Here is a 57,671-nt window from a genome sequence, read left to right as displayed (position 1 = left end):
CTATATCAGACTTTGATGGATATTATATACTTGACCCTGAAAAAGGAGATACATTAATTTTTCAATTTATAGGATACATCAAAAAAGAGATCAAATACAAAGGTGAAAAAATCTTAAATATTCAGTTGGAAGAAAATGGTGATTCTTTAGATGAAGTTGTTGTCATGGGTTATAGTAACAATGCAAGGCAAATGTCAAGTGTTTCTTCCTCTGCAATTAGCGATGATTCTGAGTCACGGAGTCCTAATGATAGCATCGGCGGGATTCTTCAAGGTTTTGTTTCTGGATTAGAAGTTTCTTATGCAGATGGACAGCCTGGAGCAAGTGCCGAGGTGGTGATCAGAGGCTCTAGTTCTTTAAATGGAAATCCCCAACCATTGTATATTATTGACGGCGTTCCAATGGATGAAGCAACGTTCAAAGCAATAAATTCTAGTGATATTAAAGAAATAGCAACACTTAAAGGAGCAAACGCCACAGCCATCTACGGCAGTCGCGCTGCAAACGGAGTGATCATTATCTCCACAAAAGAAGGGGTCAGCGCCAACGACTTGGTTCTTCAAGAAATGGCATTGAACAACGTTCAAATCAGAAAAGACTTAAAAGAAATGGCTTTTTTCTTACCAGAATTAAAAACCGATACAGATGGGAATTTGAAATTCTCGTTCACCTCGCCAGAGATGTTGACCCAATGGAAATTAAGGCTCTTTGCTCATAACAAACAAGCTGAGACGGCTTATCTAGAAAAACAGGTTGTGACTCAAAAAGAATTGAGTCTGGTTCCTAACGCACCGCGATTTCTCAGAGAAACAGATACGATACGATTCTCTACTAAAATCGCAAATCTAAGCGATACAAAAATGGAAGGAATTGCAACCTTGAAATTATTTGATGCACTTACCATGCAACCTATTGATCAAGAATTGAAAAATACCAATGCACTTCAAAATTTCACTGCAGAGAAAGGTGGCAACACCTCTGTGAATTGGACTTTTGTAATTCCAGTTGGTACCAAAGCAGTTACCTATCGGGTCATTGCAAAAGCAGGTCAATATTCTGACGGAGAAGAAAACACCTTGCCTGTGCTTACTAATAGAATGCTGGTCACAGAATCCAGATCGCTTTGGGTACGTGCCGGCGAGACCGAAACTGTGGTGATGGACAAGCTAGAGAACAACAGGTCTACAACGCTAGAAAACCATCAATTGACTTTTGAATATACCTCTAATCCGAGTTGGTATGCGATCAAATCCTTGCCTTATTTAATGGAATACGAGCACAATTGTGCCGAGCAGGTTTTTTCTAGATACTATGCCAACTCTATGGCAGCACATATCTTAAACAGCAGTCCAGAGGTAAAAGAAGTTTTTGAGAGTTGGGCAGCAAATGGAACTAATAAAAGCAAGCTGGAACAAAACGAAGAGTTGAAATCGGTTATCCTGGCTCATACACCATGGTTGCGAGATGCACAAACAGAAGCCCAAAAACAACAACGTCTCGCCACGCTTTTTGATTTAGAAAAGACGGCTCTTGAGAAAAAGAAAACACTGGCAAAATTAGAAGAGAAGCAATTGTCTTCTGGAGGTTTTCCATGGTTTAGTGGGGGGAATATGAATGAATATATCACTCGACATATCGCAGCAGGAATCGGTCATTTGAATAAATTAGAAGTGAACGATGAAGATAGACCACAAACCGATCGCATGTATAAAAACGCTATTGCAGCAGTAGATCGCGCATGGGTAAAACGTTTTAACGACTACCTCAATAATCAAAAGAGTTTGAAGAAATTTGATTTTGGTGCGAGTTACTGGCATTATCAGTATGCACGCAGCTTTGAGAAGTCGGTACTCGATCAGAAGATGGATAAGGTGTTGGAAAATGGTAGAAAGTTAGCTTTCGCGAAAGCGGGAAAAGAATTTGCTTCAAAACCTTTATACACACAATTGCTCATGGCTATAGTTTTGCATAGAAACGGGGAATCAAATACGGCAGCCAAAATTTTAGAAGGCTTGCGACAAACCGCAGTGATGAACAAAGAAAACGGCATGTACTGGAAAGAAAATACGAACTCCTGGTACTGGTACAGCAGCGATATAGAAACGCAAGCACTGGCAATCGAGGCATTTTATGAAATTGAGAAAGACGCCAAAACCGTGGAGGAATTGCAAGTATGGTTGCTTAAAAAGAAAAGAACCACCCAATGGAAATCCACAAAAGCTACCGCCGATGCTACTTATGCGTTATTACTACAAAACGGCACTTGGACAAGTGTTGCCCTAAACAATAGAATCACTTGGGCAGGAAAATCCTTGCCGCAAGAAAAACTAGATGCTGTTAAAAAAGAAGCTGGAACTGGTTATTTTAAAATCTCTTTAGATAAAAATGAGATGACAAAACAGCATGCTAGAGTAGAAGTAAAGAACAAAGGTGAAGTGACTGGTTATGGCGGGTTGTACTGGCAGTATTTTGAAGATCTCGATAAGATTACTGTAGACGATAATGGACCCTTATCGGTAAAGAAGAAATTATTCAAAAAAATAAGCAACAACTCTGGAGAAGAATTAAAAGAAATCACTTCCCAAGATCCACTAGAAATAGGAGACCTGATCACCATAAGAATAGAAATAAGAACCACTGCCGATATGGATTTTGTCCACCTAAAAGATATGCGTGCCAGCGGTTTTGAACCGGGGAATGTACTATCAGAATACAAATGGCAAGATGGATTGGGGTATTATCAGAGCACCAAAGACATCGCAACTCACTTCTTTTTTGATAATGTCCCAAAAGGAACCTATGTTTTTGAATACGAAGTAAGAGCCAACAACGCAGGACATTTCTCCAATGGGATCACCATCCTAGAAAGCATGTACGCACCAGAATTTTCTAGCCATAGTGCTGGGGAACGAGTTCGAATTGAAGAGTAGGATTTATAAAAAGCTCCTCGCCTAGTTGGGCGTCTGGAATGAAAATGCTAGAGTAAATACACAAGAGTAAAAGTCAGATCGTGAACTGGTTGGGCATCTGGAATGAAAACGCTAGAGTAAATACACAAGAGTAAAAGCTCCTCGACTGATTGGGCGAGGAGCCAGATTGTGAACTGGCTGGATGTCTGGAATGAAAACACTAGAGTAAATACACAAGAGTAAAAGCTCCTCGCCTAGAACTTGCATCCGACAAGCTTTTGCGAGAGGAATGCACAGGACAGAATTTCTTGTAGCGATAGCTGGGATAAAATCAGGAGTGGTGGATAACGGTGTTTGTTGAAGCCGCAATTCTTTTAGTTAGGAATGAGCTGTTTAAAAATCAATTTCAGGATTGGTGGACACAGAGTTTGTTGAAATCTCACTTTCTTTTAAAAGAGATACGTTTTAAAAAGCAGATTCTCAGGAATGGAAGACGACAGGCTACTTGAATGGAAGACGACAGGCTACTTGCTTGTATTCTAGCGGCTTTATTCATCTGGAATACCTTTAAACTCCAAGATTAGAACACAAGCATTTCTTAATATTTCAGGTTTGTAAGATTCATGTCTTAAATTAGCTACGTGAAAGTAGAGCAATCATATCCACTGAATAAGCGAGTAGGTTTAAAGACACTTTTGATAAAGTCTTTAAGTCTCTTTTCAAGCGTCCGTTTATACAACGTTATTGTTGTTGCTATTGCTCAATTTCTGGCAGCGATTTTTATCATGGCACCAGGGCTTTCTATAAGGTCCATCTTAGCAGACTATAAACTATGGTTGATCATCCTCGCAAGTAGTGCCGCAATTGCAGGTGGCTATATCATCAATAATTTTTACGATAGAGAAAAGGACCTGATCAACAGGCCTCAAAAAACGCTGTTGGAGAACCAGGTACGTCGCTCTACCTTATGGTCGGTGTATTTTGTAGTTAACGGCATCGCTTTTATTCTAGGAAGTATTGTTTCCTGGCGTGCAGGACTATTTTTTGCGGCCTATATTTTTGCGATGTGGTTCTATTCTCATAAATTAAAGCGAGTACTATTTTTAGGTAATTTGATGGCAGCACTGCTCGCTGTACTTCCGTTTTTTGTACTTTTTATGTATTATAAAAACTTCTACCCCGTGATATTTGTCCATGGCGGATTCCTATTTTTGATTTTAGGGATGCGAGAGTTGGTCAAAGATTTAGAAAACTTAAGGGGTGATCTGACCCACAATTATAGAACGATTCCGGTGGTATTAGGAGAAAGGCTAAGCAAGCAGTTTTACACTTTGCTTACCTTCCTAACAATTGTTCCTATTGCTGCTTTAATTACTTATTTTGAAATAGGTTATATGCAGTATTACTTTACTTTAATTTTAGGAGCATTGCTAGTGTGTTTACCATTGATCTGGTCTTCTAGACGTAAGCGGGAGTATTTATTGATACATTTTATTCTTAAAATCATTATAGGCGCTGGAGTATTTTCTATTTTATTAATCGATTTACCTGATATCTTATCAAGATTACAAACCATTTTTAACTAATGAATTCAATTATTAAAGTAGCCTTGGCTCAGATTTCTCCTGTATGGCTGGATAAAAAAGCTACGCTAGAAAAGATATTATCTACGCTGGAAGAGGCTGTAAAAGAAAAAGCCGAGTTGGTTGTCTTCGGGGAAGGATTGTTGCCGGGGTATCCGTTTTGGCTCGCTCTTATGGATGGAGCTTCTTGGAATAAAAAGGAAGTAAAAGAATTGCACAGGCATTATGCGCTGAATGCCGTTTGTATAGAAAAAGGAGATTTGGACGCTGTTTGCGCTTTCGCGAAAGCGAAACATATATCCATCTATCTAGGAATTATAGAAAGACCTGAGGACCGCGGCGGTCACAGCCTTTATGCGAGTATGGTTTATATAGACCAAAATGGAATCATCCAAAGTGTGCATAGAAAACTACAACCTACTTATGATGAGCGATTGACTTGGTCGCCTGGGGATGGGAATGGACTGGTCACTCATAAATTAAAGGATTTTACTGTTAGTGGTCTCAATTGCTGGGAGAACTGGATGCCTTTAGCTCGTGCAGCCATGTACGCGCAAGGGACTAATTTACATGTAGCTTGCTGGCCTGGTAGTGATCACAACACTAAAGATAGTACTAGATTTATCGCTCGAGAAGGTCGTTGTTACGTGCTTTCAGTTTCTAGCACTATGTTTAAGGAGGATTTTCCAGTAGGAACTCCTTATCTAGAAGAGTTATTAAAAAATACTCCAGCGGTGCTTGCTAATGGTGGCAGTGCTATTGCTGGACCTGACGGTGAATGGATCGTAGCGCCTCAAGTAGGAAAAGAAGAAATTATTTACGCCACCTTGGACTTTAATAAAGTGCTGGAAGAGCGCCAAAACTTTGATCCTGTAGGCCACTATTCGCGTCCAGATGTGACACAGCTGCAGGTGAACAGAGAACGACAGAGTACCGTTAAGTTTATAAATGATTAAGGAGTTAAAGCAAGTCATCTTGATAGAGAATAAGAAATTTAAAGCGCACGGTAAATTTTTAATAACAGGTGAATACGCCGTGTTGAACAATGTTCCTGCGCTCGCTATGCCTTTAAAACTAAATCAGTATTTAGAAATTTCTTATAGAAATGATCAAGAGATCACTTGGAAAAGTCATAATAGTGATGGTGATTTATGGTATCAACTAGCTACAAATGTAAAGGACTTGTATTCAGATACAATCCATTGTTCTCATCCTATTACATCTAAATTAAGGGAGGTTTTAAATACTGCTTTGGAGCTTACTTCTAACAATTCTTTGCGAGGTTTTGACGCGGTGATGACACTGGATTTTGATCGTCATTCGGGAATGGGAACTAGTTCTACTTTGATTTCCTTGATATCTCAGTGGTTGGGATGTGATCCTTACCAATTGCAGTTCAAGTGTTTTGGAGGCAGTGGTTACGATGTGGCATGCGCGACAGCAGACCGAGCATTGATTTATAATTACAACGATTCAAAACCGCTTGTGGAAGAAGTCAACTTTGATCCAGCTATTAAAGATCAAATTTTCTTTGTGTACCTCAATCGCAAGCAAGACAGTAGAGATTCGATTGCTATGTTCCAACAAGAATTATTAACGGATGACTTGCGAGAAGAATTAAGCAACATACCAGAAGGGTTTATCAGCGCTTCTAAAAATCTTTCTAAATTTAATAACATCATAGAAAGACACGAAGAGATCATCTCTAGCTTAATAGGCTTAGCGCCTATAAAGAACCAGCTTTTTACAGATTATAAAGGTGCTATTAAGTCTTTAGGTGGTTGGGGCGGCGATTTTATCATGGCAACAGGGGGTCTTGCTGCTCGTGATTATTTTAAGAATAAAGGTTACGGCGAGATTCTAGAATGGGATGAGGTAGCTTTGTGAGTTTAAGAAAATTGACTATACCAAAAACGCCACTCTTAGAGTGGCGTTTTTTAATAGGATGGTTTTTTCTAGTAGAATACAGTTCTATTATCTTCAATTTCTACGGACTTTTTCAAAGCTTCTACAAGTTGAGAAGTAGATTGATTTGCAGATTGTATTGCAATAGTATTTGCATTTGCTGCATAGCTCTGCAAATCTGGAGCATTTTCAATAGCGATTACTTTGATGACAAAAACACCATCTACTCCAGCGATAGGCTTAGAGGTAGCGCCCTGTGCAAGACCAAATGCTGTACCTACCACTAGTGGCTCTTCACCTACTCCAGGAATAGTTGGGTTCTTGCGGTTTACGGTAGAAGCTGTTTTAGTAGTTTGTCCTTGGTTGGTTGCAATCTCGGCAATGTCTTTGGAATTGATTTTATCCATAATCAGTTGCGCTTTCTTCTTTTTCCTTAAGATAGGTGCCACTTTGGAACTAGCTTCTTCACTAGACATGTTTCCTGCTTCACTCTTTTTGGTAATCTTTACGATGACATATCCTTTTGAAGTTTCAAAACGGTCTACATCGCCTAAAGAACGCTCTTCATTAAATGCCCATTTAACGATACTTCTGTTTTTACCTATTGTAGGTAAGGTTTCATCAAGTGTCTTTAGATTTTTAACTGGCGTCGGAGTAACTCCGTTTTCTTTTGCAAGAGCAATAAAGTCTCCTGATTTTGCTGCTTGCTGAAACTTTACTGTTTTCGTATACAAGTCTTTTCCAGTTTGTTTAGAAGCGAGTATTTTTTTAGAAACAGTGGCTAGTTTAATAGCGTCTTTTGCTGCTGCAACATCATCTATTCTTATAATTTGATAACCGAATATGGTTTCTACTACACCTATTGTTTCTTTATCATTTTCATATAGGAACTCGGTAAATTTAGGCGAATAATTTCTTGCATTTCCAGAATAGATGACCCAACCGATGTCTTGACTGTTTGCTACTTCTTTATTTTCTTTAAAGTAGTCAAATTTAGAATCAAAGCTTGCTTTGTTTTGTCCTATGATGTTAAATATACTATCGGCTATTTTCTTAGCAGCTTCTTTATTTCTAGTAACTGAAGAAGCAGTTCTTTGAGCACCTGCATAATCAATGACGATACGTCTGTTTTGTACACTATCATTAATCACCTTTTTGTTTTCAATAAGTGATAACTTCATATATTCTCCATCTTCATACGGTCCAAATGTTTGTCCTTTCTCTAGTGAGGTTACAGCCATTGCTGCCGCAGGTAAGTTAGAAACCATGGTATAGCGATTGTTGTAAGGCAAGTCACTGTTTTGAGATACATAAGCTTCAAGATTTGTCGCGTCGGTAATTGCAGGAATGGTATAGTCTTTATTCGTGCTTAGATTGCGTTGTGTTTGTGTAGTAAGCAATTTATTCAAGTCGGTTTTAAGAGCCTCTTTGTCAGCTGGAGATGCGTTGTCTTCAAAAAGAACAAATTCTATATCTCGTTGTGCTTCTACTTTAAACTGGTCTTTGTGCTGGTCTACATAGGCATCAATTTCTGACTTAGTAACTTCTACTAGGCCGTCTGCAATGGTGTTGTATGGAATATTAACAAATGTAAAAGAGCGCATGTCGTTCTCCATTCTGTATTCCATCTCGCCATCTACATTTGTAGCGATAAGACCTGATTTTAATAAATTGAAAAATTGTTCTTGTCTAGCATTTGCTGCGATATCTAAAACATAATCATTCCATACAGATGGATCGATACGATCTACTTCAGCCTTGAAGGCTGCCTCAGAGAAGGAACCGTCTTCGTTTTGAAATTGTGGATTGCTCTTGTAGTTTGCTTTTACTATTTCTGCAACTCTTTCATCTGTTACTTGAATTCCTGCAGCTTTGATTTGTTGATCTAGCACCGCGTTCCTTACTTCTTGTTCCCAAACAGAATTTACTGCCTGCACTTGGGATACATTAGCACCTCCACGTTGAGAAGCATTTTCTACTTTTCTCGCAAAATTCTCTCGATCAATTTCTGTATCACCTACGTAACCTACAGCGTCAGACTGTTTTTGTCCACTTGAGGTGAGGACACCTTGAATAATAAATGCAAATAATGCTAGTGCAATTACTAAAATCAGAATAACTCCTTGATTTCTAATTTTACCTAATATCGCCATGGTCGTTTATTTAATTTTTTTTGATGAGGGCGAAAATAGTGTTTTCCGCCTAATAATTAAAGCATCAGACTGCTTTAAAACTATGTTTTTAAAGATTAAATAGAATAGCGTAGAGGAACTTTGTGGTTTCCGCTTTCGCGAAAGCGAGATACCTATTTCCCTCATAGGAAAGTAGCATGTTAAAGTGGCGTTTAAAATACTAGTGAGATCACTCGATTTCTCCTAAGGTGAGATGGACTAAATCTATCTTATTATCTGATTTCTCTAGTATTTTATAGGTATTTCCATCAATGATAACAATGTCTCCTTCGTCTGGAATTCCTGCAGTTTCATTAACAATAAGACCGCCTAAAGTCTCGTACTGGTCGCTTTTTGGGAGGTCTAGTTTATAGTTTTCGTTAATTTGGTCTACTTCCAGGCGAGCACTCAATTTAAACTCTGTTTCACTGATTTGTTGATCGATTAATAAGTCAGAATCGTGTTCATCTTCAATTTCTCCGAATAGTTCTTCTATAATATCTTCTACGGTGATCAAACCACTTGTGCCTCCATACTCATCTAGTACGATGGCAATACTTTTATGTCGTTTAGTAAGTAGGCTTAAAACATCTTTTGCGAGCATTGTTTCTGGAACATTGATTACGTTACGCTTAACCTTTTGGACACTTTTAGGGGATTTAAATAGGTCAAAACTGTGTACATATCCAGTAATGTCATCTATGGTGTCCTCGTGAATAAGTATTTTTGATAAACCTGTGGCAACAAACTTTTTATTCAGCTCTTTTACTTCGGTATCTTGATGTACTGATATCATTTCTGTTCTGGGGACCATGACCTCACGGGCTTTGAGACCGCCAAAATCTAAGGCGTTCTGAAAAATCTGGATTTCTGTATCGAGATCTTCTTGCAGTTGGACACTTTCCATCTGCTCAGTAATATAATTACCTAGTTCTAGTTTAGAAAAGGTTAATTGCAAGGCATCTCCATCTGATTTAAAAAAAGCTTTGAGTATAAAATCTGATATCTGTATACAAAACCAAGAAACCGGCCAGAAGAATAGGAAAAAGATATAGGCAGGAATGGCAAAAAACTTCAATAATTCATTGGCGTAGATTTGGAAAAACACTTTGGGTAAAAACTCTGCGGTAAGGAGAATTATTAAGGTAGTAAAAACGGTTTGAGTAAGAAGGTTATTTAAAGCATCGGAGTATTGAGGAAATGCCTCTACTAAAAAACCACTCATTAACGTCTCCATAGCAAATCCATAGATCACTAGCGAGATGCTATTACCTATAAGCATGGTGATAATAAACTTAGAAGGCTGTACGGTAAGCTTGCGCAGTACGCGTCCTATGAAGTCATTTTGTCGTTTTTCTAATTCTATATGGATCTTATTAGAAGACACATAAGCGATTTCCATTCCTGAGAAAAAAGCACTCAAGACCAGCATTAAAACGATGATAAGAATCTGTAGGAGCATTGTTATTTATTGCGTTCTTCAAATCTACGACGAAAACGTCGCTTAAAGAAGAACATAAACACAGCTACCGCTGCCATTCCAAAAAGCATATAGGATTGATTGGGGTTCTTACTTAATTCTATAAAGCCAGTAATTATAAAAGCGGTTGCAAAAATTAAATAAGCATACTCGAAATATTTAAAAAATTTACTCATTGTTTTGATTTTGATATAAAGGTATCGTCTGGATTTCTCGCTTGGTAAATCTTAAGGTCTTCACTTGCGTCCAGAACAGTTGCTGTAATACGTCCTACTTCTTCTTTTGTTTTAGGGTCTTTCAAAACAATTTCAAAGGGTGGTTGGTTGGTAAAAATCCATTTTGCGGTCTGGTCCCAGTACAGCTGTTCTCCTGTAAAGGTATTTCCATCACTGGTGATGATTTTTACATTTCCTTTTAAATCGACCAAATTGGTTTTGTCATACAAAGTACCAGCGTTTGCGGTAATGGTAGTTACCTCTGTTTGATTATTTCTGTATTCGTAGACTTCTACTTTTATTCCATCTGGAAATTGCGTGTATGGGAATTCATCATTAGAAAAGTCCAGCATTTTTTTTCCTTGCAGCGTTAATTTTAATTTGCCGCTGTCGGTATGTTTTAATAGCATGTTTTCTCCTTCACTTGCAGGTTCGTTAGAAGCTATTTCCATTTTTTGAATCTCCTTAAGATTATTATCACACGATGCTAAAAAATAGATCACGGCTAGTGCCGTGATCGTGATTTTTAATATGTGAAAATATGACCTCACTAAAAGTTAGGTATTCTTACAGATTCTCCAACCCAGCAATTAAATGTGATGGTGTCACCAGTATTATAGTTACTGTTAGAAAAGACATCTCTTTTACCAGGTGCAGCACCGTTATATGCCGCTGCAGCTCTTGTTGCATTGCTTTTTAATGAAGGATCTACTCTTGCCGCTTTTTCAGCATAACGAGCAGCTACCCAGTTAACAGCTCTTTTCTCAAATGGATTTGATCCACAGCTACCGGTGCTTTTAGCAATCATTTCTGCAATTCTTAAATAAGGTAATCCAAAAGATGGTCTTAAGGCAGTTGCATTAAGGTATTCTCTTCTAGCGCTGCCATACTGACCTTGACCTCTATAGATATTGCCTTTCTTGTAATAGATAGTGGCTTTGGAATCATTATCTATCCCTAATTCAATGGCTTGATCCCAATATTGAAATTTCTCTTGGGTACTATCTGCGATATTACCCAGTCCTAACGCTGTTTTTGCACTTGGATTAATGGCGTGTAATGCTTTTACAGATTTTATGTAAAGGGGTGCGTCTGTACAGTCTTTCTTTTGTAATCTAACCAACACGTTACTCAACCATTCTTTACTATCTTTATTGATGTCAAACTCTGCATCGTACAAAGGAATTAATTTTTCACAGTCTGCTAGTTCTCCTAGTGTTCCATTTACACTACCCATCACTATACTGTAATTTTTAAGGTTAGCTTCTTGGTACCCGATTGTCTTTTCCTCTTTTTCTGTAAGAGCAATAGTTTCTTGTTTTAGCAGTAAATCGGCTACAACTTTAGATCTTTCGTCTTGAAGAGACTCTATATGACTTGTCAATTTATCATAGATATCAAAAAGTAATTGTAGATCTAATTGACCGACTTCGAACTGCTTTTCAGCAAGCGTAAAGTAGGTGATCATTACTTTAGGATCTGTAAAGTTGTCCTTGTCTTTGTCGAAGTCTCTGTTCAGGATATTGAACTGATCTTCTTGAGTCCCAATATTGTATTTATACATTACAGAAACCATTTCTGTTTCTTTCTTAGTAACGTTAACTAAGTCTGGATACTTTGTAACTTCTGTTTTAAGCATCTTAATCAACCCATCTACATTTTCATTAACATCACCTATTTCGTTTTTCAATCTGTATTCATAAATCATTTCTCCGTACTGGTAGATGGCAGCACTTTGATCAGGACATTTTTCAATTAAAGGTCCTAATTGCTTGTATGCCGCTTCATATCTTTTTGCTTTTGCATCTTCTGCAAATAAGCTTAACATGATATTGCAATCTCCTGCTTCTTGCGCTTTCGCGAAAGCGAAACTAAAAACAGTTAAGGCTATAAGTAGGGTATTTTTAAGTTTCATAATAATGATTTGTATTGTTCTTAATTATATTTTCTTTTAATGAACCAAGTGTCGTTTAGAGATAGTCCAAGGGAGAAGTTAAAAAATGTTTCTCTAATCAGTCCAGCATCTTGAGTACCTCTTTGTCCGAGTTCAAACCCGACGTTTGCGTTTGAAAAACCAGTTCTACGTCCGATAGGTAGTCCTAAACCAAAAGATATGCCAAACTCATTTATACTTGAAGAATTTATACCATCCCCACTCACTTCAAGGCCTAGCTCTTCATAACGTATTCCGCCTCTATAAACTACGCGATCCCAATACTTTGTGATACTGTTATAGTTAGGAATATAAAACCCGCCAACCCTATAAGATTGAGCATCGTTAAATGTGGTTCCTGCTGGTGCAAATGATCTGGAGCTAATGGCACTACTACCCTGAATAGAGTACTCTGCACCTAAATTCCATTTAAGAGGTTGACCAATAGTTACTCCAAAAGTTAATTCGGAAGGTAGTTTAAGGTTTTGCTCACCAAATTCGGTATCTCTAGCACTTACAATATTCTCATCAAGGCTTGGGGTAAGTAAGAAAGCAGATAAGGTACGCTCGTTTTTTGCATTTAAATTACTTTCTGGACTGTATACTGCGCTTGCTTGAAGCTCAAGCTCGTCACTGATCATTTTTTGATAATGCAATCCAAAATTAAAGGAGGCACCACTGAAATCTGTTTCATTAACTTCATTAGTACCGAATTGGACGGTGTTAGTTGCAACACTGGAAGAGTTGGTTTCTTCTCCGAAGTTGTATCTGAATTCTCCACCTAAACTTAATTCTGGAGTTAATTTATAACCAAAGCCAAAATAAGCTCTGGTGATACTTCCTTCTCCTGTAAATCGAGAATACAATGCATCTGTTATACTTCCTATTTCATAACCCACAGAATTGAACGGTACAAGACCGAAGCCGAAACCAGCTTTTTTACCTACAGGAATACCTATACTTACGTATTCAATGGTTGTGGCATCGTAGGAATCACTCTCGGTTTCTGTAGAAGCCCACGTTTTAGAATGAACAGCACCTAGTGAATAGGTAGTTACCCTAAGGTTTCCATAGGCTGCTGGGTTTCTTAAATTGATATGGACACTATCTACGTAAGTACGCATGCTCCCCATACTGCGGTTTTCTATCGTGCCTTTAAAGGTTTGTTGTCCTAAACCAAAGAAGGAATAGGGTGATGAAGTGCGCGATTGAGCAAAGCCGTTTAAACTGGTTAAAATCACTACCGCGATTATTAAACTTCTGATCATAGGTTTTTATTAAATAGGTACAAATTATAGATGCCCTGTAGCATCAAAAAAGGCGTGGCAAAGAAACGGTTTTTTAGTTGTTTTATCAAGAGCTCGCTATCACCACCGGTTATAAATACTTCTAAATCTTTATGAGACTTTTTATAGCTCTTAATAACTCCTTTTATTTCTAAACTCAATCCGTTCATAACTCCACTGTGAATCGATGTTTCAGTTGTGTTTCCAACTATTTCTTTTACTTCTTGTGGTTCTAATAACGGTAGGTTTGCCGTAAAATTATGGAGTGATTCATAACGCAATCTTAATCCTGGAGAAATGGCACCACCACGGTAATTTTTGTCTTCGTCTATAAAGTCATAAGTCACGCAGGTACCAGCGTCTATCACAAGTAAAGGCTTATTTTTACCCGATAAAAAAAGTGCTCCAGCGACTAGTGCCATGCGGTCGTTACCCAACGTTAAGCTTTGATAATGATTGTTAAATGGCAATTGTATACTGCTGTTAACTTCAAAAACTCTTTGGAATTTTACTTTGAGGTATTGTAATAATTCTTTTGGGAATTTACCCACATTACATAGTGCCACTTCATTTATATCTGGATAGATGTCTAAGAGGTTTTGTAAGTCGGTAGTGAAACTGCTGAGGTTGGATCGTTTGGCTTTATAAATATTTAAATGATCCATTACAGCAATCTTGATGGAGGTGTTACCTATGTCTATCGCTATAATCATAAGAATATCAAATTACGTAATTAAATAAAACCTTTTTTAAAAACAAAAAGCCCGATCTTCAGATCGGGCTTTTGTGGTACCTCCAGGAATCGAACCAGGGACACAAGGATTTTCAGTCCTTTGCTCTACCAACTGAGCTAAGGTACCTTTTGCTCGTAAGCGGTGGCAAATTTACATAATTATTGATTTGATAAAAGCTTTTTACTACTTTTTTTAAAAAAGATTTTAAGAAAGCCATTCTTGGTCTTTTAATAGCCGCTCTAATCCCATTCCTCGAGATCCTTTTATCAGTATAACTTGCTCTTTGTCAGTATGTATTTTATAAGAACTACAGAAATCATCTAAACCTTTAAATTGTAGTGCATAACTTGTTGTGGGTTTGCTAAAATGCTCTCCTATTAGGAAAATGTCATTTATTTTTAAATCCTCTGCTAGTTTGGTGATGTTTTGATGCTCTTCTAAGGTGTATTCTCCTAGTTCAAACATGTCTCCTAATACAGCTACTTTATGAGGGTATTCTTGTATTGCTAGGTTTTCTATAGCCACCTTCATACTGCTTGGATTTGCATTATAGGCATCGAGAATGATTTTTGTTTTCCCTACTTCAATAATTTGAGATCGATTATTACTGGGTACATAACTTTTTATTCCTTCAACAATGTTTTCTAGCTTCATATCCATTATAAGCCCCATTGTGAATGCAAAGAGCGCGTTGTGATAATTATATACTCCTGTAAGATGTGTTTTAATCAAGTTGCCTTCTGTGATAAATGTAATAAAGGGTGTTTCCTGATATAAACTGGTGTTTTCAGGGGTAAATACTTGTTGAATTCCAACTGATCTTACGATCTGTTCTGGGTCCCATCTTCCAATAATAGCGGTGCCCTTGGATTTTCTTAAAAAATCATAGAGCTCGCTTTTACTGGTTTTAACACCTTCTACACCTCCAAAACCCTCTAAGTGGGCTTTGCCATAATTAGTAATTAGACCAAAATTAGGTTGTGCAATCTCACATAAAGCAGCTATTTCTTTGGGATGGTTGGCTCCCATTTCTACAACACCTATTTGATGACTAGAGTTAAATGACAGTAGGGTAAGAGGCACACCTATATGATTGTTGAGGTTTCCTTCTGTTCCTTTTACGTTGAACTGAGTCGATAAAACCGACAGTATGAGTTCTTTTGTAGTCGTTTTACCATTGCTACCAGTTAATCCTATTATAGGTATATTGATATGGTGTCTGTGAAATGTTGCGAGTTGCTGTAAACATTGTAGCACCTCTTTTACAACGGTAACCCTATCATCTTTATCCCATTTTGAATCGTTACTTACTGCATGAACAGCTCCTTGTTTAAGAGCTTCCTCCATATAAAGATTACCGTCAAAATTTTCCCCAGAAAGGGCAAAGAATACTTGTCCTTTTTCTATAGTTCGGGTGTCTGTATTTACTCCAGTAGAGCTAAGGAATATTTGATGAAGCAGGTCGATCATAAAAGTTCATTTTTTGGGTATTAAAAAAGCCCTTAAAAATAAGGGCTTCTTTATAATTATAAAAGTACTCGTTTTAATTATCGAGGAGTTTTTGTCTTTTTAGCTTTAGAGCCAACTCTTGACATCGCACAACGGAAACCTAAGTCATCCTTTGCCATATCTTGAGGGTAAGACCTTCGTGCTGCTGGATCTAACCAGTAGGCTCTGTCTCTCCAGGAACCACCTTTGATAACTCTTACTTCGTTGTTGATAAGGGAAGTTCTATTGGAGTTTGTGTCATACTGACGATCTAAATTGCCTAATGAGTCGATACTGACCGTGTGATTAGGAGAATTGTACATTCTGTTACTAGGATCGTTTTGTGCTTTTTCATCTGATGCAAAATATTTTGTAGACTGTGCATCACCATCACGGAAATCACGGTTGTCACTTCTATCAAAATTGGTCCTTAAGTAGGTCTCATCAGCATCTACAGCTTCTTGTTGGATCTCTCCTGGGAAAGCGCGAGCAATCAATTTACCGTTGCTTAGTGTGTCATAAGGGATAGAATCTGTACTTACTATAGCGATCATTCCATCTTTACCTATTTTATTTCTCGTATAAACGTTACCGCGGTAGTAGTTAAAGTCATTGAACTCATCATCTATCATAGGGCGATAAACATCAGCAACCCATTCAGATACATTTCCAGCCATTTCATAAACACCAAAATCGTTAGGTTCATAGAATTTTACAGGAGCAGTAATATCTGCACCGTCATCACTCCATCCGGCAATACCACCGTAATCTCCATCACCTTGTTTAAAATTGGCTAAATGATCACCTCTAGTTTTGCGTTTTCCGCTTCTGGTATACTGTCCATCCCAAGGGTATTTCTTTCTACCTCGGTAAGAATTGTATTCACGTATGCTTCCTAAACCTAAAGCCGCATATTCCCACTCTGCTTCAGTAGGTAATCTATAGCCAGGTAAAATAATACCGTCTTTTCTTGTTACGTAAAGGCCTTTCACCTCTGTACTGTCTTTAGCGGCTCTTGCCTCTTTCTTTTTTTGTAATGAAACAGATCTTTTCCCTCCTTTAGTTAGGGTAGAATCTCCTCCGTAAGCTAGGATAGGCGCGTTTAAATAGGTTTCTGTGTTAAAGGTTTTTGATGCGTCTCTTGTAGATAAAACATCTTTACCTGTATAACCTTGTTCGTTGAGGATAAGCTCATTGACACGTTCTGTTCTCCAGTTGGCAAATTCAACAGACTGGATCCATGTAACACCTACAACAGGATAGTTTTGGTAAGCAGGATGACGTAAGTAATTCTTCGTCATCTCTTCGTTATAACCTAAACGGTTCCTCCAAACGAGTGTGTCAGGAACGGCTCCGTTATAAATATTACGGTATTCTTCATCTTCTGGTGGAAAAACCGCTTTGATGTATTCTAACATTTCTAAATACATTCCGTTAGTCACCTCGGTTTCATCTATATAAAATGATTGTACGTGCTGTTGATTAGGAGTATTGTTCCAATCGTGCATAGGGTCATCTTTTACGCGACCCATAGTGAACGTACCACCTTCTATAAATACAAGACCAGGGCCAGTGTCCTGCTCTTTGTAGTTAGTGTTTAATTCAAATCCGTTTTTACCCGTTACGTCCCAACCGGTTCCACGAGATGTATTGGTGTAATCGTTTCCACCACCACAACTCAGCATCGCCGCACTGGCGAAGAGAGCAAAGACTGCTTTTACTGCAAAGTACTTCTTCATTTTAGGAATTTGTTTTGAAAAATGAATCGCAATATAATTATTTCCCTCAAATACGAAAGCATTAATTAACATTATTCGCATTACATTTGTCGTTCAAGCATATTAAACGTCGACGAAAGGGGTTTATTATTCGATTTCATAAAACTTTGTGAATATTATTTACATACTAATTACTCGTAAGGACCGTTAAACTATCGATGAGGCATTTTTTATCTTATATAATCTTCTTTTTAAGCGGTGTGGCTCTTGCCCAGAGTGGTAGCGAGTTAGTTGAATGGCGTGGATTTACATCTTTTGATATAGGCAATCAGCAGTTGGAGGTCCCTTTTTTTAACCAAAATAATATTTTTAACGGTGAAGAGTTACTTTGGTCTAAAAGTTTCCAGGTCAATCAACGAGTGAACGAATTTTCTGTCAATATCACCAATTTAAGAACTCAAAACATCAGCAGTTCAGAATTAGGGCAGCTGGATCGTTCACTAATTCCTAATAGGTTACAATATACTTTGAGAAATGCGCTTTCGCGTAAGCGTAACTATGCTCAACTGAATATCTCTCCCATATATAAAGAAGGAAATCAGTTCAAAAAGGTACTGTCGTTTAATTATACCTATGAATTTTCCCCATTTACTGCTCGGGCCAAGAATGCGAGTTTTGGCAACTCTATATTAGCCTCTGGAGATTGGTACCGATTCAAAGTAGATAAAACAGGAGTGAACCGCATCAACAGCTCTTTTCTTTCTAACTTAGGAATAGATGTGAGTCGGATGGACCCTGCTCGAATTAAAATATATGGTCATGGTGGTAAATCCTTGCCATTGGTCAATAGTGATGAGCAGTTTTACGACCCGCCAGAGATTGCTATAACGGTAACCGGTGCTACTGACGGTCGTTTTGATAGGAATGACCAAATTTTCTTTTACGGTACCGCTACAGATTCTGATTATGTATCAGAAAATGATAGTTTTATCAATCCATATACAGACGATTCTTATTATTACATCACCGCAGATGGTGTGGCAGGGAAACGTATCTTGCCTCTTATTCAACCTACTGGTGTGGCTGCGATTACTTATGACTATTATTACGCAAAACAGCACTACGAGGTAGATGAAAGAAATATTGCCTCCATAGGTCGTATCTGGTATGGAGAGCGTTTTGATTTTGAGCCCGAGCAGTCTTTTGAATTTGAATTTGAAAATGTAATCAGTACGCTACCAGCAAGAATTAGAATCGCTACGGGTGCCGTAGCAGATAATGCTACTTCTATGTCATTTAACGTGAATGGGCAAACCATAGGAAGCTCCAATCTCTCTGGAATAGCCGGCCAAAACATACGTGCTGCAAGTCGTGCTATTTTTTTTAATAACAGTGCTAATATCAATTCAAGTGCTGTAACAGTTAGTCTTTCTTACGAAAATAACGGAAACCCAGGTGCTTCTGGGTATCTTGATTATATAGGTCTTGAAGTGCCGCAAAGTCTCACTGGGGTGGGGAAACAGTTTAGGTTTACTGTTCCTAATGCGACTTCTCAAGCAGGGGTGGTAGCATACCAATTCTCAAATGCTTCAGAGATCAATGAGATTTGGGATATTACAGACCCTTATAACGTACGTAAGGTTTCTAATACGGCTCAAAGTGCTGCTTTTTCTTTTGTGGATACCGCCGGTGAGGCCAAAGAATATCTGGCTGTTGATGCTACTGATTACTACAATGTAGTTTCTATAAGTAACAGCCGTGTCGCAAATCAAAATTTAAAGGGGACTATCTTTGATGATCGTTCTGGAAACTTTAGCGATATCGATTACCTCATTGTAACCCCACAATTTTTGCGATCTGAGGCACAACGACTGGCCAACTATCACATCACTGAAAGCAATCTCAATACTAAAGTGGTAACCTTGCAAGAAATCTATAATGAGTTCTCAGAAGGAAGGCAAGATATCAGTGCGATTAGAAATTTTGTACGCTACATTTATGACAACGCTTCTTCGCCAGCAAATAGGATTCAATTTTTGAATCTCTTCGGTGATGCGAGTTATGATTATAAGGACAGAATTAGAGTGCGTGATAATATTGTGCCGTCCTATTTTTCGGCAGAGAGTACTTCTTTAACCACTTCCTTTTGTACAGATGACTTTTTTGTTTTTATGGATGATGGAGAGGGTAATGTAGTAGCAAATGATTTAATGGATATTGCCGTAGGTCGTATGATCGTGAGTGATCTACAAGAAGCTAGGGAAATGGTAGACAAGGTAATTAGTTATACAGCAGAGCCTGCTTTTAATAAATGGAGGAACAATATCACGCTGATAGGAGACGATGTAGACATCGCTTCTGATGGTATTTTACAAGAAAATGTAAATGCCTTAGGTGATGAGATTTTCTTAAACCGTCCAGATTACAATATCAATAAAATCCTATTGGATAGTTACCAGCAATTCAGTACAGCGGGTGGTCCTAAATATCCTGATGCGGTAAATGATATTAGAGATGCTTTTGAACAAGGTTCTTTGGTGATCAATTATTTTGGTCATGGAAATGAAGATGGATTAGCAAGAGAATTTGTGATAACGCAATCCTTGGTAGAAAATCTGCGGAACCCAAATACACTTCCTTTATTTATAACAGTTACTTGTGAATTTACCCGTTATGATAATCCATTGCGAGTAAGTGGTGGGGAGTTGACATATTTGAATCCGCAAGGTGGTGCAATTGCCTCTGTGGGGACCAACAGATTGATTTTTGTAAATGTAGGTGCGGGATTTAATAATATTATAGATGAATATTTATTCAGTTATAATAATGTAGAGCCTGTCTCTATGGCCGAGGCTTTGAGACTTTCTAAAACAGATCCTCGTTTTCAGTCTAATTCTACTCGTCGGGTTATAGCGTTTGTAGGTGATCCTGCTTTAAAACTAGCTTTCCCTAAACCTCGTGTGGTATTGAACTCCGTAAATGGAAATCCGGTTGCGACCAATACAGACGTGCTTAGAGCTTTGGACCGAGTGACTTTAGGGGGTGAGGTGCAAACTTTATCTGGTACACGTATCAATGATTATGAGGGTACTTTGTTTGTAACCGTATTTGATAAAGACATCAGTCGGGAAACACTGGCAAATGATAATACCAGGGAGCAAACTGGTTCGGGCTCTCCGCCAGGGGCTGTTATCAGGTTGCAATTCAATCAGTTGGGGGAAGCTTTGTTTAGAGGCCAAGCAACGATCACTAATGGCCAATTTGAATTTGATTTTATCATGCCTCGAGATACACAAATCCCGATAGGCGCTGGACGAGTTTCCTTCTACGCCAAAAGAACCAACCTTGCAGAAGATCAAAACGGCTTTTCTCAAGACCTGCAAATAGGAGGTATTAACCGCAATGCTCCTGCAGATGATATAGGTCCAGAAGTAGGTTTGTTTATGAACGATACCAACTTTGTTTCTGGCGGTATCACCGATAGCGATCCTTTTTTATTAGCGTTTTTAAATGATGATAGCGGTATCAATACCTCAAGTGGTATAGGCCATGACATCACGGGGATTTTAGATGGAGATGAAACCAATCCGTTTATATTGAACGATTATTACGAAGCCGATGAGGATGATTTTACTAAAGGAAAAGTATTTTTCCCTTTAAGAGATATAGAGCCAGGATTACACACCTTAAAAGTAACTGCTTGGGACACTTATAACAACAGCGCAATGAATGAGGTTCAATTTGTTGTTTCAGAATCTGATGGAGTGGAGCTGACTAGGGTTTTGAATTATCCCAATCCGTTTACTACCTACACAGAGTTTTGGTTCAATCACAACCGACCTTTTGAGCCGCTTGATGTTCAAGTACAAGTAATGACTATAAGTGGAAAGGTAGTATGGAGTAAGAATCAGAATCTTACGACAACCGGTTTCACCTCTCGAGAAATTACTTGGGATGGTAGAGATGATTTTGGTCAACGATTAGGAAAAGGAGTTTATGTGTATAAGATTACCGTAAAATCTACGTTAACTAACAAGTCAGCGAGCAAGATTGAAAAGCTCGTTATTTTATAATAATATGGATTAACATATATTTGCGATCCCATAAAATTTATTAATGAAGAAGATATTTTTACTTTTTGTAGTAGTAACATTTGTAATTCCTAGCTTGAGCAAGGCTCAGGATAACGATACCAGAGTAATAACCACAGCGCTGCCTTTTTTAAGAATTGCTGGAGATCCTAGAGCTGCCGGAATGGGAGATATGGGGGTTGCTACTAGTCCAGATGCCTGGTCACAACAGTGGAATCCTGCTAAGTATGCCTTTAGCAACAGTCAACACAAATTTGGAATTGCCTACACTCCTTATTTAGGAAACCTTGTGGATGATATCGCCATTGCACAATTAGTTTATTCTAATAGAATCAACGAGCAAAGTGCTTTTGCAGGTAGTTTAAGGTATTTCTCTTTGGGTTCTATCACATTGCGTCAAGACGCAGCAGATCCTGGTAGAGAAGAAAACCCTAACGAATTTATCTTAGACGGTACTTATTCTCTCAAATTAAGTGAACAGTTTGCTATGGCGGTAACGGGTCGTTTTTTAAGATCTGATTTGCGTATACAAGGCGTGGACAGTGATGCCACTGCCGCAAATAGTTTTGGAGTGGATGTTTCAGGTTATTATCAGTCTGAAGAAGAGGCTTACGATAATTTTAATGGTCGCTGGAGAGGTGGTTTTAACATTAGTAATATAGGCCCTAAAGTATCTTACGACGCTGGAGGACAGGAAAACTTTATTCCTACAAACATGGCTTTAGGTGGAGGATTTGATTTTATTCTCAACGACGGTTTTAGTAAAATAGGAGTGACCGCTGAGGTGAATAAATTACTGGTTCCTACACCACCTATTAGAGAATCTAATGATGAAAACATGAATGGTGTTGATAGGGAAATCATTAGTGGTCAAGACGATGATGTTACCTTTATCACTGGAATGTTTCAATCATTTGGTGATGCCCCAGGGGGTTTTAGTGAAGAGCTTAGAGAATTCACTTGGGCATTAGGAGTAGAATACACCTATAATGATGCTTTTGCAATGCGTATGGGGTATTTCAATGAATCAGACGATAAAGGAGCTCGAAAATTCTTAGCATTAGGTACGGGATTTCAATTCTCACAAATCAATATTGATCTTTCTTATTTGTTTTCTACGAGCCGTATCAACAGTCCGCTAGAAGGAACTTTAAGATTTGGTCTCACCTTTAATTTTGGTGATGAATTTACAGAATACTAGATCATTAAAAAGCTAGAATTACATGCGACTTTAGAGGTCTACGACAACAAAGAAGAGCTGGCTGCAAATGACGTCTCTTTAATGGAACTGGCTATAAAAGCCCGACATCGCGCTTATGCGCCTTATTCTAATTTTACTGTAGGTTGTGCTTTGTTATTAGACAATGGCGAGATCGTTACCGGTAACAATCAAGAGAACGCTGCTTATCCTTCGGGACTCTGTGCAGAACGTGTCGCAATCTTTGCAGCTGGAGCACAATACCCAGGTGTTGCTGTTTTAAAGATGGCTATTACTGCAAGTCCTAAAGATGATTCTTTTCACAAACCAGTACCGCCATGTGGTGCTTGTAGGCAATCTATTGCCGAGTATGAGAACAATCAAGATAATGATATCGAGCTCTATTTTATGGGCGCTGCAGGTAAGGTTTTGAAGTCTCATTCCCTACGCGATTTACTGCCACTTGTTTTTGATAAGAAATATCTATAACGTTTGCGTGTTATTTTAACCATAAAATAGGTTTTTCCTTAGTGTTTTTTCGTCTATTTTTGCTCATCGCTTTGTCTAAAGTTGGGATATGATCTTTATATTTGATCTTTACGTTCCGCTTTCGCGAAAGCGGACTACTTAACAAGCAATTACATGAAAAAAGTCACTAAAGACGTCTTACTCAACTGGTACGAGGAAATGCTTTTCTGGAGAAAGTTTGAGGATAAATTAGCCCAAGTCTATATCCAACAAAAAGTACGCGGATTTTTGCACCTGTACAACGGCCAGGAGGCCATACTTGCGGGCTCCTTGCACGCCATGGACCTGACTAAAGACAAAATGATCACTGCTTACCGTAATCACGTACAGCCTATAGGAATGGGCGTGGACCCTAAACGAGTAATGGCAGAGCTTTTTGGAAAAGCAACTGGGACTTCTAAAGGTCTAGGTGGATCCATGCACATTTTCTCTAAAGAACATCGTTTTTACGGCGGTCACGGTATTGTAGGGGGACAGATTCCTCTGGGAGCTGGAATAGCTTTCGGTGATAAATACCATGGAGTAGATGCAGTAACGCTTACGTTTTTTGGAGATGGAGCGGCACGTCAAGGTGCGTTGCATGAAGCTTTTAACCTGGCCATGCTTTGGAACCTTCCAGTAGTGTTTTGTGTGGAGAACAATGGGTATGCCATGGGTACTAGTGTAGCTCGTGCGGCAAACCATACCGATATATGGAAGCTAGGATTAGGTTATGAAATGCCTTGTGGACCAGTAGACGCTATGGATCCAGAAAAAGTAGCTGAAGCGATGCATGAAGCAATTGAAAGAGCTCGTTCAGGTGGAGGACCTACATTTCTTGAATTAAAGACCTATAGATACAGAGGTCATTCTATGAGTGATGCTCAAAAATACAGAACAAAAGACGAAGTAGCCGAATATCAAAAAATAGATCCTATCACTCAGATTAAAGAACGTTTGATGAAGGACCACAATGTGACGGAAGAAGATTTTAAAGTTACAGCTAAGCGCGTTAAAGCACGAGTAGCAGAATGTGAGAAGTTTGCAGAAGATTCTCCATTCCCAGAAAAGAATGTGATGTACGACGCCGTATATGAGCAAGAAGATTATCCATTTTTACCAGCAAAACTATAATTCATGGCAGAGGTAATTAACATGCCACGATTGAGCGACACCATGGAAGAAGGTGTTGTTGCAGCGTGGTTGAAACAAGTAGGAGATACAGTTGAAGAAGGAGATATCCTAGCCGAAATTGAAACCGATAAAGCTACCATGGAATTTGAATCCTTTCAAAATGGTACATTATTACACATAGGTGTTCAAGAAGGAGAAACAGCTCCTGTAGATCAACTATTGTGTATCATAGGAGAAGAAGGAGAAGATATTTCTAGTTTACTAGAAGGCGCTGCATCTTCAGACTCTGAGGAAGATACCAAGTCCGACCAAAAGGCAGAAGCATCTTCTGAAGGTAAAAAAGAAGCAAGTGACGATTCAGAACTTCCAGAAGGTGTGGTTATTATAAATATGCCACGCTTAAGTGATACTATGGAAGAAGGAACCGTGGCTTCCTGGTTGAAGAAAGAAGGGGATCAAGTAGAAGAAGGCGATATCCTTGCAGAAATCGAGACCGATAAAGCTACTATGGAATTTGAATCTTTCAATTCAGGTATCTTGTTAAAGATAGGAATTCAAGAAGGAGAAACTGCTAAGGTGGACTCACTTCTTGCTATCATAGGTCCTAAAGGAACTGATATTTCTGGAATAAGCATGGAAAAATCAGCTGCTCCTAATAAAGAAGCTAAGGCAGAAGATAAAAAAGAAGCTCCCAAAGCAGAGAAGAAAGAAGAAGTTGCTAAAGAGACCCCAATAGCATCATCTCCAACTGTTTCAAATGCGACAGGAGGAAGAATATTTGTATCTCCATTAGCTAAGAAAATGGCAGAAGAAAAGGGAATTGATTTAGGTCAAGTAACTGGATCTGGAGAGAATGGTCGTGTTGTAAAAAGCGATATAGAAAGTTTTACACCTAGCACTGCTAAAGCTGCTGCTCCTGCTGCTGCTGCTGCTGCAAGTTCATTCGTGTCTGTAGGAACAGAAACTTTTGAAGAAGTTCCTAATTCGCAAATGCGTAAGACGATTGCAAAACGCCTTGGAGAATCTAAATTTACGGCACCTCACTATTATTTAGGTCTTGATCTGGATATGGATAATGCGATCGCAAGTAGAAAAGCAATTAATGAATTGCCAGATACTAAGATCAGCTTTAATGATATGGTGATCAAAGCAGCAGCAATGGCTTTGAGAGTGCATCCTAGAGTAAATACACAGTGGACAGAAAAGAACACGATTATTGCAAAGCATATCCATATAGGAGTTGCTGTAGCGGTAGAGGATGGACTTTTAGTACCCGTGTTGCCGTTTGCAGACCAGATGAGTATGCAACAAATAGGCGCTAAAGTAAAAGAACTTGCTGGTAAAGCACGTAACAAGAAATTACAACCTAAAGAAATGGAAGGAAGCACGTTCACCATTTCTAATTTAGGAATGTTCGGTATAACAGAGTTTACTTCTATCATCAATCAGCCTAATAGCGCCATAATGTCTGTAGGGGCGATTGTACAAAAGCCAGTAGTAAAAGAGGGACAGATCGTTGTGGGTAACGTGATGAGAATCACACTTGCTTGTGATCACAGAACCGTAGATGGAGCAACAGGAGCTGCTTTTTTACAAACTTTTAAGTCTTATATTGAAAACCCTATTGTGATGTACGTATAACATTTTAATTTATAGTTTTAAACAAAAGCCAAATCGAGAGATTTGGCTTTTTTTATTTCCATTCTCGAAGTACTTTAGGAAGGCAGTTCCGGCTATAAAGAGTTCAGGAAATTCTTAGCCTATTAAGATTGCTTGCCGAAAAATTTCAACTTTCACGGTGCTAAAGGACTGCTTTTGGCCGTTGGGATAAGTAAAGTAGTTTCATTCAAAACCACATCTAATTACTTCCTTTAAATAAAGTCTATATATTATCTTTACTTCACTTAAACAACCATCATGAAAAAAACACTATTACTTCTATCCATTGCAGCAATTCTAAGTGCTTGTAGTTCTTCCAAGGGAATCGACAAGATGAGTCAGGCCCTTGATAATATGAGCCAACTCACAGAAATTAAGATGCCTAAAGCCAGTGCGGTTCAAATCGCGTTAGATGTAGAATATTTAGCCAGTGATGAATTAAAAGGTCGTGATACAGGATCTGAAGGAATAGAACAAGCAGCTGTTTATCTTTCGGAGCGTTTTTCTCAGATAGGTATTTTACCTTACCGAGGGTCGTATATGGATCATTTTGAAGTTAAAGGACAAGAAGCCTTTAATGTAGTCGCTATGATTCCTGGGACTGATAAGAGTTTAATGGATGAGGTAATAGTTATAGGAGCACATTATGATCATATAGGGATGATACAGGCTGTTGCAGGCGACAGTATTGCAAACGGTGCTAATGATAATGCCACAGGAACAGCAACAGTACTCGCTATTGCAGCAAATTTTAGAAAGTTAGATTTCAATAGAAGAACGGTTGTTTTTGCACTTTTCTCTGCAGAAGAAAAAGGCTTATTAGGTTCCAAACATTTGGCGCAGCGTATGAAAAAAGAAGGAGTGAATGTAGTGGCCATGCTCAATTTTGAAATGACGGGTACGCCTATGGTAAACCGACCGTATATCGCATATCTTACTGGTCATGATACTTCTGATATGGCGGCTGTTTTTAACGAGGCAAATAAAGACCGTGTAGTGACTGGAAAGTTAGATCAGGCAGCACAATTAAACTTGTTTATGAGATCAGATAACTATGCGTTTTTTCAAGAATTTAAGGTACCATCACAAACCTTTAGCACCTTTGACTTTACCAATTTTGATCACTACCATCAAGTAGGAGATGATATTTCTCAAGTAAATACGATTCATATGGCGCAATTAGTTGATGCGGTGATGCCGGGAATCTTTAAAGTTGTGAACGCAGAACAATTGAAATTAACACCTAGTACCAATGAGTAAAAGAATAGTCATTACAGGAACCAGTCGCGGGATCGGATTTGAACTCGCTCAGTTATTAGCAAATGCCGGACATGAGGTGGTAGCGCTTTCGCGAAAGATAGATTCCATCCAAGCCCTAGAAAAGAATTCGATACACGCGATTTCCACCGACTTGAGTGAGCAGTCCAGTATAGATGAAGCCGCTAAGAATATACTAGATAAATGGGATCGCATTGATATTTTGATTCACAACGCAGGAATGTTAGTGAACAAGCCTTTTGAAGAACTCACTCCAGCAGATTTTCAGCAATGTTATGCGGTAAATGTTTTCGGAGTAGCATCTTTGACCCAAGCTTTAATGCCGGCTATGAATAAGCATACTCATGTGGTAGCTATCAGTTCTATGGGAGGTATTCAAGGAAGTGCTAAATTTCCTGGGCTTGCTGCTTATTCCAGTGCCAAAGCAGCTGTCATCACCTTATTTGAACTCCTAGCTGAAGAGTACAAAGAAAACGGGCCATCCTTCAACACGCTTGCTCTAGGAGCGGTACAAACCGAGATGTTAGAAGAAGCATTTCCAGGCTATAAAGCTCCCTTAACGGCAACCGAAATGGCGAGTTACATAATGGATTTTGCACTGACGGGCCATAAATTCTATAACGGGAAAACGCTTCAGGTGAGTGCGAGTACTCCTTAGGGATGAATGATTGTAAATTGGCTATATTTGAATAAATATTGTTGATTCGTTTACTTTGACGGGAGGTCATAGGTCATAGACTTATTAAGGCATCAATAGGTTAAGTAGCTGCTATAAAAGTTCCATTTTAAGCCATTGCTCCTCAGCATGTTTTCCCCACAAGCAAAGAATTTGAATGAAGTGATAAAAAAGGATGGGCAATCTACAAGATTTTAAAACTTAGATCAATGAACAAAAACAAATTGTTGGCCATTATTGGAGTTCCCGTTGTGTTTTTACTCGCTTATCTTGGGGTGAAAAATTTTGGTATGTACTTTGTTTTTGCGATTCCTATACTTTTATTTTTCTTTATAGGGATGAAATACCTGCTGTCTAAAAGTAAATAGAGATCCTACTTTTAGAGGAGCTATTCCTTTAAGAACTACGGAAGAGTAAAACAGGCCAAATAAATGACAGATCTAGAGGCTTGTGTTCTATTAGAAAGTCTTTTTGTAAACTAAACCTGCATAAACTTGGTTTGGAGAGCTCCATAGTTGAATAAAAAATCAGCCCTGTGTTACATTTAAATGTAGTATCTTTTTACACGCTATCTTTTGTAAATGAGGTAGATGTGGTTATTTCACTTTAGGTTCAATTTAAATTACAATCGATGAAAAATTATTTAGCAATCTTACTAATAGCAGCGCTTTTCAGCAGCTGTGAAAAAGATAAGAATACCAATGCAGTTGCAGTAGATCAAACAACGATCAAACAACATATAGAACGGCTCGCATCAGATGAGTTTTCAGGAAGAAAGCCATTTACGGCTGGCGAAGTCAAAACAGTGAATTATTTAAAAGAGGAGTTTGAAAAATTAGGCCTTTTACCAGGAAATGGGGATAGCTATTTTCAAGATGTGCCCTTGGTAGAGATCACAGGAACACCCTCTGAAACCATGACGATTACCGGCCAAAAGGAACGTTTTGATTTATCCTATTTAAAAGATTTTGTTGCTACCACTAATAAAACAGTGCCTGAAGTGAGTCTTAAAAACTCCGAACTTGTGTTTGCCGGTTATGGGATTGTTGCTCCTGAATATGGATGGAACGATTATGAAGGAGTGGACTGGGAAGGAAAAACGGCTGTTGTATTGATCAATGATCCGGGTTTTAAATCAGGAGACTCCACCTTGTTCAAAGGAAACGCAATGACTTATTACGGTCGTTGGACATATAAATATGAAGAAGCAGCACGCCAAGGAGCAGCTGGAGTAATCATCATTCATGATACGGAGCCAGCTTCTTATGGCTGGAACGTGATTGAGTCGAGTTGGAGTGGTGCAAAATTGGTTATCGAAAGTGATTTACCACTTTTAGATGTAGAATCTTGGATAAGTGGAGAGAGTGCCCAAAAAATGTTCGATATATCAGTCATGAAGGGACAGGATTATAAAGCTATGGCGCACAGTAAAAGTTTTTCACCTATTCCGTTAGACTTAAGTGTTTCGGTTGGTATTCAGAATAACATTAAAAAAGATATTTCTAAAAATGTAGTGGCCATGATACCGGGTACGGATCAGAAAGATGAATTCATCATCTACTCGGCACACTGGGATCATTTAGGGATTGGTAAAGCTGTAGATGGTGATTCTATCTATAACGGAGCGGTAGACAACGCTTCTGGAACTGCTGGACTACTAGCCATTGCAGAAGCATTCCAAAAAAGTGACCCTACAAAACGCTCTATCGTATTTATAGCACTTACAGGTGAAGAGCAAGGTCTATTAGGCTCCTCCTATTATGCCTCATACCCTATTTTTGAACCGACAAAAACAGTAGCCAATATTAATATGGACGCTTTTTATAGCCCTGGCAAAATGAAAGATTTAACCATTACCGGTTATGGTCAGTCCGAAATGGATGAATATGCCAAAGCAGCAGCTAAAGATCAAGGCAGGTACATTATTCCTGATCCAGAAGCAGAAAAAGGATATTTCTTCAGGTCAGACCATTTTAATTTTGCTAAAATTGGAATACCTGCTTTGTATGCTAGCGGTACTTATGAAGGCTTTGACAAAAGTATTGAAGAGATAAAAATACTCAATGAGGACTACAACTTAAATAAATACCACCAACCATCAGACGAGTATACTCCCGAAACCACAGACCTAAGTGGTATTCAATTGGACTTGCAATTGTTATATCAAGTTGGATTGAAATTAGGAAATGAAGATTATTTTCCAAAATGGTATGAGGGAAGTGAGTTCAAAGCAGCAAGGAATTAGCTGTGATTTGATAATTCTGATTTTATTTCTCCTCCATTTCCTAGGACTTCTTGAATTCAAAATTGCCTTGGTATTCCAAGGAAGATCACAGAATTTTACATAATTTTAAGATGCTGCAGACTTTGTTGAGATATCGCTTTCGCGAAAGCGAGAACACCACAATCCTTATGTTATGGGGATCGTGACCTGATGTTACTACTAGAAACATTAAAAGTTTCTTTAAACTTATTTCTAAGATTGATCTAGAAAAGAGTCAACTACTTTCATCATTAGCATCCTATAAGAAGCTCCGTACCGATTTTGAAAACAAAATCTATAGACGCACCGACCCTGTACTTATAGAGAGAACTACATATTTAATAGTAAAAGAAAGAGCGGGTTTCCTTGTTATCAAAGTCTAGAATTGGTCTTTTAAAGCAAGCTTGATTTGCGCTATTGTCCTAAGTTTAAATGAAGTCAAACTTAAGATATGTAAAATTAATGGTTATTTTTAGATCATTAAAGTGTCGTTGGTAATCAATTGAGAAAAGCAAAAAAGTCATGAAAAATATTTTGGGATTCTTTTTATCATTAGTTAGTACTTCTGTGCTATGTCAAGATGGGCAATTAGATTATTCTTTCAATCCATACGTCAATCTCAATAATTCTGTCATCTCAATTGCGGAACAGAATGACAATAAAATTCTTATAGGAGGTTCGTTTGGAAGCAATAATAATAATATTAAGAGACTGAATGTAGATGGAACTACCGACACTAGTTTTGGCGCTGTGATAAATTTTCCTATTGTCAATGACATCTTTGTGCAAAATGATAATAAAATTGTGGTGGTAGGCCGTTCTCCGTCCTATATTAAACGGCTCAATGAAAACGGGAGCTTGGATGCCACATTTAATTTCCCAGGAGCTACTATAAATGGTTGGATCAATAAGGTAGTAGTCCTCAACAATGGAAAAATTATTATCGCTGGGATATTCAATCAAATTGGTAACATTCCAAGGGAGGCTGTTGCGCGATTGAATCCTAATGGTAGTTTAGATACTTCCTTTAATTTAAATTTGCCTCCGGTCACTGGGATTCGGGCTATGGATGTGCAGCCCGACGGGAAAATACTTATTGCTGGGCAGAATGATGAAACCAGTAATCAATACCGAATCTTCAGAAGGTACCTTCAAAATGGCACACTCGACACGAGTTTTAACGGAGATGAGGAACATTATATTTACGACATCAAAACGCAACAAGACGGTAAAATAATGATTTCTGGCCCTTTTGATGATTATAGTAATATTATTAGGTATAACGTCGCCCGGTTGAACAATGACGGCACATTAGATCCCACTTTTGATTCGTACAATATACCGCAGAACGGAAGTATTTATACCATTTTTGATATTGCTATACTTGATGACGGCAAATACATTATAAATGGTAGTTTCAGTATCTACGACCAAGTTACCAGTAATTATATTGCCAAAATTAACCACGACGGTACAATAGACACCTCTTTTAATATTGGTTTAGGGCCAAATGATTTTGTACATGAAACATATGTGCAGCAAGACGGAAAAATTCTAATTGGAGGCAATTTCACTACCTACAATGGCAATTCTATCAATCGAATTGCACGTTTAGATAATAGCCTGCTTTCAACCGATCCCTACCTGTTGGGAGATAGCATTACTATTTATCCTAACCCTACTAAAGACAAAGTGGACATTAGATTAGATAACGGGTTGGAAACGGAATCTATCTTGACTATTTATAGCTCAACCGGGCAACTCCTAAAAGTTGAAGAGTTTACCAATCGTAAAACCATAGATTTAAGTTTCCTAACGAGTGGAATGTATGTTTTTTGTATTAAAAATGGAACACAAATAAACACTTATAAAATTTTAAAACAGTAAAACGTTTGCCATCAACATATAAATTGAATGTTAGTTCTAGCTTGTTAATAGATCCTTAGAGTAATAGGTGCGTATTTGTTAAATGTCATTGTTGGTCAATGGCCTGCTAGCTTTTAGGAAAGAGTACTAATCTTATACAATCACTTTATTATTAATTTATACAGATATGACTAAAGCACTAACTTTTCTACTAATTTTTTTCTTCTCATTTTTGTCTTTTGGACAACATCAAAGAGACATGTCTTTTAAGTTTTCCATCACACCAGAAATGCAAGAAGCATTTGGGGGCACGGGAAAATTAATGGTTTATCTCACATTGAAAAATGACATTCAGCCAGTACGTTTATCGGCCAATCAAGATAGCACATGGGTTTTTGGGCTCCAGGTGAAAAATTGGAAAAAAGATGAACTATTAGAAATAGATGCAAATACTAACTGGACCTCCACTGCAAACTGGACATTGAATAACATTCCATATCAGGATTATTACCTTCAAGTGATCTGGGATGAGTCTAAAATAGAGCAGCGTGCAGAAGATCCATACAGTATGGTCACTCAAGTATTAAAACTAACTAACGAAAAACCTCAAGAAGTTTCCGTTGCCTTTTCTGAAGGGGTATCTAAATCTACCCTTGTGGAACATGATCTTATAAAGAAATTTTCGCTTGAAAGCAGTGTGCTTTCTAAATGGTGGGGTAAATCCATTAGTATTCATGCTGCTGTACTTCTTCCATCGGGGTATGCAGATAACCCTACAAAGAAATATCCTGTTTGTTATAGTATTGGAGGTTACGGTAGTAGGTATACCCGAGTAAATCAAATAGTACAAAATTCAACAATGCAAACCTGGTGGACATCAAAGGAGGCACCGCAAATCATTACAGTCTTTCTGGATGGTTACGGTCAGTATGGCGATTCTTACCAGCTGGATTCCGAAAACAATGGACCCTACGGGACCGCGTTGATTGAAGAAATTATTCCTGAAATTGAAAAAAAATTCAGAACAGAAGGTACTCCAGAGTCTCGTTATACTGCTGGTTGTTCGACGGGAGGTTGGGTTTCTTTAGCATTACAGTTGTATTATCCTGACCATTTTGGCGGTTGTTTTTCTTACAGCGCTGATCCGGTATCATTTTATAAAATGCAACTCATCAATATCTATAAAGACAAAAATGCCTTCTATAACGACAATTCAATAGAACGTCCTAGTAAGAGAAATACAATGGGAGAACCTGAGTTTACCATTAAAAAAGAAGTTTGTACGGAGAATGTAGAAGGGTATACCAATTCTTATATCACGTCTCGAAATCAATGGGGAGGATGGAATGCCGTATATAGTCCAAGGGATAAGAAAGGCTTTCCAATGCCAATATTTGATCCTATTACTGGAGCAATAGACCCAGTAGTTGCAGAACATTGGAAGAATTATGATTTGCTAAAATATACAGAAGAAAATTGGTCGGAATTAGGGCCTAAAATTCAAGGTAAAATACACATTTGGATGGGAGACATGGATAATTATTATTTGAATAATGCTATGCGGGATTTTGACAGTTACTTGATGTCCACTACCAATCCTAAATCTGATGCAGAAATTTTATTCTCACCCACCAGCGGACATTGTGATAGCTTTTCCATCAGAACTTATTTAGAAGCAATTCAAAAACAAATGATAACAAAACCCAAACGCTATTAATGCCGCCTTGCCAAGCAGTTGCACTTCCTGTATATCCTATAAATGCTAATACGATTAATGAAGTAATATCAAGGATTTATTAAACGGGTTTACTTGGAAATATACTTTTTAATGCTATAATTCTTTAATTATGAAAACACTAAAAAGCCTACTTGTTTTAGTTCTTGTCTTAAACGTTACATCTATTCAAACTTAAAATCTAAAGCGGCAAAAACAATACCTCACTAAAGTTATAAAGAAGATGAACGTCTATCTAGGTTGCACAGAAGAGCAAATTTTAGATAAATGCTCTAACTGTGAGGATCAAAAAAACCATGAATCTCTTAGGGATATTTACTCATTCAAATTTGAATGATGAGCAGTTTCAATCTGCTGGATTCTATATCGGCACAAGTTAGGCAGAAGTTTATGAAATGATTTTTACAGCAAAAGATAATAACGATATTACAAAGTGGCAAAGCAACTTTTTGAAAGTTCAAACACAAAAAATGGAGCGAAACCTTTTTATACTGAGGATACCAAACAAAGATTTACCATAGCTGTTTGGTTTTATAAATCAAGCTGTTAATTGCAGGAAGTCTTCTAGGTAGTGAATGGGAACTTGATTTGGAATAGGATAGAAGCATACAGCACCAAACAAGGAGTGTGATTCACATAGCTGCACTAGGCATTAGAACCTTACTTAGGTAAGGTCAAATGAACTAAAAAGGCATATACCCTGACCTACAAAACCTATACTTAGCAGAAGGCCTTACGCCTTTTTTGCACCGCTTTTTAGGGGTAAAACTGTCAGTAAACATTATGATTTGACTTGAATAATGGCTAGATAGTTTTTCTTAAGTTTGATTCTTCTTTTGATGAACTGCAAATGCACCAGACCTAAAGTCCATACCATGAAAAAAACCAAGCTTTTTTTACTCGTACTTTTTATTGTTTCAGCATCCTTTGCACAGACTGCAGATTCTATTTTTAAATCGGTAAAATACAGAAATATAGGCCCTTTTAGAGGAGGAAGGTCTGTTGCTGCATCTGGTGTAGTAGGAGATCCTATGACTTACTATATGGGAAATACCGGTGGAGGGCTTTGGAAAACGGAAGATGGTGGTCAACTCTGGCAAAACATTTCGGATGGGTACTTTAAAACCAGTTCTGTTGGAGCAATAGCAGTTTCAGAAAGTGATCCCAACATTGTATATGTAGGAATGGGAGAGCATGCGCCTAGAGCCGTAATGACATCTTATGGAGATGGTGTGTACAAATCTACTGATGCAGGTAAGACATGGAATTATGTAGGGCTAAAAGCGACTCAACACATATCCAGAATAATAATACATCCTAAAAATCCAGATATTCTTTTCGTAGCGGCTCAGGGAGCATTATATGGCCCCAATGAAGACCGAGGTGTTTTTAAGTCGGTAGATGGTGGTACCAGCTGGAAAAAAGTGCTCTATGTAAATGATTTAACCGGAGCGGCTGAGTTGTCCATGGACTATAACAATCCTTTGGTTATGTACGCGGCGATGTGGGAACATCAGCGTAAGCCTTGGAAAGTTATCAGTGGAGGTGCCGGAAGTGGGCTTTACAAAACTACCGATGGAGGAGCATCTTGGAATAAAATTCACAAAGGCTTACCTGAAGAGAAAGGTAAAATGGCGATAGCAGTGAGTCGCTCCAATTCAGACAAAGTCTATGCTTTAGTGGAGAGTGATTCTGATAAAGAGTTGGGTGGATTATTCGTTTCTAATACGGCAGGAGCAAATTGGTCTAAAGTATCTTCTGACCACAGTCTTATTCAAAGAGCTTGGTATTATATCGAATTGTTTATCGATCCTAATGATGAAGAAAAAATATATGTGCTCAATGCCAGCGCACAACACTCCATCGATGGGGGTCACACGTGGACAACCATAACAGGAACCCATGGAGATCATCATGATCTTTGGATCAACCCAGACAACACTAAAAATATGATCATTGCTAATGACGGCGGCGCTGCAGTATCTTATAATTCAGGGCAATCATGGTCTCGACAAAACAGAATGCCAACAGCGCAGTTTTATAGAGTGAATACAGATAACCTGTTTCCTTATAATATTTATGGTGGGCAACAAGATAATTCTTCCGTAAAAATTAGCAGTCTCGCTCTGGGTAGCGGCGGTATAGATGAACAGAATTGGTCGGCTTCTGCAGGTGGAGAAAGCGCCTTTTTGGCTTTCGATCCTGATGATCCGAGGTATGTAATGGGGGGTAGTTATTTAGGTACTATTGAAATACTAGATACCAAAGCAAAAGCCAGTACGCAGGTCATGGCTGCTCCTATCCAATATTTAGGAAGAGATTCCAAAGACATGAAGTACAGATACAATTGGAATGCTCCAATTATCTGGTCACAACATGAAAAAGACACCTATTATCACGGTGCACAACTATTATTGCGCACCAGAGACAAGGGTGTGAATTGGGAAGAAGTTTCTCCCGATTTATCGAACAATGAAAAAGACAAACAAGGCAAAGGAGGCGGGCCTTACACTAATGAGGCGGTAGGAGCAGAGAATTACGGTACCCTAGCTTATGTGGTGGAATCACCCTATGAAAAAGGGGTTATCTGGACCGCGACTGACGATGGAGTTGTACAGTTGACCAAGGATGGTGGTACGACTTGGGTTAATGTCACTCCTAAAAATCTTCCTGAGACCTTGATCAATTCTATTGAAGTCTCTCCACATGATAAAGCAACAGCTTATATTGCGACCACTAGATTCAAATTCAATGATTATACCCCTGGCATTTATAAAACTACAAATTACGGTAAATCATGGACCAATATCAGCTCTGGTATTCCAACAGGCGCTTACACTAGAGTCGTTAGAGAAGATACAAAGCAAAAAGATTTGCTTTTTGCAGGAACAGAACTAGGGATGTATATCTCTTGGAATGGAGGGAAAAAGTGGCAAGCCTTTCAATTGAATTTACCGATAACGCCTATTACCGATTTAAAAGTTAGCCATGACGACTTAGTTATTGCAACGATGGGTAGGTCTTTTTGGATATTAGATGACTTGAGTTTGATCAGACAGTTTAAAGGTGAGGAGACCTCTTTTGCATTATTTCAACCCGAAGATGCAATTATAGGGAATTGGAACAGTGCATTAAATAATAATTCAGATGACTTTGATGGCACTGATGATTCTCAAGGGGTTAATCCTGCAAATGGTGTTGTATTTTACTATTATGTACCCGCTTTCGCGAAAGCGGAACCATTAAAATTAACCATTAACGATAAGGACGGAAATTTGGTAAGAACGATTAGTTCTAAAGAAGATCCTAATTATTTAGAATATCCTGGAGGCCCTTCAGCAGAGCCTTTACTAACAAATAAAGTTGGGCTGAACCGTTTTGTATGGGATATGAGTTACAACAGTTTGCCCGGAATACCCACTGCTTATATAGAAGGATCTTATAAAGGTCATAAGGCGATGCCAAATGAGTATACAGCTAGCATCACGCAAGCAGATCAATTATCTAACGTGACCTTCCATATATTGCCCAACCCATTATATGAAGTAACTGAGGAGGACTATCAAGAAACTCATGACTTCAAAACTAAAACAGAGGCAACTCTTACAGTCATGCATAGGAGAGTTAATAAATTAAAAGAAGTGCAAGATCAGATAGCACAAATTTTAAAGGACTTACCTGAAGAACAGACATATAGCAAGGTGATATCTGAAGGTGAAGCTCTAGTTGAAAAGTTAAAATTTTGGGATGAAGATATGGTACAGCGCAAATCCAAGGCTTATGATGATGTAGAGAATTTTCCAAATAAATTCACTGCCGAATACATCTTTCTAATCGATCAAAACAGCAGCGACTTACCCAAAGTAAGCCAAGCGTCAAAGGACAGACTTAGAGTGCTGGAAGCAAAATGGGAGCTATTGAAGAACAGATCAGAAGCGCTTATAAATAGCAGCATTCCTGCCTATAATAAATTGCTTTGGGATCATGGTATTGGAGCTTTAAAATTAAACTAGAACAACTTATGGAAACTTGTTGGAGACAAGTTTCCTATACTATTAAATAGCGATGTGCGACGTATCAGATAAAATAAAGTTTTGTACCTGTGTGGATAAAAATACAGTAATAGAAGAGCTTGATCATTATTGGGTGTTGCATAGGTATCACAAGGATAAAAACTTAAAAGTCATGGGGCTTCCCATCTTTCCTGATCATCTTCACCCCAAGTTTGAAATAAATGCGCAAGTAGTAGTTCGTGCATTAAATTCTGCTGATGCTTTTGATCAAAAAATGCTATTGGAAAAAGGAGACAGGCTGGAAGTTGTATTGTGTAATAACGCAACTGATATTCAGGATTCATTTTACTACAACTTTAGGTATACCGGCACTGTTTGGGAATCTATAGAAGCAGATTATTTTGATTTAATGAGCAGGTTTGATGAGGTCATCTCAGGGCAAGTAAAAGAAATAAAATAAGAAACCTGTCGCAGCACGCAGCCTAAAATAAACTTATGATTCCCGCGCAACTAGCTTTGTATAGTTAGGTCTAAGAACATGGAAATAAAAAACGAGAAAGAACTATATGAAGAAAAATACTAAAGTAAAGAAGCAAGCTAAATTGCTACGAGTCACCAGGAAAATACACAGGACTTTAGGAGCGGTTTTATTTATTTTTTTCTTCTTTATTGCTGTAACCGGCATATTACTGGGGTGGAAAAAAAATACCGGTGGAATCATTCAGGCCAAATCATATTCGGGTATTTCTACAGATTTTAAACATTGGCTTCCGGTAGATAGTTTACATACTATTGCTTGTAATGTGCTTAGAGACTCGGTGTCAGCAGACTTATCCCAAGAGCTCGATAGAATTGATATCAAAAAGAATAAGGGAATGATCAAGTTTATCTTTGTAGAAGATTTTTGGGGCGTCCAACTGGACGGTGCCACAGGAAAACTTTTGCATATAGAAGAAAGACGTTCTGACTTTATTGAAAAAGTACATGACGGTTCCATACTCGACTACTACTTGGGAACCACAGGCGATCAGGTTAAATTGGTTTATACCTCTATAATGGGTACTTCTTTATTGATGTTTACCATTACAGGATTTTGGCTTTGGTATGGACCTAAACGAATGAGAAAAGGAAAAAGAACATAAGCTATAGGTTTTCTAGTTCCGTTTTTTGGTGGGTTCCAGAGAAAGAGAGTTGTCTTACTCATTCAGCTTGCTGTTTTTTATGCTGAAGAGGTGTAGGTCACCTAAGAAGATCCAAATTAGTAAGCGCTCTATTATTGCAACTTGAGTTTCAAATGGTTTTTGATCCAGCCTATGAGCTTCCACGACCTCCATTTTATGGCAACCTACAGAAGTGTCTGGTGTATGGAAATCCTTATAAAGAAGAGCAGTAACAGGCACCCATACTTTTATTTCAGAAGTTAACGATCTATAGATTATATTTGAGACGGTATAACTTGTTATAAAACAATTGATTAGAGCATTATTTAAATAATCCAAACTATGAAAACACTAATTTTAGTCATCTGCTTTGTATTCTTAGGGTATTTTGAAATGACAGCACAAACGGAATTCGTGCTGGAACCTTCTCAAAGTATGATAATGACTGGAAAAGGAGCTGGTCAAGACGCGACAATCAATCCTTATTTGGGAGAAAATTGCTTTGCGATAGTTAAGAATATTGGAAACAGGAAATTCTCTATCAGAGTTCAACAAGAGGGAACAATTATAAAAGAAATTTCTATTCTGAAAGGGGAAATAAAAAAAGTGAAGCTTCTAAAAGGTTATGAATTATACTTGGATCCAAATCCAAAAGGAATTACAAAAGCTAGTGTGGATTATGAAAAAATAAGTAAATAAAAAACCTGTGCTCATTTCAGATGTAGATAAAAAATAGCACAACTGACTTACAAACTTAAGTCCTCGTCGTACTCGCTAGTCCGCCAAATTTTTAATCGGACAATTCCCATAATATTATAATTAGTACCACTCAAAAAATTAGGTTCGAGTACCACTCGAAGAGCTCGCATATTATTATAGCCTAATAGCCCTGAACAAAACAGTTTGTGGTAATTTGATAAAAAAATATAAAATGAAGTCAGCTGATTATTTGATAGTTGCCATTCAATCACTAAAATACTTTATAAAAGTTCGGGACATTTAGAGATCTAGTTGTTCTATTATTAAATGAACTATAAAAACTCTTAACCAAATGAAAATCTCAAATTTTAAACTACTTACAATTGCAACAGCAATCACGCTATTTCTTGGTGTATTTACCTCTTGTTCCAATGACGATGGCCCAACCGTAAATATAACCGTCAATGAAGGGCCTGATGGCGATATAGGCGGAGACTTTACTGGAGATGGCGGTAATGGCTCAAGAATTATTAATTGGACGAACAATTTAGCTACAGCCGATTATAATGCTGATATAACGAGTACTTCTTCTGGGACATTTCAAATAGTAGTTGCCGATGCCAATGGGGCTGTGGTACTTGACAGAAGCATTAATGGAGCGACTGAGCCAGATACTATTGGCGGTGTTACCAACACTGGCGCGCCTGGTAACTGGACAGTTACTATTACTTTGGAATCCTTTAATGGAAACGGAAGTTATTCATTAAGTGCAGGAAACTAATAAAAGCACACTTCTGAGTTATAGCAAAGGCTGTCTTTAATAAGGCAGCCTTTTTTAATACACTACAGTTAACAACCAAGCCACCACCTGGAAGATGCTTTTATCACTTAGGTTAAAGGGCTACGAGCCATATACATCACCGTTGTGCTTCATTATCAGGAACTGCTAACCAATGATAAAATTCTTTAGAACAATCCGTCAAAAAATGATCACTGAAGGTAAATTCAGTAAGTATATACTTTATGCCATTGGAGAAATAGTTCTTGTGGTTATTGGAATTCTAATTGCCTTATCCATAAATAATTGGAATGAAAAGAGAAAAGACAATATTCTAAAACAAACCTTTCTTTTGAAATTAAAATCTAATCTTCAAGATGATATATCAAAATTTAAAGAAGTAGGCGTACTTATAAAAAGCAACATCAGGCCACTAAGCATTCACCATACAGCTGGTAAAGAATGCTTTTTAATTGCTTCCATTCAATTAAAATATATGGAAAACCTTTGATATTCAATTTTTTACGATATTGCAATAACTATTCATCCGGGTTAGATTGTTTAATGATGGAGGAATACAAAATTTTGACTCTTGTAAAATTCCTTACTTATGAAATACTGGCCACTACTATTACTCTTTATTTTCTCCGGTTGCAAAACATCTCAGTTGAATGAGGATATTTTCAAGGAAGGTAAAAGCTTTCGAAATTTTCGAGGTTATGAACCAGTGGATCCGGTAGAATTTGAAGATAAAATCTTGATAAAGAATACGGACGGTTTGCTAGAGTCCAAACCTATAAAGCTTTTAAATAGGGAAGAAACCTTGGGCTTCTTAAATAACGAAACGGTCTTGGTGGCTATAGGGGAATTCAAGCAGGAGGGATCACTGGAATACCTTCCTATTGCATTCTCAAAAAAGAATACCAGCTATAAGATCACCATGGATTATATGAAATATGCCACTTTGGCTCAGTTCTCAGATCAAAAATTTATTGGATCCAGAAGGGTAGGAGTTGGTTTGCGTTTGATATCTCTGATCTACACTGCTGAAGAGGGTATCAATATAAGTGACCTCTATTCTATAGGTCTTGCGGCAAAACAAGAAAAATTGAGCGGTACACTCATCATTGAAGTTATAGGTATTAAATCTAAAGAAGTGACCTCTTTGATCCCTTTGCCTTCTGAAATCAACCAAACTACGATTCAAAATGCAATGCAGGCACTAGCGACCATAAAGTCCAAGATTTATGATGAAGAAACCAGTTTATATCCTCAGGTCATGGCAATCAAAGAATATCGTGGAAAAGAAATTATAAATGATGCCAATGATCAAAGCCCTGTTTCTCCTGTGCAAGACCTTGCCGATCGAAGTATACAATTACAGTTTGGGAATATGGATTTTGGATCTGAGGAAAGAGAAAGGGAAGCAAGCAGGCTTTTACAAGAGGCACTGCTCGCTGCTTTAAATAAAGATGTAGAAAAAAGTATATCCGCTTTAAAAGAGTATGGTGATAAATTCCACGAGTACAATCTCAATTTGATGCTGAGGGATTTGGAATACCACCGGACTTCATTAAAAGATCCAGATGCTCCTAAGTGGAAAGAGATTTATAAAACCATCCTGAAAGAGCATCGAGATAAGCTCCCTAAGGATATCATAGCCAGGCTGGAATCTGCTCTCTAAATTGGAAACATCGGAATAGGGATCTCCAATAGGTGACCTGACCAAATCTGATAAGGTCATTTATGGATTTTTAGAATTAAAGCGTTGGAATTTTTATCAACACAAACCAACTTTTGGTCGTGAAGAAACCAAAGAAAGAACAAAGTTAAAAATAAAGATGAACGTCTATTTCAAATCAAAATATCTTGACATAGAAAACAGGAACTGAAATAAAGCCAGTTGCTAACACCGCATATAGCTTATCAGTTGCTTAATAGAAGTTCAGGTCTATTTACAAGTCTGCCAATTTTTTTAATTAGGCTTATTGAGAAAAAAGGTAATAGTAAAATTAAAAAATCGGCTCGTGCTTAACCGAAAAGCAATCGGTATTTTGCAAGCTACGAGCCGTACAGTAACCTTATACTTCATTACAACTAACCGCTAACCAATGATGAAATTCTTTAGAACAATTAGACAAAACTTGTTGATGGAAAACAAAACTGGAAAGTATTTCAAATATGCTGTTGGTGAAATTATTCTTGTAATGATAGGTATTCTCCTTGCATTACAAGTTAATAATTGGAATGAAGGAAGAAAGGACCGAATAAAAGAACAGGTTGTCCTCAAACAACTACAGGAAGATTACCAGGCCAATCTCATACAACTGGAAGAAAAAATGACGACCAGGGACAGGGTCATTTATTCAGCAATGAATTTATTAAAGAAATTTGACCAACCCGTAGGAATTATTCGTGACAGTCTTGTTAAAGAACTTGCTAATACTTTCCACGACCCAACTTACGACCCTATACAGAATGACTTAACAAGTTCAGGCAATTTAATTCTAATCCGCAACCACAAATTAAAACGCTTACTTTCAAATTGGTCGTCAGATGTGGTAGGGGTCCGGGAAATTGAAGTAACCTGGAGTAATTCTGTAAATGGTGAATTTGATTTAATTCTGTCAGAATTAGGTTTGGGCAGAGATGTCTCTAATAGTTTTATGAACAATTCTCAACATCTTTGGTTATTAGATCATAATGAGGAGTCCTATAAAATTGAAATTGGAACATCAAAGCTGGGTGCTCCTTTGAATGAAATATTAACCAGTAGGAAGCTGGAAGGTATGCTTGGAAGTGCTATTTCTCTTAATAAAGCTGCAAATCTGCAATCTGAGGCCTTACGCGCGAGAATCCTGGAGATTTTGGATTTGATTAATTCCGAACTAAAGAAATAACGAAAGCACAACAATGGCCTTAAGTAACAGGGTTTTTGTTGCTTATCCCAAAGTTAAGAGCTTTTAAAGGAAGCCGCGAAATTTCTTAATGGGACCAATCCCCAAAAGTCCAGATCGAGTACCACCAGAAGATTTATTACTTAGTTTCACCCCTACTAAGCATTCACAAACACCTTATGGAGCACTAGAAAAATACCCTTTACAGGGTATTTGTAGGTACTATTAGTATTTGTAATTTTAGATAACCAAATGTTTGAAAACCAAGATCAAAGATGAAAAGAATATTTTTTATCACGCTAATTGGAGTGTTTATAACAAATATTCAAGCTCCAGCTTTTTTACATCAGACGATATAGTACATACTGTCCCAAAGGAATAGGAGGGAATAATTTGGCTAATTGAAAAAAAGTAATAATAAAATTAAAAAATTGGCTCGTCCTTAACCACCGAAAAGTAATCGCTATTTTTCATGCTACGAGCTATATACATTGCAGTTAGCATTAAATAAAAACAACTATCATGAAAAAATCAATCTATTTATTTATTACAATCGTATTTATGTCTTTTATAACTAAAGCTCAAAATGGATTGGACGAATCAAAACCATTAGGATTAGTGGCGTATTTAAATACAATTAAGGAAATTTCAGAGAATAAAATATTATGGTCTGAATCGAAGTTCATCGAGCGAAATTCTAAAAGGTTAGAACTGTTAAAAAACGCATCTATTACTGACGCTGAAAAATCTAAAATTAAATCTGAACAAAGCTCGGATATTCAAATAAGAGAGGAAATTCAAAATAAATATGCAACTTTGAGATGGAGAACAAATTTACTTATAAACCAATTTTCAGCTGATATAGTTGAAAAAAACAGTATGTCCCTTTATAGAAATATGGATAAATTTATAAAAGGAGACAAGTCTGAATTATGCTCAAAGTTGAAAAAATTTAATCCACTAATTTTAGAAATTGAAAATAACTACAACCAACTTTTTGATTCTAAATATCAAACAGAAGCAATTCAAAGTTTAGCTGAAGCACAAGAATTATTTACACTTGCTGGAATTAACCCATATACAATTTACAAAGATATTAAGGCTTCTAAAGAAAAGAAGATTTTAGCTCTTACAGGATATATTAAAGAGATGAAATTAAAGGCGTTGTCTGAATTAAAAGCAAAACCAAAAGAAGAGTAAGCAAAAAGCCTGCACATAACAAAGAACTGAGGTAAAAAACAACTCTTTTCTTCCATAATTTGAGACAAAAATATTCCAGGCTCACAGATTCCTATGTTTGGATTCTTTGAGCTTTTTTTTATGCCATCTTAGTTCTGTTTACTTTGGTATTACAGACACATAAGTTTCATCATAGGACAGCCCTGATTTGGCTATGGCAAAACACTGTTTTAGTAGCTTGTTGGCCACTGCAATCAGCGCTAGTTTCTTACTCTTGCCTTTGTTTACAATACGCTCGTAGAGCTCTCTGCATGCCTTGTTATGCTTACAGCATTAAAGGCGCACAGAAACAATAGATTCCGCAGCTTTCGATTGCCTACTTTGCTGATCCTTGCCCTACCTCTCACACTGCTGCCAGACTCTCTGGTGGTGGGCGTGATTCCCACATAGCTGCATAACTGTGAGGCCTTTTCGAACTTAGAAAAGCCATCGGTTACTACAATCAGAAACAAGGCTGTCTTCTGCCCTATTCCAGGTACTGAAGTTAGAAGCGTGAGCTGCTGCTGCTGATCTTCTTTTACCAGGGATAGGATCTTTTCTTCAATCGCTTTGACTTCCTTGTCCAGATGCTTCCTTTGGCGTTTTAAAGAACGGTACACGAACTTTGAGGGAACTCCCAAGGCTTCTTCTCCGTGGATCTTGTTCTTCACGGCAGTGCGCTGCTTTAAATAAGTGTCCAACAGGCGAAACAACTGTAGGCATTCACTCTGCACTTCGGTAAGCGCATTGTAGATGGGAACCTCGTTGGTCTGAGCATACTCACAGATCGCCTTTGCATCACTTTTGCCTGTCTTCACCTTAGCCAGTTTCATCTGGATAAAACGTTTGATGGACAAAGGATTGATAACTGATACTACGACTTCATTTTTGTAAAGAAACTGTGCGAGTCGGTAATGATAGTAACCTGTAGCCTCCATGGCTACTAATGAGTTCTCTGGTAGTGCTTTTAGGAACTTTTTAAACCCTGACTCATCATTGTTAAACTGCTGGTGCACGCTAAGGCTACCATAGACATCAAAAACATCTTTACTGATGTCAACTCCATAAGTTTCTTTATATTTATTCATTAGAACTGATTTATGAAAGAGCAATCTATCTTACTCACAACAACTTAAAAACGAGATCCAAAGTCTCACACCTGCCTGCCAGCAGGCAGGGAACTGAACGTGGTTGAGATAGTAAAAGAGAGGGGATTATCAATGTTGACGAAGTCCAGGCTTCACCGTGTATAGTAACCTTAATCCTCTCTTTTGTTCTTTCTGATTTATATCACAATTTAATAAGAATCAAACTTAAGATGTATATACAAAATAGCGCAAGTTACTGCTAATACTATAGCTTGAGTATTTTGAAAGTTTCTAAAATTTTTAATCGGACAAATTCCCCAAATAAGATCATTAGTACAACTCAAAAAATTCAGATGCTGCTTAATCGAAAATATTTTATAATTTGGACACTAGGTTTTATACACAAGGCCTGTGCAAACAATCAAAAAGAGCAGCATAAAATTAGAAACTACTAGCAGTTTTATTTATTACTCCGTAAAAAGAAAATGATTTTAGAACAAGAGCAAAAATTTAAAGAAGTACTTTCTAAAATAGAAGGAAAAATTAATGAACAAAGTTTTTTTAATAAGTTCTTAGAACTCTATCCAGCCGCCTGGAAAAAACATAAAATGGCATTTTCAAAATTTAAGAGCAGTAAACAATTTGGAAAAACAATTCCGTTACCAAAACCTGAAGTTTCTTTACGAAAGGAAATTAGGCTATGGCTTAAAAAACAATAAATGACGTCTTAAAGTGTATGTAAAAACAGAATGGATAAAAAAACTTACCGCTCATCATCTTCACAGGATTTTCATTTGGTTGGTAATTTGCTAATTTAGTAGCTGAATCACTCAAGAAAATCGTAAACAAAAAGTTGGATAGCCATTGATGCAGCCAACAGCAAAATAGTTTAAAGTGGTTGAAATTATTAAACCTTAAAACGATGAAATCTAAAACACTAGTATGTATCGCCATAGCTTGCATATTTATTTTTTCTATAAGCATGGCGCAAGACAAGCCATCTCCAAAATCAGGAAACTTCGACATTGAAAAAGATTTATTATTAGCCCACTTTGATTGTAAAACTGATGTAGATGACCTTCAGACTGCAGCGGCTTTAGCTACATTAATGTCTCACACCAACTATTCAGAAATAAATTATCACGCTGTTGCTGGCACTTATGGCATTCAAGAAGGATTATATGTTCCACCTAATGATTTATTTCAACTCGCATTTGGAGACCACTGGACAGACGCACATGAAAACACGCAAAATGCTATAGCACAGGTTAAAGTGATCGCTACAGCAACCCTCAAAAACCAAGGTGATGTTTGGATTGCAGATGCGGGACAATCTGATTTTTCAGCAGAACTGATAAAAGCCATTCAAGCAGATTTACCAGATATGGATATGTCGCAGCGTATTCATATCGTACAGCACAGTGATTGGAACGAAGAAGTAACATCACCCGCTTACTTGGATTTTGTCAAGAAAAATATAGATTATCAGAAAATACCTGATGGTAACGGAGTCGGAAATGGAACACCTGGATTTAGATCTCCTGAATACCACCAATGGAAGGATAAAATCAAGAATCCAAAATTAATTCAGGTATGGCAGTTGGCTATTGATTTATCAAACAAGTACAATGGGAAAGACGGCAGGTACAACAATGAGGCAATTGCAGCAGGCGGATTGGACTTCTCTGACCTTTCTGAAGTTTGTTGGATATTGGGATTACAAGACTTAAGGATACAAAACATTTTTTCAATAGTTATGCGCATTAAATAGATAGGCAGTAAGGATTGCAGCGGTATAAATAGGTTTTAGCCTCAGCTACTTCTATAAATCCTCACAGATGTTGATGGATTGGGTAGTTGTTAGATGAGGTGGTGTAACACTAAAAGTCATAACCAGCCATATGTACACAGATTATGGTAAACCGTAAGATTCCTTCCACATTTTGAAATAGATTTATACCCCTTAACAACTAGCAACAAAAGGAAAAGTAGGGGTGTTAACAAGGAGCAGGTGCTGTGGCAACAACAGTACAAGCACATCCTCTTCATGACTAGAAAGATGCTTTTATCTCATATGTTAAAAGGCTATATATTATATTTGAGGCATATAGCCAGTCAGCAAAAATTACCTTAAAACTTTATTATGAAAAACCTGATTTCTTCAATAGTATTATTATTCACAATGACTCTAAGTGCTCAAGAACTATTTGTGGCTTATGAAAACGAAGACTACAAAAAGTTGAAAGAATTGTTAGAAAATGGTGCTGATCCAAATCAAATTAATGAATCTAATGGTATGACTCTAATGTTCGATACAGCTTGGGACAATAATCTTGAAATTGCACAACTTCTCTTCCTACATGGAGGTAAGGTTGACATGAAAAGCTCAAAGAATGATGTAACTCCTCTGTTACCGGCTTGCCAAGAAAACTCTTTTGAAATAGTAAAATTCCTTGTGGAAAATGGGGCCAATGTAAATCAAAAATATAAGGTAGCAGGAAATCAAACCCCAATTCGCTTTGCTTGCAAGACCGGAAATATTGAATTAGTCGAATACTTAATTAATAACGGAGCAAAAATAGAAGATAATCCTGATGACGGAATTACACCACTAATCCAAGCTTCAAGGAGTAACCACTATAATTTAGTAAAGTTACTGATCGATAAACGCGCTAATGTAAATGCACATGCTCGCGATAAAGAATGTGCATTGAATCAAGCCATTAAAAATGGTAATTATGACATTTCAAAATTACTAATTGACAATGGTGCCAAATTAACTTTAGAGGACAAAGATGGATATTCAAGCCTGAGATTAGCAAGGAAGAGTAAAGACAAGAAACTAATAAAACTAATAAAGGAAAACCTGAATTAAATTTTGCTAATTATGTATATTAAAAATAGCGCAAGTTGTTGATAGCACTAAGGTTTGGGCATTTTTGGAAAGTCGCCAAATTTTTAAATTTGACGATTTCCCAGCAACTAAAATAAATAGTAAATTTAAAAAGTCGGCTTGTATATCATCAGAAAAGTAAACGCTATTCAGCATGCTACGAGCCATATACAACACCGTTGTGGTTTATTAAAACACACTTAAAAAAAGAAAATAAAGACCACTAAAATGAATTATTTAAAAATATAAAAAAATATTATGGAAAACATATTTGAAGGTGTAATTAGATTTATAGTTGTAATACTAATTATATTTTTCTTATGGTTTATTCCTATTTGGTTCGGACTAAAATGGGCGAAAATCAAAGGAGTTTCTAAACTTTGGATGCTTTTTGGATTTCACCCAATGACTGGATGGATTGCGTATTTAATTTTGAGATACGGAATTGACCCAAGAAAACAATGTGATAAATGCAAAGAATCGATTAAAATTGAAGCTCAAATTTGTCGTTATTGCGGAAACCAAATGAGCCAAGAAGAGATAAATAGTTCAATAAAAGAATTTGAGGAAAGAAAAAAATAACAAACCACAACACCGTAGAAAAATAATTGAGGTTTTGTGCTAAATCAAAGGTAGTTGTGTCTTTGCTACATCTGATTTTCCTACGGAAAATCCTCGCGTGCAAACCCGTAACTATCCTTACACATAAACCTCATTAAAAATTAAAAACAAACTAAATGAAAAAACTGATTACCTTAATTTTAACTGTTATTTTATTGACAAGTTGTGGAGTATCAATTAAGTCTTTAGTAGATAGTTCTGCAATAAAAGAACCTTATAAAAACCCACTAATTGTTATTCCATACGAAAAATATAGTAAAGAGAATTTTTCTGAAAAATTAATGGAAAAGTTGGAAATTGAGTTCTATAATGAAAATAAGAAAGTTGAATTTTTACTTGTCGAACAAGGGAGTGAAGAACTAGCTCTTAATCAAAATGACGATATAAACTCAAAAATTGATAACGCTATAAGAAATGATCCAAAAGATATTGTTTTGATTTTCAAACCGACAAATTTAGCATACTATAATGGCGCACTTCAATCAGCCACCTACCAACTGACTGGAATTGAATTTTTTACGAAAAAAGAAGTCTGGAAAGCTACATTTAATTCAAACAGCTCATTTGGACCTGCTTTATTTGCAGAAAAGTCAGCACAAAAAATTCTTGAAAAATTGAAATCAGATAAAGTATTATAAATAACTTTTGCTTAACACCGTATACACTATTTGCGGTTTAGTACTATTACAAGGTAGTGGTGTGTTTGCTGCATCTGATTTTTCTTCTGAAAATTCCCGCACATAAACCCGCAACTATTTTTATATAACAAGGTTGCCACCATATAAACCAACAGAATGCATAGAACAATAATCACACTTTTACTTTTAGCACTATTTACAAATTCGGGATATGCTCAATCTGAAAAAATTACTATTAAATCAGACAATTTAAGTGAGTCTAATTATCTGAAAATGGATGATTTTTATTTAACTCATTATTTATACATCGACCTATTTTTAAGAGAAAATCTGTTTCCAGAAGCAAGTTCAGAAGAAGTTTTCTCAATTATTAAAGCGCTTAAAAAATATGTTTCAGTTGATAATAATTTAGACATCGAAATTGAAAAGCCTGGAAAAAGAAATTACTTCATCCGATTTGCAATTTTAAAGAAAGATGATGGAACCGAACTTTTAATTGCTTTTACCAACTGGAGTGTAAAGGAAAAGAAATTTGAAAGAGAAATTAAAATAGAAAATGATTCCTATACGAGATGGTATTTTCTAAATGGAAATAAAATGACCTATAGAAAAGATATGTCCAATCAGAATGATTACTCCAATATGAGTAAAGCTGACTTGGCTAATGCTTATTTAATGGATGAACTATCTGATAACGACTCAGAGATAAAAAGCACATTAGATGAGGTGCTCAATCAAAAAGATTTAAGTGTGACAGATAAAATTATGGCGAATTTAATTCTCTTGAAATATCAAATTTTGCAAAGAGATAATGACAATGTGATTAAGCAAGAAGAGTACTTGAATGAACTATTTGAAAACAACAAATCGGAACCAAATCTCAGAGGAATAAAAATGGCATTTGATGCCACCTGCTTTCAAATAGAACTGATGAAATAAATACGGTATACAACAACTTATATATGATAATAGATAGTTGATTAATAGAAATTAAGGTATATATGCGAGTCCGCTAAATTTTTAAAGCTTGTGCTGAGTTTTTGTCGAAGTATGGCTTATAGAGAAAAAAAGACCTGCCTGCCGGCAGGTAACAAGAAATCAGCTGCGGCTGCCGGCTCGTGCTTCATCCGAAAGTAATTTTATATTTTGCAAGTTACGAGCCACACACAAAAACCTTTTATGCATTTGACAAAACCAATCGAAAAATGAAAGAAGTTGACAAAATAGCGTTTATTCAAACGAAAAACGGACAAATATTAAGCACAAAATCCAAAGGAAAATCTAAATACTATATTCCAGGAGGAAAAAGAAATTCTGGTGAAACTGATGAACAAACTCTTGTAAGAGAAATATCGGAGGAATTAAGCGTGCAAATTAATAATAAAACAATTGAATATGTTGGAACTTTTAAAGCGCAATCGGATGGGGAAAAAGAGGGGGTATTAGTCAAAATGACTTGTTACAAAGCCGAATATGAAGGAATTTTGAAACCTGCAAATGAGATTGAAGAAATAAAATGGCTAAATTATAAAGATTTGGATATTGTATCCGAAGTTGACAAAAAAATATTCGGATTTCTAAAAGAAAAATGTGAACTGAAATAAAGACGCATTATAATAACATATAAAAATAATTGCTAGATCTAGCCTACTTATGAAATTCCTCGTGGGCTTTCTATCGGGGATTTATTTATTAACTTTAGTGCTTGAAACACCTAACAAGCGAGACACAACAACCTTGTAGCACATTTGAGAAAAACCGATGATTAAGTTTTTTACATTACCACTTTTAATGATTTTTTCGTTTCTGACTTTTGGAAATTTAACCGAATTAAATACTCAGAATGAATCTGAATACGAGAAAAACTTAAATACTGCAGCTGAATTATATTTAAAGGAATATAAAATTCCTGACTCTATTTTAATAAAACTTGTTCCTAAAAACCATATTGAATTTGAATTATATTATCGAACAACTGGACCTGAACATAATCTTGGCAAAACGGATTTTTTCTATGAAACGACAGGACTGATTTTTGAACAAGTGATTTCTAAAAAAAAACTCTGATTTTTATTTACCGAGTCTAAAGCTAGTAAGTTTCGCAGACGGAGAATACGCAGAGGACTTTATTGCGTATTTAGAAATAATTATAAAAATGGATAAAGAGAAATTTTGTAAATCTATAAATGGCAAGGAATACTTAAATCGCAATCCGATTAAATACTATTCGGTATTAAATAAATGCGAATAAAAACCTGCTGCAACACAATAAGAAAGGCAGGCGATTGTTGAGCATCCTTATGGCACGATGAAAAGACAATAGGGGTTTAATCACATTACAGCCAAAAAAAAGCTAAGAGCTAGTGCAGATGTTGGATTTATATTCATTGTATACAACCTTACCAGAATTTGGAATCTATTAAAACAATGTAAATACACTTTTTTTAAAGTGTATTTGTTACTCATAAACACGCTATTCTCAATAATAACTGTTTTAGCACTATTTAATACGGTAAAGACAAAAAGAACAATCTTATTAAAGTTATAAAACGAAATATGCAAATTTGTATGTAAACTAAACATAACACGGAAGTTTTCTAACGAATTGCCGTTAGCGGTCATGGTAAAGAGACACTACACAAAAGAGAAAAACTAGTGAGTATACCCTTTTTCTTTTTAAACATTACACAGTTAAAATTAGCTTTTTTTTGTAAAATCAAATTTTATTGTATATTTAAGTTTCAATTCTTTCACCTGAAAAGCTTATTTAAAAATCATCGCTACAAAACAGGTGTGTGGAACGTAATTGATACGTTGTTTTACATATAATACCATTTGCTAAATTAATTTCTTATTCTATGCTGAAGTCTCATAATATTCTCTTTTGGGTAAGCGGAGTTGCTCTAGGTCTGATGGTTTGTGCCTTTTTTTCTTGTCCGCACTGGAAGGTGGTAATGCCAGTCATGTTGATCCTTTCGATTGTTGCTGGAATAAGTGGGTTCAAGAAAAAGAAAGAGCTAGAAGACTCCTGATTTTACCCACATGAGACTTTGGACACATAGGCCCGTTCCCTTAGGGTACATCTCAAATTGTCGATACGTCATATGTTTGACGTGAACAATTGACAAGCTATAGTTATTCTTATAGCCTCACAGTGAGACTGTATCTCACCATAGCCCGCAGTTAAACGCCATAATCCTTGAACTTTGACAATCAGCGTATCCTTGTTCCCTGCTCCCGAAAGTTTAAAACCTAGAAAAGTTTTTCATCTGTAGTCAGCTTAAGGGCAGGAACAACTGAAAGCTAACGCACCAAGACACCGAGTAATCGATAGAAACGCCATGACCAAAAAAACAACGAACCGCTAACAGCACTTACCCAGAAGGCAGGGTTTCGTGTTTCAAAGACAGTTTTGTGGTTAATGGAAGTTTAGTTTTTCAAATGCAGTTTTGCGGCAATAGTAACACTCTTCGGGCAGCCGCAAAACGTTAATAGCCAACCATTCTCTTCGCTAACTGTATTGTCTCCAAATCTCCGGTGTGCTTCTCTTTTACATCACTTAATTTTACTACGTGTCTATTATTTATAGAAACCATCTTAATTACTATATTCAAAGCCTTTATGCCTACGTCATTTGTGAAATGTGTGCCAATTCCAAAGGAACACTTAATCCCAATATCCTTGCAGTGTTTTTTTAATTCTATTGTTAAGTCTACATTAAGACCGTCAGAAAATACTATTGTTTTAGAAATGGGGTCAATACCGAGATGTTTATAATGACCTACAATCTTTTCTGTAAACTGAAATGGGTTTCCAGAATCATGCCGAACACCATCAAATAATTTTGCGTAAAAAGTATTAAAGTCTTTAAGAAAAGCATCAAGGCCAAAAGTGTCTGTCAGGGCTATGCCAAGTTCGCCTTGATAAACCTTAACCCAATCATCCATCATATTTTTATTAGCATAGCTATATCCTTTTAGAGCAGCTATTCCGCTAATCCACTCATGGGCATGAGTTCCTATTGGTTTAATACCTGTTACCATTGCAATATGAACATTGGAAGTTCCTGCCATAAATTGAGTTCCATTATCAAAAACTGAAAGTAAATCCTGCACTACCTCCAAATGATTGGCGTAAGAGTATCTTCTTCGGGTTCCAAAATCAGCAACCTTAACATCATTTTTATAAAACTTAGTACCCTTCTCAATATTGTTTTTTAATCTTTCCTCACGACTATGTATTGGCTCGCCCGTCATTTGAAAATAAAGCTCAGAAATTAGAGCCAAAAGAGGTACTTCCCACAGAATTGTTTTATACCAGTAGCCAGTAATAGTTAAAGTAAGTTTTCCTCCGTTCTGGGTAATTTCTATTTCAGACGAATCATAACGATATGATTTTAGCAAGTCGATGTATGTTGGTTTTAAATATCCTCCACACTTTTTTATAAGGAAGTTAGTTTCTGATTCTTGCAAAGATAATAGCTCCATCTTTTTAAGTTCCTGTCGAAGTCTAAGGTCAAATTCATATGGGAATGCTGTTTTTCCCCTATTGATGAAATCGTACGTAACACATTCTCTTTGGAATAGTTCAACAACGGCCTGTTGTTGAGTGAACTTATATAAGTCATTATCCAGTATAGACTTTATAATTCCTACTTCTTGGTTCATGCATTTATATTTTTGATTATACTCAAATGTATTAAATATGTTACAAAATGGTTGACATTGAGATTTTGATGCTAGTGGAGTAAGCTTACTTTTAAAAAGGCGCCAACTTACATAACTTTCTAAAGGTGATTAAATTTTTCTTATGAAAAAATGTAACAGACATATGGATTATGATTTTTGACTATTCTCCGTTTGTCAAAAATGAATTTACAAAATCTAATGACGACTCCCTTAACTTTAACGTATCAGTATATCACTTGCACGCATCAACAAATCACTTTAAATCAACAACTCATATTTTATGCAGCCGTTCAACTGCTCCCGAATTTGGCGTATTGCTTGCTGTGATTTCAGTGGGTGGTATCTTTCCCTTAACTAGTTGCCGAGCTTCGATTGCATTATGCAGTTTTAGCAGCTTTCACTAAATTAGTAGAATTAAAAAACACTAGCACAAGTGCCTTAGCCAAACGTTAGCGTGCATCAAAAAAATGAAGAAATATATTTTTTCATTTAGCTTATTCATAATAGCGCCAGGATTAGGAGTACTCCTCTACAAACTCTTAGATTTATTATTGATTAAAGATTATTTGAGCTGTAGTCTATCCCATTAGTGGATCATTCCTTTGCAAACTTTGGTATTTATTATCGATAATATATTTATCTGTTATACCGTATCCCATAATTTCAATGATTAAATCGCAAGCTTTCTGTATTTTTTCTTCTTTAATACGAGTTTTTAGTCTTTTTAGTTCTTTAGCAGTGTAGTCTTCCTTTTTCAAGGAGTTTTTGAACCCTTTTTTTTGCATTAAAATAGGAGTCGTATACTCTTATATGGTTATCTTTTATTGCTTGGAAGTAACTAATATCATCATCATATTTTTTCTGAGCTATTTTCTTAATATTACCGATGAAATTCCAACCGTTTACACCATTTATATAACCATTTTTATCATTATCAATTGGATTATCTGATACTTCCTTTGAATTATTCCAAATATGATTTTTTAAACCAACATGATTTATATCTATTTCACTATCAATAACGGCAACGATAACTTCTTTACTTTTCTTATTGACTAAAAGACTGTCATAAGCTCTTTGTAAGCTAATACCAGGAACAGTATCCAGTTCAATATCTTGTAGGTGCCAGTTTTTTGAGTCGATTTGAGCAGATCGTTGACTAATTGAATTTGGAGTTTTTATGATTTCAAAATGGCTTCTTTTGCTACAAGAGAAGCAGGTCAATAATAAAGCAGCAAAGAGAGTTGGTATTTTATTCATGATGGTATCCTATTTCTATCGTATTCATGATGGCGCATTGAAGGCTATAGAAAATGTTTTATGGTTCCCATTCCATGGAGCTCACTTGCAATAAGCTCCTTTTTTGCTCGATTTCTTATACCACATTTCCCAGAGCCATCGTCTGCGGCTCTCGCTTCATGTTTTCCTAAATTTCAGCGTTACCATGGCGGTTCTCCGCTGGATCCATCGATGGATCGATACGTGATTTGCTAGAGTGACCACCCCTTCATTGCAGTTGATAAATGATGCGCGGTACTGGTATAAGCACCTAGCTTCTATGACTTACTGGTATGGTGTTTTTTCCGCTTTCGCGAAAGCGGGTATTACCTCATCATCAACCATTAACATCTCATTAGAAAGTCTTCTAAGATTCTCAAACACATGTTCAGGTAGAGCAACTCTCTAGGTTTGTTCATAGGACAATCGAAAAAATGGGCGCGTTAAAGTATCCGCTGGTACTAGTAATACAAAATTCAAATAGAAGGCCCACCTAAACTCCTGGTAAACAAATCAAGTTAAAATCTATGGCTCAACACATTTCATAAACTCATGGCGAGCAGGACGGATGACGAGCTAATTCAAGGAACCATAACATTCAAAATAAAATGTTAAATGAAGCTTAATTTGTAGTAACTTTAGAAGTGCCAGTAGGCGGGTTATAAATTTGATTTATGAGCACAGAAATTAATAAGTTAAAAGTAATTTGGGAAGAAGGGCAAAAAAAAGCCCATCAAAATACGCAACTACCTCTATTGGATTTTGAAGCTCTGGTTAGTTCGATTATCAGTGTGGGGCCTTTCTACTATTACATTATCGACTTTTTTGATATGTCTTTAACAAATGTCAGTCCCTCCATTTATGACATCCATGGATTTGATCCTGAAACAGTGACTTTTGATGATATTTTAGGTTCCATTCATCCAGATGATATGGATTTTGTATCTAAGGCAGAAGCGGCAAACATCGATCTGGTATACAACAAATTAGGTGGAAATGATGTGCTCAATTATAAATCAAATTATTCATTTAGGAGTAAAATGAAAAACGGAGCCTATGAGCTGCTTAATCATCAAGCGATCGTGCTAACGGTTGATGGGCAGGGCAGGTTTGGCAAATCTCTCAATATTCATACGAATATCAATCACATCGCCACAAGGCATAACAACACCTTTTCGCTATTGAGCCTCAAAAATGAGACCTCCTACATCAATATAGAGATCACTGCGGAGAATGATCAGTTCACGTTGTTTACCAAACGTGAAGTAGAAATTATACGTGGTATATCAGAAGGTAATTCCAATAAAGAAATTGCGATTCGACTAAATATTAGCGCTGGTACGGTTAAAAAGCACCGCAATAATATCTATTCAAAATCTGGTTGTAAAAACTCCATTGAGCTGGTAAATAAGAGCATGCTACAGGGGCTCATTTAAATGAAAATATACGCAATTGTAGGTATTGTATGAGTTGAAATAAATATGTTATTTGGTGCTAACAAAACCTACCGCCAAATGACCATATGGATCATCCTCAGATCATTACAGCTCCAGCTGCCACTTGTTCTGGGTGTGTTGTGCTTCTTGAGCACCTCCTTTGCGGTTGCCCAACAAAACGAATCGCTTGTTGGGTTATGGACGCTGGAAAAAGTTGCATACAAAAAATTAAAAATCAACCCTACTTCTACTCAAGAAAACCTAGTCGACCTCTTTAAAGCGGCGTTGTACAACACTTTAAATAACAAGCAACAACTGGTTGTGGAGGAATTGGATCTTATCAATGCAAAAGCCGGAGAATTAGCTCACCTATTGTACCAAAGCACCATTGATTTTCAGGTCAATCGTGCTTTTTATAACCGTTCAAAATTATTG

At 37.0% G+C, this 57,671-nt stretch carries 46 protein-coding genes, 1 tRNA gene and 1 pseudogene (2 of these 48 running past the window's edge); 34 read left to right on the top strand and 14 right to left on the bottom strand.

What is annotated here, in order from left to right; genetic code table 11:
• The 4 genes from F0365_RS02615 to F0365_RS02600 form a co-directional block, all read left to right on the top strand.
• Window positions 1-2,930: the 3' end of an MG2 domain-containing protein gene (locus F0365_RS02615; protein WP_169932223.1), read on the top strand. 3,682 nt of this gene lie to the left of the window's left edge; only the last 2,930 of its 6,612 coding nucleotides appear in the window; its start codon lies beyond the left edge, outside the window; the stop codon is at window positions 2,928-2,930.
• A 620-nt stretch (window positions 2,931-3,550) separates the two neighbouring features.
• Window positions 3,551-4,495 (top strand): geranylgeranylglycerol-phosphate geranylgeranyltransferase, encoded by a 945-nt coding sequence (locus F0365_RS02610; protein WP_240961841.1) that lies wholly within the window; start codon window positions 3,551-3,553, stop codon window positions 4,493-4,495.
• The gene (locus F0365_RS02605; RefSeq protein WP_169932222.1) at window positions 4,495-5,448 is read left to right on the top strand and encodes a carbon-nitrogen hydrolase family protein; all 954 of its coding nucleotides are present in this window, start codon (window positions 4,495-4,497) and stop codon (window positions 5,446-5,448) included. The genes F0365_RS02610 and F0365_RS02605 overlap by 1 nt, the downstream gene beginning before the upstream one ends.
• Window positions 5,441-6,379 (top strand): GYDIA family GHMP kinase, encoded by a 939-nt coding sequence (locus F0365_RS02600; RefSeq protein ID WP_169932221.1) that lies wholly within the window; start codon window positions 5,441-5,443, stop codon window positions 6,377-6,379. The genes F0365_RS02605 and F0365_RS02600 overlap by 8 nt, the downstream gene beginning before the upstream one ends.
• 68 nt (window positions 6,380-6,447) lie before the next feature.
• Here F0365_RS02600 and F0365_RS02595 read toward each other — a convergent pair whose 3' ends face one another.
• The 10 genes from F0365_RS02595 to gldJ form a co-directional block, all read right to left on the bottom strand.
• Window positions 6,448-8,550 (bottom strand): peptidylprolyl isomerase, encoded by a 2,103-nt coding sequence (locus F0365_RS02595; protein WP_169932220.1) that lies wholly within the window; start codon window positions 8,548-8,550, stop codon window positions 6,448-6,450.
• Between the two features lie 208 nt (window positions 8,551-8,758).
• Window positions 8,759-10,030, bottom strand: a complete 1,272-nt coding sequence (locus tag F0365_RS02590; RefSeq protein WP_169932219.1) for a hemolysin family protein — start codon at window positions 10,028-10,030, stop codon at window positions 8,759-8,761.
• 2 nt (window positions 10,031-10,032) lie between these two features.
• On the bottom strand, window positions 10,033-10,224 hold the full coding sequence (locus F0365_RS02585; RefSeq protein ID WP_169932218.1) for a hypothetical protein: 192 nt from the start codon (window positions 10,222-10,224) through the stop codon (window positions 10,033-10,035).
• On the bottom strand, window positions 10,221-10,814 hold the full coding sequence (gene lptC, locus F0365_RS02580) for an LPS export ABC transporter periplasmic protein LptC (RefSeq protein ID WP_169932217.1): 594 nt from the start codon (window positions 10,812-10,814) through the stop codon (window positions 10,221-10,223). Before lptC ends, F0365_RS02585 begins: the two co-directional genes overlap by 4 nt.
• Window positions 10,814-12,178, bottom strand: a complete 1,365-nt coding sequence (locus tag F0365_RS02575) for a hypothetical protein (protein WP_169932216.1) — start codon at window positions 12,176-12,178, stop codon at window positions 10,814-10,816. The genes lptC and F0365_RS02575 overlap by 1 nt, the downstream gene beginning before the upstream one ends.
• 20 nt (window positions 12,179-12,198) lie before the next feature.
• Complete coding sequence (locus F0365_RS02570; RefSeq protein ID WP_240961839.1) at window positions 12,199-13,464, bottom strand: hypothetical protein; 1,266 nt, start codon at window positions 13,462-13,464, stop codon at window positions 12,199-12,201.
• Entirely contained in the window at window positions 13,461-14,195 is a 735-nt protein-coding gene (locus F0365_RS02565; protein WP_169932215.1) for a type III pantothenate kinase, read from the bottom strand. The genes F0365_RS02570 and F0365_RS02565 overlap by 4 nt, the downstream gene beginning before the upstream one ends.
• A gap of 74 nt (window positions 14,196-14,269) precedes the next feature.
• Window positions 14,270-14,342 (bottom strand) — tRNA-Phe (locus tag F0365_RS02560).
• Between the two features lie 78 nt (window positions 14,343-14,420).
• Window positions 14,421-15,686, bottom strand: coding sequence for a UDP-N-acetylmuramoyl-tripeptide--D-alanyl-D-alanine ligase (locus tag F0365_RS02555; RefSeq protein ID WP_169932214.1), 1,266 nt, complete (start codon window positions 15,684-15,686; stop codon window positions 14,421-14,423).
• Between the two features lie 77 nt (window positions 15,687-15,763).
• Window positions 15,764-17,443, bottom strand: coding sequence for a gliding motility lipoprotein GldJ (gene gldJ, locus F0365_RS02550; RefSeq protein ID WP_169932213.1), 1,680 nt, complete (start codon window positions 17,441-17,443; stop codon window positions 15,764-15,766).
• 197 nt (window positions 17,444-17,640) lie between these two features.
• Between gldJ and porU the strand changes: the two genes are divergently transcribed.
• The 20 genes from porU to F0365_RS02450 all read left to right on the top strand — a co-directional run bounded on the left by porU (window position 17,641) and on the right by F0365_RS02450 (window position 44,576).
• The gene (gene porU / locus F0365_RS02545; RefSeq protein ID WP_169932212.1) at window positions 17,641-21,495 is read left to right on the top strand and encodes a type IX secretion system sortase PorU; all 3,855 of its coding nucleotides are present in this window, start codon (window positions 17,641-17,643) and stop codon (window positions 21,493-21,495) included.
• 43 nt (window positions 21,496-21,538) lie between these two features.
• Entirely contained in the window at window positions 21,539-22,714 is a 1,176-nt protein-coding gene (gene porV, locus F0365_RS02540; protein ID WP_169932211.1) for a type IX secretion system outer membrane channel protein PorV, read from the top strand.
• Window positions 22,715-22,717: 3 nt separating this feature from the next.
• Window positions 22,718-23,200, top strand: coding sequence for a cytidine deaminase (gene cdd / locus F0365_RS02535; protein WP_169934730.1), 483 nt, complete (start codon window positions 22,718-22,720; stop codon window positions 23,198-23,200).
• 153 nt (window positions 23,201-23,353) lie between these two features.
• A complete protein-coding gene (gene pdhA, locus F0365_RS02530; RefSeq protein WP_169932210.1) occupies window positions 23,354-24,352 on the top strand; it encodes a pyruvate dehydrogenase (acetyl-transferring) E1 component subunit alpha in 999 nt (332 codons plus the stop codon).
• A gap of 3 nt (window positions 24,353-24,355) precedes the next feature.
• On the top strand, window positions 24,356-25,993 hold the full coding sequence (locus F0365_RS02525) for a pyruvate dehydrogenase complex dihydrolipoamide acetyltransferase (protein ID WP_169932209.1): 1,638 nt from the start codon (window positions 24,356-24,358) through the stop codon (window positions 25,991-25,993).
• A 276-nt stretch (window positions 25,994-26,269) separates the two neighbouring features.
• The gene (locus F0365_RS02520) at window positions 26,270-27,271 is read left to right on the top strand and encodes a M20/M25/M40 family metallo-hydrolase (RefSeq protein WP_169932208.1); all 1,002 of its coding nucleotides are present in this window, start codon (window positions 26,270-26,272) and stop codon (window positions 27,269-27,271) included.
• A complete protein-coding gene (locus F0365_RS02515) occupies window positions 27,264-27,947 on the top strand; it encodes an SDR family NAD(P)-dependent oxidoreductase (RefSeq protein ID WP_169932207.1) in 684 nt (227 codons plus the stop codon). Before F0365_RS02520 ends, F0365_RS02515 begins: the two co-directional genes overlap by 8 nt.
• A gap of 227 nt (window positions 27,948-28,174) precedes the next feature.
• Window positions 28,175-28,333 carry a hypothetical protein gene (locus tag F0365_RS02510; RefSeq protein WP_169932206.1) on the top strand — a complete coding sequence of 53 codons (159 nt, stop codon included), beginning with the start codon at window positions 28,175-28,177 and terminating at the stop codon, window positions 28,331-28,333.
• Between the two features lie 263 nt (window positions 28,334-28,596).
• Window positions 28,597-30,210 (top strand): M28 family metallopeptidase, encoded by a 1,614-nt coding sequence (locus F0365_RS02505; RefSeq protein ID WP_169932205.1) that lies wholly within the window; start codon window positions 28,597-28,599, stop codon window positions 30,208-30,210.
• 540 nt (window positions 30,211-30,750) lie between these two features.
• Window positions 30,751-32,115: a T9SS type A sorting domain-containing protein gene (locus tag F0365_RS02500; protein ID WP_169932204.1), complete on the top strand. Its 1,365-nt coding sequence runs from the start codon at window positions 30,751-30,753 to the stop codon at window positions 32,113-32,115.
• Window positions 32,116-32,353: 238 nt separating this feature from the next.
• Window positions 32,354-33,811 carry an alpha/beta hydrolase-fold protein gene (locus F0365_RS02495; RefSeq protein ID WP_240961837.1) on the top strand — a complete coding sequence of 486 codons (1,458 nt, stop codon included), beginning with the start codon at window positions 32,354-32,356 and terminating at the stop codon, window positions 33,809-33,811.
• 893 nt (window positions 33,812-34,704) lie between these two features.
• A complete protein-coding gene (locus tag F0365_RS02490; RefSeq protein WP_169932202.1) occupies window positions 34,705-37,842 on the top strand; it encodes a WD40/YVTN/BNR-like repeat-containing protein in 3,138 nt (1,045 codons plus the stop codon).
• Window positions 37,843-37,894: 52 nt separating this feature from the next.
• A complete protein-coding gene (locus F0365_RS02485; RefSeq protein ID WP_169932201.1) occupies window positions 37,895-38,302 on the top strand; it encodes a hypothetical protein in 408 nt (135 codons plus the stop codon).
• Window positions 38,303-38,408: 106 nt separating this feature from the next.
• Window positions 38,409-38,984, top strand: coding sequence for a PepSY-associated TM helix domain-containing protein (locus F0365_RS02480; protein ID WP_169932200.1), 576 nt, complete (start codon window positions 38,409-38,411; stop codon window positions 38,982-38,984).
• 360 nt (window positions 38,985-39,344) lie between these two features.
• A complete protein-coding gene (locus F0365_RS02475) occupies window positions 39,345-39,701 on the top strand; it encodes a hypothetical protein (RefSeq protein WP_169932199.1) in 357 nt (118 codons plus the stop codon).
• 352 nt (window positions 39,702-40,053) lie between these two features.
• Entirely contained in the window at window positions 40,054-40,482 is a 429-nt protein-coding gene (locus tag F0365_RS02470; protein ID WP_169932198.1) for a hypothetical protein, read from the top strand.
• A 172-nt stretch (window positions 40,483-40,654) separates the two neighbouring features.
• Window positions 40,655-40,990 carry a DUF6090 family protein gene (locus F0365_RS02465; protein WP_169931750.1) on the top strand — a complete coding sequence of 112 codons (336 nt, stop codon included), beginning with the start codon at window positions 40,655-40,657 and terminating at the stop codon, window positions 40,988-40,990.
• A gap of 99 nt (window positions 40,991-41,089) precedes the next feature.
• A complete protein-coding gene (locus F0365_RS02460; RefSeq protein ID WP_169932197.1) occupies window positions 41,090-42,163 on the top strand; it encodes a hypothetical protein in 1,074 nt (357 codons plus the stop codon).
• A 466-nt stretch (window positions 42,164-42,629) separates the two neighbouring features.
• On the top strand, window positions 42,630-43,379 hold the full coding sequence (locus F0365_RS02455; protein ID WP_206071294.1) for a DUF6090 family protein: 750 nt from the start codon (window positions 42,630-42,632) through the stop codon (window positions 43,377-43,379).
• 519 nt (window positions 43,380-43,898) lie between these two features.
• Window positions 43,899-44,576: a hypothetical protein gene (locus F0365_RS02450; RefSeq protein WP_169932195.1), complete on the top strand. Its 678-nt coding sequence runs from the start codon at window positions 43,899-43,901 to the stop codon at window positions 44,574-44,576.
• 138 nt (window positions 44,577-44,714) lie between these two features.
• Here F0365_RS02450 and F0365_RS02445 read toward each other — a convergent pair.
• Window positions 44,715-45,682 (bottom strand): annotated as a pseudogene (locus tag F0365_RS02445) (IS110 family transposase).
• A gap of 485 nt (window positions 45,683-46,167) precedes the next feature.
• Here F0365_RS02445 and F0365_RS02440 point away from each other — a divergent pair.
• The 8 genes from F0365_RS02440 to F0365_RS02405 all read left to right on the top strand — a co-directional run bounded on the left by F0365_RS02440 (window position 46,168) and on the right by F0365_RS02405 (window position 51,901).
• On the top strand, window positions 46,168-46,401 hold the full coding sequence (locus F0365_RS02440; RefSeq protein WP_169932194.1) for a hypothetical protein: 234 nt from the start codon (window positions 46,168-46,170) through the stop codon (window positions 46,399-46,401).
• Window positions 46,402-46,604: 203 nt separating this feature from the next.
• Window positions 46,605-47,453 carry a hypothetical protein gene (locus tag F0365_RS02435; protein ID WP_169932193.1) on the top strand — a complete coding sequence of 283 codons (849 nt, stop codon included), beginning with the start codon at window positions 46,605-46,607 and terminating at the stop codon, window positions 47,451-47,453.
• Between the two features lie 372 nt (window positions 47,454-47,825).
• The gene (locus F0365_RS02430; RefSeq protein WP_169932192.1) at window positions 47,826-48,557 is read left to right on the top strand and encodes an ankyrin repeat domain-containing protein; all 732 of its coding nucleotides are present in this window, start codon (window positions 47,826-47,828) and stop codon (window positions 48,555-48,557) included.
• A gap of 276 nt (window positions 48,558-48,833) precedes the next feature.
• A complete protein-coding gene (locus tag F0365_RS02425; RefSeq protein WP_169932191.1) occupies window positions 48,834-49,157 on the top strand; it encodes a hypothetical protein in 324 nt (107 codons plus the stop codon).
• 155 nt (window positions 49,158-49,312) lie between these two features.
• A complete protein-coding gene (locus tag F0365_RS02420; RefSeq protein WP_169932190.1) occupies window positions 49,313-49,834 on the top strand; it encodes a hypothetical protein in 522 nt (173 codons plus the stop codon).
• A 156-nt stretch (window positions 49,835-49,990) separates the two neighbouring features.
• Window positions 49,991-50,773, top strand: coding sequence for a hypothetical protein (locus F0365_RS02415; RefSeq protein ID WP_169932189.1), 783 nt, complete (start codon window positions 49,991-49,993; stop codon window positions 50,771-50,773).
• Window positions 50,774-51,039: 266 nt separating this feature from the next.
• Window positions 51,040-51,438 carry an NUDIX hydrolase gene (locus F0365_RS02410; protein WP_169932188.1) on the top strand — a complete coding sequence of 133 codons (399 nt, stop codon included), beginning with the start codon at window positions 51,040-51,042 and terminating at the stop codon, window positions 51,436-51,438.
• Between the two features lie 157 nt (window positions 51,439-51,595).
• Window positions 51,596-51,901 (top strand): hypothetical protein, encoded by a 306-nt coding sequence (locus F0365_RS02405; RefSeq protein WP_169932187.1) that lies wholly within the window; start codon window positions 51,596-51,598, stop codon window positions 51,899-51,901.
• 1,421 nt (window positions 51,902-53,322) lie between these two features.
• On the opposite strand, the gene pncB is transcribed toward F0365_RS02405, so the two are convergent.
• The 3 genes from pncB to F0365_RS02385 form a co-directional block, all read right to left on the bottom strand.
• Window positions 53,323-54,501, bottom strand: coding sequence for a nicotinate phosphoribosyltransferase (gene pncB / locus F0365_RS02395; protein WP_169932185.1), 1,179 nt, complete (start codon window positions 54,499-54,501; stop codon window positions 53,323-53,325).
• A gap of 599 nt (window positions 54,502-55,100) precedes the next feature.
• On the bottom strand, window positions 55,101-55,280 hold the full coding sequence (locus tag F0365_RS02390; protein WP_169932184.1) for a hypothetical protein: 180 nt from the start codon (window positions 55,278-55,280) through the stop codon (window positions 55,101-55,103).
• On the bottom strand, window positions 55,255-55,782 hold the full coding sequence (locus F0365_RS02385) for a S8 family serine peptidase (RefSeq protein WP_169932183.1): 528 nt from the start codon (window positions 55,780-55,782) through the stop codon (window positions 55,255-55,257). Before F0365_RS02385 ends, F0365_RS02390 begins: the two co-directional genes overlap by 26 nt.
• Window positions 55,783-56,474: 692 nt before the next feature.
• Between F0365_RS02385 and F0365_RS02380 the strand changes: the two genes are divergently transcribed.
• Window positions 56,475-57,236 (top strand): LuxR C-terminal-related transcriptional regulator, encoded by a 762-nt coding sequence (locus F0365_RS02380; protein ID WP_169932182.1) that lies wholly within the window; start codon window positions 56,475-56,477, stop codon window positions 57,234-57,236.
• A 78-nt stretch (window positions 57,237-57,314) separates the two neighbouring features.
• A protein-coding gene (locus F0365_RS02375; protein WP_169932181.1) for a hypothetical protein crosses the window boundary here: on the top strand, window positions 57,315-57,671 show its 5' portion. Its footprint extends 168 nt past the window's final position; 357 of the gene's 525 nt are visible here — the first part of the coding sequence; it begins with the start codon at window positions 57,315-57,317; the stop codon falls past the right edge of the window.

The sequence above is a fragment of the Nonlabens sp. Ci31 genome, from assembly GCF_012974865.1.
Taxonomy (GTDB): domain Bacteria; phylum Bacteroidota; class Bacteroidia; order Flavobacteriales; family Flavobacteriaceae; genus Nonlabens.
Note: the sequence above shows the minus strand (reverse complement) of the source record. Positions and strands in the feature narration are given on the sequence as shown.

Excerpts from the sequence above, each read along its gene's own strand:
- F0365_RS02605 (WP_169932222.1), top strand. The coding sequence starts at position 4,495 with ATGAATTCAATTATTAAAGTAGCCTTGGCTCAGATTTCTCCTGTATGG.
- F0365_RS02600 (WP_169932221.1), top strand. The coding sequence starts at position 5,441 with ATGATTAAGGAGTTAAAGCAAGTCATCTTGATAGAGAATAAGAAATTT.
- F0365_RS02595 (WP_169932220.1), bottom strand. The coding sequence starts at position 8,550 with ATGGCGATATTAGGTAAAATTAGAAATCAAGGAGTTATTCTGATTTTA.
- F0365_RS02590 (WP_169932219.1), bottom strand. The coding sequence starts at position 10,030 with ATGCTCCTACAGATTCTTATCATCGTTTTAATGCTGGTCTTGAGTGCT.
- F0365_RS02585 (WP_169932218.1), bottom strand. The coding sequence starts at position 10,224 with ATGAGTAAATTTTTTAAATATTTCGAGTATGCTTATTTAATTTTTGCA.
- F0365_RS02575 (WP_169932216.1), bottom strand. The coding sequence starts at position 12,178 with ATGAAACTTAAAAATACCCTACTTATAGCCTTAACTGTTTTTAGTTTC.
- F0365_RS02570 (WP_240961839.1), bottom strand. The coding sequence starts at position 13,464 with ATGATCAGAAGTTTAATAATCGCGGTAGTGATTTTAACCAGTTTAAAC.
- F0365_RS02565 (WP_169932215.1), bottom strand. The coding sequence starts at position 14,195 with ATGATTATAGCGATAGACATAGGTAACACCTCCATCAAGATTGCTGTA.
- F0365_RS02555 (WP_169932214.1), bottom strand. The coding sequence starts at position 15,686 with ATGATCGACCTGCTTCATCAAATATTCCTTAGCTCTACTGGAGTAAAT.
- gldJ (WP_169932213.1), bottom strand. The coding sequence starts at position 17,443 with ATGAAGAAGTACTTTGCAGTAAAAGCAGTCTTTGCTCTCTTCGCCAGT.
- porU (WP_169932212.1), top strand. The coding sequence starts at position 17,641 with ATGAGGCATTTTTTATCTTATATAATCTTCTTTTTAAGCGGTGTGGCT.
- porV (WP_169932211.1), top strand. The coding sequence starts at position 21,539 with ATGAAGAAGATATTTTTACTTTTTGTAGTAGTAACATTTGTAATTCCT.
- pdhA (WP_169932210.1), top strand. The coding sequence starts at position 23,354 with ATGAAAAAAGTCACTAAAGACGTCTTACTCAACTGGTACGAGGAAATG.
- F0365_RS02525 (WP_169932209.1), top strand. The coding sequence starts at position 24,356 with ATGGCAGAGGTAATTAACATGCCACGATTGAGCGACACCATGGAAGAA.
- F0365_RS02520 (WP_169932208.1), top strand. The coding sequence starts at position 26,270 with ATGAAAAAAACACTATTACTTCTATCCATTGCAGCAATTCTAAGTGCT.
- F0365_RS02515 (WP_169932207.1), top strand. The coding sequence starts at position 27,264 with ATGAGTAAAAGAATAGTCATTACAGGAACCAGTCGCGGGATCGGATTT.
- F0365_RS02510 (WP_169932206.1), top strand. The coding sequence starts at position 28,175 with ATGAACAAAAACAAATTGTTGGCCATTATTGGAGTTCCCGTTGTGTTT.
- F0365_RS02505 (WP_169932205.1), top strand. The coding sequence starts at position 28,597 with ATGAAAAATTATTTAGCAATCTTACTAATAGCAGCGCTTTTCAGCAGC.
- F0365_RS02500 (WP_169932204.1), top strand. The coding sequence starts at position 30,751 with ATGAAAAATATTTTGGGATTCTTTTTATCATTAGTTAGTACTTCTGTG.
- F0365_RS02495 (WP_240961837.1), top strand. The coding sequence starts at position 32,354 with ATGTCTTTTAAGTTTTCCATCACACCAGAAATGCAAGAAGCATTTGGG.
- F0365_RS02490 (WP_169932202.1), top strand. The coding sequence starts at position 34,705 with ATGAAAAAAACCAAGCTTTTTTTACTCGTACTTTTTATTGTTTCAGCA.
- F0365_RS02485 (WP_169932201.1), top strand. The coding sequence starts at position 37,895 with ATGTGCGACGTATCAGATAAAATAAAGTTTTGTACCTGTGTGGATAAA.
- F0365_RS02480 (WP_169932200.1), top strand. The coding sequence starts at position 38,409 with ATGAAGAAAAATACTAAAGTAAAGAAGCAAGCTAAATTGCTACGAGTC.
- F0365_RS02475 (WP_169932199.1), top strand. The coding sequence starts at position 39,345 with ATGAAAACACTAATTTTAGTCATCTGCTTTGTATTCTTAGGGTATTTT.
- F0365_RS02470 (WP_169932198.1), top strand. The coding sequence starts at position 40,054 with ATGAAAATCTCAAATTTTAAACTACTTACAATTGCAACAGCAATCACG.
- F0365_RS02465 (WP_169931750.1), top strand. The coding sequence starts at position 40,655 with ATGATAAAATTCTTTAGAACAATCCGTCAAAAAATGATCACTGAAGGT.
- F0365_RS02460 (WP_169932197.1), top strand. The coding sequence starts at position 41,090 with ATGAAATACTGGCCACTACTATTACTCTTTATTTTCTCCGGTTGCAAA.
- F0365_RS02455 (WP_206071294.1), top strand. The coding sequence starts at position 42,630 with ATGGAAAACAAAACTGGAAAGTATTTCAAATATGCTGTTGGTGAAATT.
- F0365_RS02450 (WP_169932195.1), top strand. The coding sequence starts at position 43,899 with ATGAAAAAATCAATCTATTTATTTATTACAATCGTATTTATGTCTTTT.
- F0365_RS02440 (WP_169932194.1), top strand. The coding sequence starts at position 46,168 with ATGATTTTAGAACAAGAGCAAAAATTTAAAGAAGTACTTTCTAAAATA.
- F0365_RS02435 (WP_169932193.1), top strand. The coding sequence starts at position 46,605 with ATGAAATCTAAAACACTAGTATGTATCGCCATAGCTTGCATATTTATT.
- F0365_RS02430 (WP_169932192.1), top strand. The coding sequence starts at position 47,826 with ATGAAAAACCTGATTTCTTCAATAGTATTATTATTCACAATGACTCTA.
- F0365_RS02425 (WP_169932191.1), top strand. The coding sequence starts at position 48,834 with ATGGAAAACATATTTGAAGGTGTAATTAGATTTATAGTTGTAATACTA.
- F0365_RS02420 (WP_169932190.1), top strand. The coding sequence starts at position 49,313 with ATGAAAAAACTGATTACCTTAATTTTAACTGTTATTTTATTGACAAGT.
- F0365_RS02415 (WP_169932189.1), top strand. The coding sequence starts at position 49,991 with ATGCATAGAACAATAATCACACTTTTACTTTTAGCACTATTTACAAAT.
- F0365_RS02410 (WP_169932188.1), top strand. The coding sequence starts at position 51,040 with ATGAAAGAAGTTGACAAAATAGCGTTTATTCAAACGAAAAACGGACAA.
- F0365_RS02405 (WP_169932187.1), top strand. The coding sequence starts at position 51,596 with ATGATTAAGTTTTTTACATTACCACTTTTAATGATTTTTTCGTTTCTG.
- pncB (WP_169932185.1), bottom strand. The coding sequence starts at position 54,501 with ATGAACCAAGAAGTAGGAATTATAAAGTCTATACTGGATAATGACTTA.
- F0365_RS02385 (WP_169932183.1), bottom strand. The coding sequence starts at position 55,782 with ATGAATAAAATACCAACTCTCTTTGCTGCTTTATTATTGACCTGCTTC.
- F0365_RS02380 (WP_169932182.1), top strand. The coding sequence starts at position 56,475 with ATGAGCACAGAAATTAATAAGTTAAAAGTAATTTGGGAAGAAGGGCAA.